Genomic DNA, 57,671 nt, shown 5'->3' on the forward strand with positions numbered 1-57,671 from the left:
CGGTGCTGCTGCTGGATGAAATTGAGAAAGCGCACCCGGATGTCTTCAACCTGCTGCTGCAGGTGATGGACAACGGTACGCTGACCGACAATAACGGGCGCAAAGCGGATTTCCGCAACGTGGTGCTGGTGATGACCACCAACGCCGGGGTGCGTGAAACCGAACGTAAATCGATTGGCCTTATTCATCAGGACAACAGCACTGATGCGATGGGGGAAATCAAAAAAGTATTTACGCCGGAGTTCCGTAACCGTCTCGACAACATTATCTGGTTCGATCACCTCTCTACCGAGGTAATCCATCAGGTGGTCGATAAATTTATTGTTGAGCTTCAGGTGCAGCTGGATCAGAAAGGCGTCTCTCTGGAAGTGAGTCAGGAAGCGCGTGACTGGCTGGCAGAGAAAGGCTATGACCGTGCAATGGGCGCACGTCCGATGACGCGTGTAGTCCAGGATAACCTGAAGAAACCACTGGCCAACGAACTGTTGTTCGGTTCGCTGATTGACGGCGGACAGGTGACCGTAGCGCTGGATAAAGAGAAAAATGAGCTGACCTATGGCTTCCAGAGTGCACAAAAGCACAAGCCAGAAGCCGCACATTAATCTTCTATCGCTTCACAGACCGGGCGTAATGCCCGGTTTTTTTTCGCCTGGTTTTCGGAACGGTAGATTACAGACAAAAAATAAGCCTGCGTAAGGGAGATTACGCAGGCTAAGGAGGTGGTTCCTGGTACAGCTAGCATTTATGGGTTATGTTTTTCAGCGAAACGGATAATACCCTTATTGAACGAAGCGGTATGTGATCGATTTCTAAGAATCTTCCGAACGCTGAAAAATAACCGTAACTAACTACTTATCATGCGGGTTGCGCGTGGACTCACCGGCAAAATTACGCATTAACAATGCATAATTCAGATCGATATCTTCCGGGACCGGCATCCAGACGGTGTAACCGTCGCCCGGCGCCACAGGCATCGCTTCGCCTTTGGCATTTTCCATCTGCTCGAGCGTGAAATTGACGTTGCCCTGCGGGGTCATCAGCTCCAGGCTGTCACCGACGGTGAATTTATTTTTCACGATAACCGCAGCCAGTTCACCTTTACGCTCACCGGTGAATTCACCGACAAACTGCTGGCGTTCGGAAACGGAGAAACCGTACTCGTAGTTCTGATAGTCGTCATGCGTATGGCGACGCAGGAAACCTTCTGTATAACCGCGATGCGCCAGGCCTTCCAGCGTTTCCAGCAGCTGCGGGTCGAACGGTTTACCGGCTGCGGCATCGTCAATTGCTTTACGATACACCTGCGCGGTACGTGCGCAGTAGTAATAAGACTTGGTGCGACCTTCGATTTTCAGCGAGTGCACACCCATTTGGGTCAGACGCTCAACGTGGGCAATGGCGCGTAAATCTTTGGAGTTCATGATGTAGGTGCCGTGTTCGTCTTCGAACGCGGTCATGTACTCGCCCGGACGCTGGGCTTCTTCGAGCATAAACACTTTGTCCGTTGGCGCGCCAATACCCAGCGTCGGCTCAACGTTTTGTACCGGGATAGGCTCGTACTTGTGCACGATGTTACCCACCACATCTTCTTTGCCTTCCTGCACGTTGTATTCCCAGCGACAGGCATTGGTGCAGGTTCCCTGGTTTGGGTCACGCTTGTTGATGTAACCGGAGAGCAGGCAGCGGCCGGAGTAGGCCATGCACAGTGCGCCGTGAACGAAGATTTCAAGCTCCATATCCGGCACCTGGGTGCGGATCTCTTCGATTTCTTCCAGCGACAGTTCGCGGGACAGGATCACGCGGGTCAGCCCCATCTGTTTCCAGAATTTTACCGTCGCCCAGTTTACGGCGTTCGCCTGTACTGACAGGTGAATATCCATGTCCGGGAAGTTTTCACGCACCAACATAATCAGACCTGGATCGGACATGATTAATGCATCCGGCCCCATTTCCACCACCGGCTTCAGGTCACGAATGAAGGTTTTCAACTTGGCGTTGTGTGGCGCAATATTGACCACTACATAGAATTTTTTACCCAGTTCATGGGCTTCATTGATGCCGAGCTGTAAGTTTTCGTGGTTGAATTCGTTGTTGCGTACGCGCAGGGAGTAACGTGGTTGGCCCGCGTAGACGGCATCTGCGCCATAGGCAAAAGCGTAACGCATGTTCTTCAGCGTTCCCGCCGGGGAAAGGAGTTCCGGTTTAAACATAATTTTCTCGTTCTGATGACAGGTCAGACTCGCCTCACTCGGTGAGGCGGTTAGGGGAGTGCCCCCATATTAAGGGCGGGCATTGTAGCGCTGCGCGAGGAGACAGTAAACCTTGCGGGTTCAATCAACCCGCAGATAGTGCCCGTCGGCGCGCACGTACATACCGAAGCCGCAGTTTTGCGGATCGTCGGTACTGGCGTCGATGCCTTCAGGTGTGACCGTCAGCGAGATATCGCAGTGGATGTAGTCACTCTCTCTGAGTGCAATCACGCCTTTATTGTTTTTCAGCGTGACCAGTTCTGAGAATTCACCGATGTTTGGTCCGTAATAGAGGGCCATCATGCCGAAATAATACCCTTGGAAATCAACCTGAAAGTCTGATTTTTTCTCTGTAGGTTTAACAATCAGCGTTTCCCAGGTTGCCAGACCCGCGTAGTTCCAGTATTCCCCGGCAGGGGAGCCGCTTTTAGGCAATGCGGCTAACTTCTCTTTGATAAGCCCCAGGTTGTAGATTGATTTGGCATCGTTGGGATTAATGGTCAGCCAGGCTTGCGCTTTGCGCCATTCACCCTGACGCATCCAGGTTAGCGCTACGTTGTTATATGCCGTCGCCACGGTTTTATCATCAAGCTGACAACCTTCGCTCCAGGTCACCTGTTTTTCAAAGGCTTCACGCGCTTTGGCATAGTTCCTGGCTTTATAGAACTGCTCACCCTGGCTGGCGTAGGTAGGGACTTTCGCGCAGTCGGCTTGCAACTGCTGCTCGGTGATTTCTGCTCTGGCAGGCGTGCAAAGCAGCAACAGAGGGCAGAAGGAGAGTAATATTAAGCGCATTATCTGTTCCATATATCTTTATTCGGCAGTTCTGAATCAGCAATTTTCGAGGTATGCCAGGCAAAGCGACAGCGTTTCGCGAGGGTATCGAAATGTAGCGGAGATAATTCAGTAAATAACGCGTGATCCGGGAAAAGTGTAATAAAGAAATAGGCCCAGCGCGCACTGGCTTTCATGTTGAACAGTTTCTTGTCGTGTTTATTACCATACAGCCACGACAGCGTCACCATGGCTTCCGCCGTACCGTTGTAGCCTTCTTCCTCCAGGATGTTCAGATAGGAATGCGCCAGGGTAAAATCATTTACCTCGCGAAGTTTCAGCAGGAAGACGCTCCAGGCTTGTTTCGAACCGAACCGATCGGCCTGATGTAAATTATCAAGCAGGTTTTTTTCGTAAACGGAACGCATGCCAGCATGGGTTTCTTGCCGGGCTAAACGTTCGTAGCAATCGGCAATTTTGCTGTGAATATCCTGCAGATCATGTTGATACGCGTGGTATCCGGCGTTAACGACCAGTCGATAGGGGGTCTTCTCTTGCAGCGCGACCTGTTGGTGCAAAATCTCCGCTGCACGCTGAAAATAATTTAGCGCGGTAACGGGATCATAAGGAAGCAGGCTATTGTTGTCTGGGTTATTGTATTCGAGGGCCTGCAAGTAGTAGGCGCAGGGCAGGTTTCTCTGAGCACCCAGCTCTGCCAGTAAGGCAAAATGCTGCGGGAGATCGAGCCAGTCAATATCTTTGATGGCTGACTGCCAGTTATTGTTATATTCCAGTGCAGCTACGCTATCGAGTACGGCAATGCCCTGTGCTTCATCTTTTTCAAACCCGAATAATCCCGCGTACTGGAAATAACCGCTGTAGATTCTGGCGGCGTAAAACTCGGTTTGCCTGGCGTTCTGGTGCAAGAAATTATAAATCCACCAGGTGTCCGGGAAGTCGCGTAGCGCAAATTTTAGCGCGTACACAGTGTAGTAATGACTCAGCTTGAGGTTTTCCGCGACCGCACGTTGAATGGTATACCACAGGGCGTCGAGATCGCTCAGATCGTTATAGCAGGTTAACAGCCACTCCAGCGCATGATGACGAGAACTTTGGCTATGCGCCCGCTGGGCAATATCTTCGGCTTTGGCGATAAACGTTTCCCGTTCCGGTGGGTACTCGAGTTCCTTAATACGCAAATCGCGACAGGTGTCCCACCAGATTAATAATTCCAGATGCTCGCGCTCGGCGGCACAAAGATGGCCGCAGGTTGGTGAGGCCAGAAATTCACGAATGCCCTCGTGTGACCCACCCCAGCGTGGCATCTGAAATGGAATGTATTCATCCAGCGCGTAAAATGCGCGCGGAAAAATAGCCAGACACACAGAGAGCCAGTATTCAGCCTCGGCATCGCCCTTGCAATCCGGCAGTACCGCTGGACGCGGTAGATTTGGGCACGCTGCATCTTCCAGAGAAAGCCCGGAAAAGGCCATCAGCGTTTCCATTTCCTGCGGCGAATCCTGATGATATTTGGCTAACACCTGCATCAGCGGTTGCCCGGTGAAATCGGTACCCTCAAGAAATTCAACTAACCAGTCGGGTTGACCGAAGACTTTTGTGTTGGTGCTGGTTAATAAGGCAACCATCCACTGGCGTGGCTCGCAATCGATAGCATTCAATGCGGCAATGACCATTCGCTCGTTGCAGGCCCCGGCGCAAACCCACATTGCGGCAGACGTCTCCTCTGCCCAACCATAGCTACGGTAAAGCCACGCGCGGTGGTTCCAGTACTGGGCTTCGGCAAGCCAGGCGTGAGTCGAGCGCGGGCGGGCGTGCTGCCAGGCTTTGATGAGAGCTAATCCTTGCGGACCTGCATCGACGAGAGCATCCATATCATAAAAACGGTTGCACATTTGGGTCCAGGCGAGGAAGTAACGCTTTTCAGCTTCACGGCTGGTGAAGCTGTCCGTCAGCGCCTGGTTGAAGCGGGCGTCTAGCTCATCGTAGCGCGCTTCGCGCAGCAGTACGGGAATATTGGCGATATGCCAGACGCGTTGCTCGTCAGTATGCGGCAGTTTGCTATTGCACATCTCACGCATTGCGTTGAGTATGCGTTCATCCTGAACCATGGACAGTCCTTTTGGCTACGATGTAGGTGTAAATTCCCTACACTGTAGCCTATAACTGCGAAGCGTGAGATTTTTTTAATTACGCTATCCGACAGGCATCCGCTTCCCAACGATACCCGACGCCGTACACTGCGCGGATAAACGACTGTTCGGCGTCCAGCGACTCCAGCTTGCGCCGCAGGTTCTTGATATGGCTGTCGATGGTGCGATCGGTCACGACCCGGTAGTCATCATAAAGATGGTTAAGCAACTGCTCGCGGGAGAAGACTTTTCCCGGCTCATGCGACAACGTTTTCAGTAGGCGGAACTCCGCCGGGGTTAAGTCGAGCATCTTCCCGCGCCATGACGCCTGAAAACGGCCTTCATCAACGATCAGCGGGCTGGCAGCATCCAGTTGCTGCAGTTCGCGCTGGGGTTTACAGCGGCGCAGTATTGTCTTCACGCGGGCGACAACTTCGCGCGGGCTGTAGGGCTTACAGATGTAGTCATCGGCACCGATCTCCAGTCCCAACAGACGGTCAATTTCTTCGATTTTGGCGGTGACCATCATGATCGGCACTTCAGAGAAACGTCGAATTTCCCGGCATAGGGTCAAGCCGTCAGTGCCTGGCAGCATCAGATCCAGCAAAATCAGATCGGGTGGTGTCTGGCGCACGTACGGTAAAACCTGGTCACCGTGGTTGATGAGCGTCGGGGCATAGCTCGCGGCACGCAGGTAGTCGATAAGCAATTGTCCCAGCTTGGGTTCATCTTCCACGATCAGAATACGCGGCGTGTTTTCATCAATGGGTAACTCTGTCATACATCTCTCTGTAAATCGCGTTCCAGCGGTAACTCTACTGTAATGCTTACCCCGCCAAAAGGCGAATGGGCGGCGCGGATATGCCCATTGTGCGCCTCAACAATATTGACGCAAATCGCCAGACCCAGACCGGAGCCTCCGCTGGCGCGGTTACGCGAACCTTCGGTGCGATAAAATCGCTCAAACAGTTTTTGCAGCTGTGCATCGTTTACGCCCGGGGCTGAATCGGCGAAGGTCAGTAAGACCTGGCGCTCGCGCTGTTCGGCGGAAATACGCAGCCCGCCGCCGCTGTCGGTATAACGTAGGCTGTTTTCCAGCAGGTTATTGAACAGTTGCATCAGACGATCCCGGTCGCCAAACACCGTCATGCTGTCCGGCAGCGAGAGTTGTATTGTCAGTCCGCGGCTGGCAAAACGCTCGCGAAACGCGCCGCTTGCGACTTCCAGTAACGGGATCAGATCCAGGGAGGTTTTTTGGTAGGCCAGGGCGCCTTCATCTGACATTGAGAGCTGATGGAGATCGTCCACCAGTTTGGTCAGCGTGCCCACTTCGGCCTGTAAAGAGGCCACCGAATCTGGAGTGAACTGGCGAACGCCATCCTGAATCGCTTCCAGCTCGCCGCGCAACACCGCCAGCGGCGTGCGCAGTTCGTGAGAAATATCGGCCATAAAATCACGGCGCATTTGCTGGTTCTTTTCCAGCGTACTGGCCAACTGGTTGAAATCCTGCGCCAGTTTGCCCAGTTCATCGGTGCTGGTGGGGGCAACGCGGGTGGTGAAATCCCCCGCGGCCAGCTTGTGCGTGCCGTCCACCAGACGTTTGACGGGGGCCAGCAGACTACGCGCCAGTGTAAACGTAGCCAGCGCCGCCAGGATAGTGGAGAGCGCGACGATCAGCCAACTGGTACGGCGCTGCTGTTTATCGAAATTAATATCTGTATTACGCGTTAAGCGTTCTACGGGCGACGCGATGACGGCACCCACTTCGATCCCGTTAACCATGATTGGGCGGCGCGTGCCGTCGCCGGGAACCGGACCACGTGGGCCGACCAGCACGCGGGCGTTTTGGTCGATGACCCAAAACTGGGTACGCCAGCCGTGCGGTGGCATACCGGGGCCTGGCTTGTCATCGTTGTTGTCGTGTTCAAAAGAGCGCAGGATCTGAAAAACAAAACGATCGTTATTGCGCAGAAACCGCCAGTTGCCATGTTGCTGATATTGTTCGCCCAGCGCGTCGCTCAGCATTTGTAGCCGCTGTTCATTGCCGTGTTTGATGTAGTCAATAAATCCGCGTTCGAAGCTTACCCGTACGGCCCAGTGCATGCTAATGAGTAGCACAATGCAGGTGGCAAAAATCGCCAGAAACAGTTTGCCGGTTATTCCGGGTCGCCATAACTTCATCAGTTGCTCCTTTTACGCCGTGAAATCACCGCGTTGTTTTGCGTATCGTTTGGCACGCGGGCAAAAATCATCGCTGGCAGCGCGATAATCAGGGCAATGCACAGCCAGGTATACATAAAGACGGTATGGGTGCTGCCGCTGTCGAGAGCGATATGCTGTTGACCAAACATGCCCAACAGCAGGCCAGCGATGGTTACCCCGATACTCATCGACAGCTGCATGATCATCGAAAGCAGGCTGTTGCCGCTGCTGGCGAGATCGTCAGGTAAGTCTTTTAAGGTCAGGGTGTTCATCGATGAAAAACGGGTGGAGTTGACCATGCCTTGTAAAAACAGCACGAAGGGCAGCACGTAATACCAGCCGAGCAGGGCGGTGGTCATCAGCAACAGGCAGACCAGCGACAGGCCCAGCGTGGTGGCAACCAGCACCCGACGATAACCAAACCGGTTGACGACCTGAACCACAATACGCTTCATGCCCATGCTGCCCAGTACCATCGGGATCATCATCAGCCCGGCATGAAACGGCGAAAAGCCCAGCCCAATCTGCAAAAACACCGGTGTCATAAACGGTAACATTCCGCTACCAATGCGCCCGACAAAACTGCCAAGCAGGCCTAATGAGAAGGTGGGGGTGCGAAACAGATGCAGACTGAACAGTGCACGCGGGTTGTTGCTGGCGTGTCTGATATACAGAAGGATTGCCAGCACGCCGCAGATAACCAGCGCCGCCAGCGTAATGTCTGAGATCCCGCTGCCTTTGCTGCCATCCAGCGCCAGCGTCAGTGCCGCCATACCAACGGCCAGCAGCATAAATCCCGAAAGATCGAAGCGCCGGGTTTGCAACGTGTAGTTAGGCATCAGCATTAAGGTGGCTATTGCCCCAATAATGCCGACGGGAATGTTAATCAGGAAAATCCAGTGCCAGGACGCATACTCCACCAGAATGCCGCCTAATGCCGGGCCGAGTAACGGGCCAATTTGCCCCGGTAAGGTGACGAAGGTCATTGCCGCCATATACTGCGTGCGCGGGACAATCTTCATCACCGTCAGCCTGCCGACTGGCACCATCATCGCACCGCCGACGCCTTGTAACACGCGGGCCATTACCAGCTCATTGAGCGTGCTGGACCCGGCGCAAAACAGCGATCCCAGCGTGAACAGGATGATGGCGGTGAAGAAAATATTACGTACGCCGATCTTGTCTGCCAGCCAGCCGCTGGCGGGCAGCATCACCGCCACAGTTAAGACATACGACACAATGACCATATGCATATGCAACGGGCTTTCGCCGAGGCTTTTGGCCATTGCAGGCAGCGCGGTATTGACGATGGTGGTATCCAGCGATTGCATAAAAAAGCCGAACGCCACAATCCAAAGCTGCCAGCGGGTGCTGTCGGGAAGTTCTGTCATAAGTCTGCTACCGGGTTGCTGTTTTTACGCGAAAAACGCATACGCAGACGGTCGAAAAAGAGATACACCACCGGGGTGGTGTACAGCGTCAGCAGTTGGCTCACTACCAGCCCGCCGACGATAGTTATCCCCAACGGCTGGCGCAGTTCCGAACCGTCGCCAGCCGATAGCACCAGCGGCAGCGCGCCAAAGAGTGCTGCCAGCGTGGTCATCATGATGGGACGAAAACGCAGCAGGCAGGCCTGGAAAATGGCTTCTTCCGGCGTCAGCTTGCCATTTCTCTGCGCCTCAAGCGCAAAGTCGACCATCATGATGGCGTTTTTCTTCACAATGCCAATTAATAGCATGATCCCTATCAGGGCGATTAGGCTGAACGGGGCATTGAACAATTCCAGTGCCAGTAGCGCACCCACCCCGGCAGAAGGCAGCGTTGAGAGGATAGTAAGCGGGTGAACGTAGCTTTCATACAGCATACCCAGCACGATGTAGACCGTGGCGATGGCGGCGATAATCAGGATCACCTGCGAGTTCATCGTATCCTGAAAAACCTGCGCCGTACCGGCAAAACTGCCGCGCACCGTTGACGGGACGCCAAGCTGGGTCATGGTCCGGTTAATGGCTTCTGTGGCCTCAGAAAGTGATGCGCCGGTCGGCAGGTTAAACGACACGGTTGAGGCGGCAGACAGCCCCTGATGGTTCACCGACAGCGGGGCGTTCGCCGGTTGCCATTTAGCAAAGTACGACAACGGAATGGCTTTGCCATCGCTATTAATGACAAACATTTTATCCAGTGCGCTGATGTCCTGGGTGTAGCGCGGGTCGACCTCCATCACCACTTTGTACTGGTTCATCGGCTGGTAGATGGTCGATATTTGCCGCTGACCAAAGGCGTTATTCAGCAGGCTGTTGGCGGCTTCGACGTCGATCCCCAGACGTGACATGGTGTCACGATCGTAGGTCAGACTCATCTCTGCACCGTTGTCCTGCTGATCGGAGTTGACGTCAGCCAGTTGGGGCAGGGTGGCTAACGCTTTACGGATTTTCGGTTCCCATTCCCGTAATGCGGCGAGATCGTCCGACAGCAGCGTGTACTGGTAGCTGGCGTTGGATTGCCGTCCCCCGACGCGAATATCCTGTACCGCCATCAGAAACAGGTTCGCCCCCGGCTCTTTGGCCAACTTCACGCGCAGCCTGTCGATCACCTGCTGAGCGGTTTGCTGGCGCTCTGCGCGCGGCTTCAGGGTAATAAACATCATGCCGCTGTTAACACGGGAGCCGCCGGTAAAACCGGTGACGTTGTCCACCGCCGGATCGTCACGGATGATCTTCATAAAATCCTGCAACTTCCCGCGCATGGCCTGAAACGAAATGCTTTGGTCGGCCTGGATCCCCCCCATCAGGACGCCGGTGTCCTGCTCCGGGAAAAAGGTTTTGGGGATGGAAATATACAGCCAGACGTTGAGCGCAATGGTTGCCAGTAATACCACGCCCACCATTCGGGTATGGCGTAACACCCACCGCAGCGAGGTGGCGTAACTTTGTTGCAAGGCAACCAGCACCCGGCCAAATCCTCGCTTACGAGACTGTTCTCGTGGGGCGCTTGATTTGAGCATCCATCCGCACATCATTGGTGTGAGCGTCAGCGAGACCAGCAGTGAAATCCCGATGGCAACCGACAGGGTCACGGCAAATTCCCGCAGTAATCGTCCCGGCAGACCGCCCATTAACAGCAGCGGCAGGAACACCGCCACCAGCGACAGGCTCATGGAAAGTACCGTAAATCCGACTTCGCGCGTGCCTTGTAATGCCGCCTGGAGCGGCTTCATTCCCGCTTCCAGGTGCCGGGATATATTTTCCAGCACCACGATGGCGTCATCGACCACAAACCCGGTGGCAATGGTCAGCGCCATTAGCGACAGGTTGTTCAGACTGAATCCACACAGATACATGGCGGCAAACGTGCCAATCAGCGAGACGGGCACTGCTACGGCGGGGATCAGCGTCGCGCGCCCGGAGCGCAGGAAAACAAACACCACCAGGATAACCAGCGCCACGGAGATAATCAGCGTCTGTTCCACTTCTTCCAGCGACGCACGAATGGTCGGCGAACGATCCTGGGCAATTTGCAAATCAATGGCGGCCGGGATCAGCGTTTGTAACTCTGGTAATTTGGCCCGGATGCTGTCCACCGTCTGGATGATGTTGGCTTCCGGGAGTTTGCGGATCATCAACAGAATGGCCGGTTTGGCATTGGTCATCCCGGCGTTACGCACGTCCTGCACCGAGTCAGTGATAGAGGCGACGTCACCCAGACGTACGGCCGCACCGTTGTTATAGTGAATAATCAACGGTTGATACTCAGCCGCGGTTTTGAGCTCGTCGTTGGTTTGCACCTGCCAGCGGCGGGTTTCATCTTCCAGCGCGCCCTGTGGTTGACGCACGTTGGCGCTATTGATCGCGCTACGCACGTCATCCAAAGAGACACCCTGGTTAAACAGCGCCTGTGGGTTCAGGCCAACGCGCACGGCGGGCAGGGAGCTGCCGCCGACGTCGACGTCGCCAACGCCGTCAATTTGCGCGATGGTTTGCGCCAGTTGTGTCGAGGCGAAATCATACAATTCGCCCTGAGAATAAGTATCCGAGGTTAGCGTCAGGATCATGACAGGCGCATCGGATGGATTGGCCTTTCGGTACGTTGGCCGACTGGGCATTCCGCTGGGCAGCAGGCTTTGGGCGGCGTTAATGGCCGCCTGAACGTCCCGCGCCGCGCCGTTGATGTCGCGATCAAACGTAAACTCAAGAATAATGCGCGTGCTGCCAAGCGAACTGCTTGACGTCATTTCATTCACGCCCGCGATACGCCCAAGCGATCGTTCCAGCGGCGTTGCGACGGACGACGCCATGGTTTCGGGTGATGCTCCCGGCAGCGAGGCGCTGACCATGATCACCGGGAAATCTACCTGCGGCAGCGGCGCGACCGGTAACAGGCGAAAGCCCAGAATGCCGCACAGGGTAATGGCGACGGAAAGGAGAATGGTCGCTACCGGACGATGGATGAAGAGAGCAAAAAATTTCATTTACGCGTCCTCTTCCTGACGCGGGAAGCGGTTTTTCACGTACAGCGACAGTCGGTCAAACAGCAGGTAAATCACCGGGGTAGTAAACAGGGTTAATACCTGACTGACCAGCAGTCCACCGACCATACCAATACCTAATGGGCGGCGTAACTCAGCGCCCACGCCGGTACTTAACATCAGCGGCAATGCTCCCAGTAGAGCCGCCAGCGTGGTCATCAGGATCGGCCGAAAACGCAGCAGGCACGCCTGGAATATGGCGTCGCGCGGTGCCATCCCCTGTTCGCGTTCAGCGGCAAGGGCAAAGTCAATCATCATGATGGCGTTTTTCTTGACGATACCGATCAGCAAAATAATACCGATGATCGCAATAACGTCCAGTTCACTACCGGCAATCATCAATGCCAGCAGTGCCCCGACGCCCGCCGTCGGCAGCGTGGAGAGAATGGTGATTGGGTGAATAAAGCTCTCATACAGCACGCCGAGCACGATATACATTGCGACGACCGCCGCCACAATCAGCCAGATTGTGTTGCCGAGCGCGGCCTGGAAGGCCAGCGTACTGCCCTGGAACTGGGTGGTAATACTTGACGGCAGGTCCAGCGTTTTTTCCGCCTGCAGTATTGCCTCTACCGCATCGCCCAGCGAGTGGTCATCTGGCACGTTGAACGAGATGGTGGTGACCGGGAACTGATCGAGATGGTTTATCGACAGCGGGGCAAAACGCTGCTCAATGCTGGCGATGGTGCTAAGCGGGACGATCCCGCCGTCGCTGCTGGTCAGGCGAAGGGAGTCCAACGCGGAAAGCCCCGGCGTACTGGCGGTATCATGTTCCAACACCACCCGATATTGGTTTGCCTGGGTGTAGATGGTTGAAATCAGCCGCTGTCCGAAAGCGTTATACAGCGCGTTATCGACATCTGCCATGCTGATGCCTAAACGGCTGGCGCTGTCGCGATTAACATTTACATACGCCACCAGTCCCTGGTCCTGCCAGTCACTGCTGACGTCAGACAGCTGCGGCAACTGCTGCAGTTTTTCCAGTAGTTGCGGCACCCAGGTGCTGAGAGCGTCCAGCGAGGTGGCCTGCAGCGTAAACTGATACTGGGTGCGGCTCACCTGCGTATCAATGGTCAGATCCTGGGTAGGTTGAAGATAGAGATCGACGCCGGGCACGTTATCCACTGCATCCTGCAGGCGAGCGATGACTTTTTGCACGCGGTCATCGCGTTCATTCAGCGGCTTAAGGTTAATTTGCAGGCGCGCGCTGTTCAGCGCCGGGTTGGTGCCATCAACGCCGACGAACGCGGTCAGGCTTTCTACTGCCGGGTCTTTAAGGATCACATCAGAGACCTGACGCTGGCGTTGAGCCATGCTGGCAAATGAGCTGGACTGCGGTGCCTGCAATGTGCCCTGAATAATGCCGTTATCCTGGATCGGGAAGAAGCCCTTCGGGATAAAGATCCACAGCATCACGCTTAATGCCAGCGTGCCGAGCGCGACGCCAAGCGTCAGCCACGGGTGGTTAAGCACTTTTGCCAGCCAGTGACCGTACCCGGCAATGACGCGCTCGAACATTCTTTCCGAGGCACGGGAGAAGCGGTTTTGCTTGCGCAATGACGCCTGGCTGAGCATGCGGGCGCACATCATTGGCGTGAGCGTCAGTGACACGACGGCGGAAATCAAAATCGCCACCGCCAGCGTGACGGCGAACTCGCGGAATAATCGCCCGACGATATCGCCCATAAACAGTAGTGGGATCAGCACCGCGATCAGGGAAAACGTCAATGAGATGATAGTAAAACCAATCTCGCCTGCGCCTTTCAGCGCGGCGGTCAGCGGTTTTTCCCCTTTTTCGATATAGCGCGAAATATTCTCGATAACCACAATCGCGTCATCGACCACAAACCCCGTGGCGATGGTCAGCGCCATCAGCGTCAGGTTATTAATCGAGAAATCGAGGAATACCATTACCGCAAAGGTACCTATCAGCGATAGCGGTACGGCGACCGCGGGAATAATCGTGGCCGGTATATTGCGCAGGAACAGGTAAATGATCATCACCACCAGCGCAATCGCCAGCATCAGTTCAAACTGGGTGTCGGAAACGGAAGCACGAATGTTGGTTGTACGATCCGAAAGCACCGTGACATTGACCGATTTTGGCAGGCTTTCTGTTAGCGCAGGCAGCATCTGGCGAATGCTGTCCGCGGTGGAGATAATGTTCGCACCAGGCTGGCGCTGAACGTTCATCACGATAGCTTGTTGCTTATTGGCCCACGCGCCCAGCCAGCTGTTTTCCGCACCTTGCTCGACGGTTGCGACATCCCCGAGGCGCACTGGCGCACCGTTTTTATAGGCAATGATTAACTGACGATACTCATCGGCAGACTGCATCTGGTCGTTGGCGGACAGGGTGACGGCGCGCGTCGGGCCATCCAGGCTACCTTTGGCTGAATTGACGTTGGCGCCGGTGATGGCGGTGCGGACGGTTTCGCTGGTCAGCCCTAACGCGGCAATGGCCTGTGCGTTAAGTTTTACGCGCACGGCGGGACGTTGTCCGCCAGACAGTGTAACCAGGCCCACGCCGGAGACTTGAGAGATTTTCTGTGCCACGCGGGTTTCGACCATATCTTCCACCTGCGTCATGGGCATGGCGGTAGAGGTCACCGCCAGCGTCATGATCGGCGGATCCGCCGGGTTCACTTTGCTGTACACCGGTGGGTTGGGCAGATCGCTCGGTAATAAATTGGTGGCGGCGTTAATCGCGGCCTGGACTTCTTGTTCGGCGACGTCCAGCGGTAACGTGAGCTGAAACTGCAATGTCACCACGGATGCACCACCGGAGCTTTGTGAGGACATCTGTTTTAGACCCGACATCTGCCCAAACTGGCGCTCAAGCGGAGCTGTCACGGCGGAGGTCATCACATCCGGGCTGGCACCAGGGTAGAGTGTCACTACCTGAATGGTCGGGTAATCCACTTCCGGCAACGCCGCGATGGGCAGGAAGCGATAGCCTATAATCCCGGCGAGTAAAATCGCCACCATCAGCAGCGTGGTGGCAACAGGGCGCAGAATAAACAGGCGGGATGGGCCGCCAATGTTGTCCGGAGGTAACGCCTGCATCAGGAGCGTGCTCCTTTTTTGCCGTACTCGCGTGCGGTGGCTTTATCGTTTGTGGCCGTGGCGCTATGCGCCTCTACAACGTCAACTTTTGCCCCTTCCGTCAGGCGGTCAATACCGTCGGTGACGACGCGATCGCCCGCCGACAGCCCGGCGGTAATCACCACTTTTTGACTGTCCTGAATGCCCGGTTTGACCAGATGTTTACTGACTTTATTCTCTGTATTCAGCACCCAGACAAAGTGACCTTCATTGCCCATTTGTAAGGCGGCAGTGGGGATCACGGTGGCGTTTTGCTCGGTGGCGACCAGCATGCGGGCGTTAACGAACTGGTTCGGAAACAGCGTGTCATCCTGATTGTTGAAGCGAGCCTTCGCTTTGATGGTGCCGGTGGTGGCATCAATCTGGTTGTCGAGGCTCAGCAGTACGCCTTCACTGAGTTTCTGCGAATTGGTGCGATCCCAGGCTTCGACCTTCAGCGGGTTGCCCGTTTTTTGCGCCCGTAGCACGGTCGCAATATCGTTTTCTGGCAAGGTGAAGATCAGGTCGATGGGATGGGTTTGCGTAATGACGACAATCCCGGTGGTATCACCGCTGGAGATTTGGTTACCCACGTCGACCAGTTTCAGGCCGACACGGCCATCGACAGGGGCGGTGATGCGACTCCAGTCGAGCTGCAACTGGGCGCTGGCGACGCTGGCTTCATCGGCTTTGATCGTCCCTTGCGTTTCGTTCACCAATGCCTGCTGAGCATCCAGTTCCTGACGGGAGACCAGATTGGTTTTCACCAGTTGCTGATAGCGGGCCAGGTCGCGACGGGCATTTGCCAGCGTAGCGGTATCTTTGGCTAACTGTCCCTGCGCCTGGGCAAGGGCGACTTTGAACTGGCTGGGGTCTATTTCAGCCAGCAGGTCGCCGGCTTTGACCTGCTGTCCTTCCTGAAAGTGTAACGCGATGAGCTGACCGTCTACCCGACTGCGAACCGTTGCGGTATTCGCGGCCGTCACGGTGCCCAGTCCCGTCAGGTAACGTGGAACGGCTTGTTCCTTTGCGGTGGCTACCTGCACGGGGGCTAGCGGACCAGAACGCATTCCGCGACGCCCTGAGCCTGCGGCGTGCTGTGCTTGCCCGGTTGCACCGGGGGCATTCCCCTGAGATTCACTGCGACTGTGCCAGAACCAAAATGCGGCGATGGCCGCCACGACGGTCACGATTGCTATCACCCAGCGGGATTTGTTACTACCTTTCATTGTTATAAGTTTCTCATCCTGAAACGTTTCGCGTAATGATACTAGTTTAGCCAGCGATCAAGGGCGAAAGATGGAGGAATTATGAAACACTGTCGGGATTCGTCTGAATGGCGGCGCGGCTTTGCGAGGCGTTACGCAACAATGGGCGGTGAAAATCGCCAACGCGAAAGAGTGCGCTAGAGTGCGGACAAGGCAAAAGGAGGTCAGCCAGAGATTTCAGCCGGACGCTGAAACGGGAAAGCCCCTCCCGAGGAAGGGGCCAAAATAAGGAAAGGGTTATGATGAAGTACGTCATCATACTGGTGATACTCTTAGTGATTAGCTTCGCGGCTTACTAAGACACCAGGGGAGGGGAAACCCTCCCTAACCCTCACTCCTGACCATAAGCCACAGTCACGATGATGTCAATACGCACACTTTTCAGCCTGCGAGCCGCTTAGCGGAAAACCACGTCTGCCCAGCGTGCCAGACCGGCAGTCACCGAGCCGAAATCATCGCCACCGGCGATAGGGATCCCCGGCAGCTGTTCGGCGAGCGCTTTTTTGATAAGCGGTGAGCGTGCACTGCCACCGGTCAAATAAATAACATCCGGTTTTTCCTGGGCATTATCCAGCGCCAGCTGCACCTGCTCCAGAATGCGCGCCAGTGGCTGATTGAGCGCCGCCTCCAGCCCCTGTTGACTGATTGCTGTCGCCAGTTCATCACTGATAAACGGCAGCGCCGCCGTGACGTTAGCCTGTGCGGAAAGCGCAATTTTGCTTTCTTCTGCGCTGCGTACCAGCCGGTAGCTCAGACGTTCGCGCCAGACTTTGAGCAGTAACGCGACTTTGTCTGCTTCACGCGCGTCGCGGATCAGATCGTTTAACAAGCGTCCGTTGGCGGTACTGTAAAAATCACTTTGGGCCGGAACGTCGTTAATGGCGACGGCGTTCCACCACGGCAGAATAGGTAAGGCGATGCCTTTTTCGGTTTCGCCTCCCATGCCGAGCAATGGCATCAGGTGTTTAAAGGCCAGCGCGATGTCCAGATCGTTACCGCCTACGCGACAGCCACTGTGACCTAACAGGCTGGTCTCGCGATCGGCGCGCTGATGCCACTGCGGGCCCATTAGCAGCAACGAGCAGTCGGTGGTACCACCGCCGATGTCCACCACCAGCACGCGTTTCTCGTCTTGCAGCGTGGCTTCATAATCCAGTCCCGCCGCGACCGGCTCGTACTGAAACACCACATCCTGGAAACCGGCGCGTTTGGCCGCACGCTCAAGAATACCTTGTGCCTGGGCGTTGGCGTCGTCGCCGCCTAACCCCTGGAAGTTGATCGGACGACCGATAACGGCCTGGGTGATCGCTTCGGGTAGCTGGTTTTGTGCCTGGTTGCGGATGTGCAGCATCATCGCACAGACTAAATCTTCAAATAGCGCAACCTGCTGTGGTTTCAGGCCGCTGGCACCTAAAAACGATTTTGGTGATTTAACGAAGTAGACTTCTTCCGGGTCATCAATATATTGGCCCAGTGATGTCAGACCAAACTGCACGCTATTGGCGTTCACATCGATGTCTTCTTCGCGGTTAAAGCGCACCGCACGACGCAGTAATGCCTGCGTTTCGTCATCCGTTGCCGGGACATCATGATGGCGATACAGCCACTCGCTGACCGCTTCACGCGTCGGGGCGCACAGCATGGAGGGCAGTAGCGTGCTGTCATTTTCCATTTTGAGCAATTGCGGCTGCCCGTCACGCATGACGGCCACTGAACAGTTCGCCGTACCATAGTCAAAACCAATAAACACCGTAAAGCTCCCCAGGGCAGTCAAGAAGGGGCGAGACTTTAGCGAAATGTTGTCGTCCCGACAACTGGAATATGAAAGCAAGGCGCATCGGCGGAATAGCATTTATGCTGTAGGCTGGTAAAAAAAGGACGCGGACATGTATACACTGAACTGGCAATCGCCCTATGACTGGCCCTGGATGCTGGGGTTTCTCGCTGACCGTGCCGTGGATGGCGTAGAAACTGTAGGCACATTGACGTATGCAAGGAGCCTGGCGATTGGCCAGCATCGTGGGGTGGTGAGCGTTGTCCCGGATCTGGAGGCCAACGTGCTGCAGGTAACGTTAAGCCCGGGACTTCAGCCCGTTGCCCGCGAGTGTCTGGCCAAAATGGCGCAGTTGTTCGATCTGAACTGCTGTCCGCAGCACGTTGTCAGCGCGTTGGGGCGTCTGGGGGCCGCACGCCCTGGATTGCGTCTACCGGGATCGGTTGATGCGTTCGAACAGGGCGTTCGCGCGATTTTAGGTCAGTTGGTCAGCGTGGCGATGGCGGCAAAACTGACGGCGAAGGTGGTACATCTGTATGGCGATAGGCTTGCCGACGCACCAGAGTACGTGTGCTTTCCTACTCCTGAGGCGCTGGCCGCCGCACAACCGCTGGAGCTGAAAGCGCTGGGCATGCCGCTTAAACGTGCGGAAGCGCTGATTCACCTTGCCCGGGCGGCGCTGGATGGCACGCTTAAGCCTGTTGCCCCGCCTGATATCGAGCAGGGGGTGAAGCAGTTACAAACGTTTCCAGGCATTGGACGCTGGACGGCCAATTACTTCGCGCTGCGCGGGTGGCAGGCGAAGGACATTTTTCTTCCCGATGATTACTTGATTAAACAGCGTTTTCCAGGCATGACGCCGGCGCAAATCCGGCGCTACGCAGAGCGCTGGAAGCCCTGGCGTTCCTACGCGCTACTGCATATCTGGTATACGGAAGGCTGGCAACCATCAGTTGATGGCGAAATTGCTGGTGTTGAGTAGCAACTCCAGCGGTTGGGCGTCGGCAATAATATCGCCAAAAATCATATCAATACCGATGCCAGACAGGGCATCCATAATCAGCGGCATGTTTACCGGTCCAGCGATAGTTTTGATATCCAGACGTTGTGCGTGGCTCTGAATAATGGAAACCCACATTTCGTCCGTCAGATTGCCGTGCGCGCTGGCGCTCAGTTCGCTGTCAAGTAACAGGTAATCAGCGACGTGATACTTGAGATTGTCAAAGACCTCTAAATCGCGACCGACCTGGCTTAAAATGATGCGACAACCCGCCTGGCGTAATCGTTGCATGGCGGGCATGGCCTGCGCTGGATGCGTTTTCATCACGTCTACCGGTACGCTCAGATGCAATAAACGAGGCGGAAGCGGACTATTTTCCATCAATGCCAGCAGTTCATCAACCAGCACGGGATTGAGCAACCCGGCGGCGGAAAGGGGCAGGGCAACGCTAAGCCCTTTACCGGCAACAGCGGAGGCAGAATGCTGGAAAAATTCAGTAAAGACCCGACGGTCGAGAGCATGATTGAGTGTAGGATCGACCAGACCGGCGCGGAAAGCCTGCTCCTCAATGACGTCGCCTTCGCTGTTCCATAAGCGCAGCGACAACAGCCAGAAGCTAAAGGTCTCAGGAACCCGTGGAGACGCGACGCCGTGGGCGATCATCAATATTGGGTTATGGGTAATGATGTTGCGTTGTTCATCGGGTGACAGTATCCCTCGCGTCGCATGCATCTGGCTCTGCTGGGGTTCATAGACGCATACCCGCCCACGTCCGCTATTTTTGGCCGCGTAGCAGGCAATATCTGCCTGCGACATCACCTCGGTGGCGATACGATTTTTGTCATCAATTAGCGTGATCCCGGCACTGGCGCCAATACGGTGTAAACGGCCTTCCCATGTAAAGTGGTAATCATTGATGGCGCTAATGACGCGACCCGCGATAAACCGGGCACTTTCGATATTACAATCTGGCAGCAGCAAGCCGAACTCATCGCCGCCAAGACGCGCCAGCACATCGCTGGTGCGCAGCATGCTCAGCATCAGAGAAGACAGCTCGCGCAGCAAGGCATCTCCCGCCGCATGACCGGCGCTATCGTTGACGGCTTTAAAACGATCCAGATCGATGAAGACCAGCGCGTGACGCTGATGGGAGTTGTGTACCGTATGCAGCAATTGTTTCAGATGGTTTTCGAAGCTGACCCGGTTGGCCAGATGCGTGAGGTCATCATGCGATGCGCTGTAACTGAGTTGACGCAACATCTTACGTGATTCGGTGACATCCTGAATCACCAACACGGAGCCAATGCTACCGCCGTCGAGGGTGCTGAGCGGCGTGATACTGTACTGAATATCGTAGCTGGTGCCGTTACGACAATGCAGGACCACTTCTTGCTCAATAGCCGTGCGCGACATGTCGGCGCTGTAGATATTTTCCATTAGCGGGCCGTTATCACCGAAAGTAATACGCAGCACCGTGAGCAACGGGATCCCTAATGCGCTCTCTTGCGACCAGCCGCTCATTTTCTCGGCCACCGGATTCATAAAGGTGATTTTCAGGTCGACGTCGATACAAATCACCGCTTCACCGATGGAATCCAGCGTAATATGCAAACGCTCTTTTTCCTGATACAGCGCCTCGTGGAGTTGCTTCACTTCGGTCATGTCGAGATTGATACCGAGCAAACGTTCCACTTCACCGTCTTTATTCAGCACCCGGTTAGCCAACGAGCGGATATGCCGAATGCCGTCTTTGACCGCAATGCGGAATTCAAGTTTGAAAGGAACACGTGCCGCCAGCGAATCGCGAATCACGCTTTCGGCATGTTCACGATCTTCAGGGACCACGCAGTCATACCAGACTTGCCAACTGGGTTTGATGTGCGCAGGGACCTCATAAAGATCGAACATGCGCTTATCCCAGCTGATTACGTCAGGCTGCAATTCCCATTCCCAGATGCCAATGCCGCCTGCTTCATTCGCCAGCGTAATACGTTCCATTAACCGCTTATTGATCCACTCCGTGTGTTTCAGGTCGTTAATGTCCTCAACCTGGGCAATAAAGTAGAGTGGGGTGTTATCGCTATGACGAACCAGTGAAACGGCCAGCAGTGCCCAGACCACCTCGCCTGCACGGGTGTAATAGCGTTTTTCCATTGAATAACTATTGATTTCACCGCGCGACAGCATTTGCAACTGCTCAAGGTCGTTATTCAGATCTTCCGGCCAGGTTAACTGCTGGAAGGTCAGCGAGCGCAGCTCTTCCTGGCTGTAACCCAGAAAATGACACAAGGCTTTATTGGCCTGTAGCCATTGCCCCTCGGTGCCCACCAGCGCCATGCCGATAGCGGAGTATTCCATGGCGTTGCGAAAACGCGTTTCGCTCTCTGAAATGTGTTTACGTTCGGCACGAAACGCGTACATGACCATGGTCATCATGTTTGCCGGTAACAGAATCATCAAAAACGGCAGCCACGGCATGCTGGACATGACAAACGTTTTCGAGGTGGAGAGCAGTGAAGGGTCGGCGGCCAGCATTAGCGAGACCATCATTACGGTGCTGAGGAAAATCAGAAACGCTTCCATGCGCGGCAGACGCACGGCACTCCACATCAGCAAAACGATCACGCAGGTAAACGGCCATGGAAGATACATCATCGACAGCCAGCTGAACGCTAAAGTTACCAGTAGGGTGATGAGCGTTTCCAGCAATAAACGGGGATCGCGGTGACGCAGCAGATAATGCGGCTTAAACAGCAAACCTAACGGTACCAGCGCGAGCGCGCCGATGGATTCTGAAAGCACCCAAATTAGAAACGTATTTAACGACGTTTCACCTGGAAGCAGCAGCCACATCAAAAAACCGCCCAGCAGCGGCGGGACCACGGCACTACCGAATGCCAGGCGAGCCCAGTCGTTAAGATTTTGTAAGGGATTGTACCAGGGCAACAGCCTGCGCAATAACATGGCGCCCGCAACGGCCTCAATAATATTGATGGCAGTGTAGGTGAAATTCAGCGTGTCGGTCGGGAAGAACAACAAAGAGGCACCGATGCTGCCCAGGGAGCATGCCAGCGCGATCCCCGGCCACATCTTTCCTGCATGACGGTAAAAAGCCACCATCATAATTGAGGTCGGGAACCACAGCGGCGCCAGCTGCGTGCCGTAACGGGACAGCTCCAGCGAGAACAACGTAAAGATGAACGCCACCAGACCTAAACTGGCCAGGCGCAGTAGAGGATGCGGTAAGGTAACTAAAACATGTTGGGATGGTTTACTCATTACCGCTTTACCCGAATAGCCGATGTCGCCGTGGCGAAGATGCCGGAAGCATCATGTTTAATCTGTGATTATGCTAGTACAAACATTTTACAATTAATACGCCAGCTGCTCATAAAATAACACTCTCAAGCTATTAATTCCTAAGGTGGGTGAATAAATTTTGTGCCTGCTTTAAAACTGACCATTTTAATTTGCGACAGGGACTGCATTGGTGCAGCCTGGGCTGGCGTCGCGCCGCTGAAATCCCTATAATTGCCGCGTTTGGCGTTTCGACGCCCCCTTCCTAACATCCAGGTTAATCAGGTCGCTAAATTTATGACTGATCAGTCTCATCAGTGCGTCATTATCGGCATTGCCGGCGCATCGGCTTCCGGCAAGAGTCTTATTGCCAGTACTCTCTATCGCGAATTGCGTGAACAAGTGGGTGACGAACATATTGGCGTTATTCCCGAAGACAGTTATTACAAAGATCAAAGCCATCTGTCGATGGAAGAACGTGTAAAAACCAACTACGACCATCCGAACGCGATGGATCACAGCCTGCTGTTCCAGCATCTGCAAACGCTGAAACGCGGCTCGGCGATTGAATTACCCGTCTACAGCTATGTTGAACACACGCGTACGCAAGAGACTATTCATATTGAACCCAAAAAAGTGATTATCCTCGAAGGCATTTTGCTGCTGACGGATGCACGTTTGCGTGACGAGATGAATTTTTCTATTTTTGTAGATACCCCGCTCGACATTTGTCTGATGCGCCGTATCAAGCGGGACGTCAACGAGCGCGGCCGCTCGATGGATTCGGTGATGGCGCAATACCAGAAAACTGTGCGTCCAATGTTCCTGCAATTTATTGAACCCTCAAAACAATACGCCGATATCATCGTGCCGCGCGGGGGTAAAAACCGCATTGCCATCGATATTCTGAAGGCGAAAATCAGTCAGTTCTTTGAATAAGTTCAGCGAATTGTGTACCGTTCAGTAATAACCTGGTTCACCCTTAACGCACCTGGCGTTAAGGGGTTGAAGCACGAAAGGAGAAAGTGCCATGCGTTTATGTGACCGAGATATTGAAGCCTGGTTGGATGCAGGTCGTCTGTCGATCAATCCACGTCCTCCTGTCGAGCGTATTAATGGCGCAACAGTAGATGTGCGTCTTGGCAATAAATTTCGTACGTTCCGCGGTCATACGGCAGCGTATATCGATTTGAGCGGGCCGAAGGATGAAGTTAGCGCCGCGCTGGATCGCGTGATGAGTGATGAAATTGTCCTTGCCGAAGGCGAAGCATTTTTCCTGCATCCCGGCGAGTTAGCGTTGGCCGTAACCTTTGAATCCGTCACGCTTCCGGCAGATTTGGTTGGCTGGTTAGACGGCCGTTCGTCGCTGGCGCGTCTGGGCCTGATGGTTCACGTGACCGCGCACCGTATCGATCCGGGCTGGTCAGGGTGCATTGTGCTGGAATTTTATAACTCCGGGAAATTACCGCTGGCCTTGCGTCCGGGCATGCCGATTGGTGCGCTGAGTTTTGAACCGCTCTCCGGTCCGGCTGCGCGTCCCTACAATCGCCGCCAGGATGCGAAGTATCGCGACCAGCAGGGTGCAGTAGCCAGCCGGATTGATAAAGACTGATTTATTTTCAGTCCTTTGGGGATAGCATGAGACGATTTCTGACGACGCTGATGATTCTCCTGGTCGTGCTGGTGGCCGGTTTTTCTGCGTTAGTAATGTTGGTGAATCCCAATGATTTTCGCGCGTATATGGTGAAGCAGGTTGCTGCACGTAGCGGATATCAATTGCAACTGGACGGCCCACTGCGTTGGCACGTTTGGCCCCAGCTTAGCATCCTCTCTGGACGCATGGTGTTAACGGCTGAAGGGGCCAGCGAACCGCTGGTTCGTGCCGACAATATGCGTCTGGACGTCGCGTTATGGCCGCTGTTGAGCCACCAGCTCAGTGTGAAGCAGGTGATGCTCAAAGGTGCTGTTATTCAGCTGACGCCGCAGACCGAAGCGGTGCGTGGCGAAGATGCGCCCATTGCCCCGAAAGACAATACGTTGCCCGATGTCGCCGAAGACCGTGGATGGTCGTTTGACATCGCGCGTCTGCGCGTTGCCGACAGCGTGCTGGTGTTCCAGCATGAAGATGATGAACAGATTACGGTTCGCGACATTCACCTGGAAATGGAACAGGACACCCAGCATCGCGGTACCTTTGACTTCTCTGGTCGCGTAAACCGCGATCAGCGCGATCTGGCCTTAGCCTTTAACGGTAGCGTTGATGCTTCTGACTACCCGCATAACCTGGCGGCCAATATCGAGAAGCTCAGTTGGCAGTTACAGGGCGCCGATCTGCCGCAGCAGGGGATTCAGGGGCAGGGTAAGCTGCAGGTTCAGTGGCAGGAAGAGAATAAACAGCTCGCGTTTAACCAGATTGCGTTGACGGCCAACGACAGCACGCTGTCCGGGCAAGCCCGTGTGTCGCTATCTGATAAACCGGACTGGAGCGTCGATCTGCGCTTTGGTCTGCTCAATCTGGATAACTTGCTGGTGCAACGTGACGCCGCGTCGGCAACGAGCGGCGAGGTGCAACAGGGGCAAAGCCAGTCAACGCTCGCGCGACCGGTAATTGCGTCACAGGTCGATGCCGTGTCGTATCAGGGGCTCAGGGGTTTTTCCGCAGATATTGCGCTACAGGCAGACAAAGTTCTGTGGCGTAAAATGGCCTTTGATAACGTTTCAGCCAAAATGGCGAATCAGTCAGGCTTGCTGAGTATCACTGAATTGCAGGGGACGAGTGAGGGGGGGCTGATTTCGCTGCCCGGCAAGTTGGATGCCAGAAAGGCGCAGCCGCACGCAGTCTTTCATCCGCGTCTGGAAAACGTCGAAATCGGTACCATCCTGAAAGCCTTTAACTATCCGATTGCGCTTACCGGCAAGCTGTCGCTGGCGGGCGATTTTTCCGGTTCTGATATTGACGCGCAGGCGTTCCGTCACAGCTGGCAAGGGCAGGCCCATGTTGATATGAGCGACACACGCATGGAAGGGATGAACTTCCAGCAGCTGGTACAGCAGGCCGTTGAGCGCAGCGGCGGCGACGTGAAGTCTCAGCAGAGTCTGGACAACGTGACCCGACTGGATCGTTTTGTCACCGAGCTGTCGCTGGATAACGGCAAGGTGTCGTTGGATGAGATGGAAGGGCTGTCTTCCATGTTAGCGCTTTCCGGTAAAGGGACGCTGGATCTGGTTGAGCAGACGTGTGACACGCAGTTTAACGTGCGTGTGTTGGGCGGCTGGGATGGGGAAAGCAAGCTGATTGACTTCCTGAAAGCCACGCCGGTTCCGCTGCGTATTTATGGGCCATGGCAGGCGTTGAACTATAACCTGCAGGTGGACCAGCTGCTGCGTAAGCATGTACAGGATGAAGCGAAACGTCGGCTGAACGACTGGGCCGATCGCAACAAAGAGTCCCGTAGCGGCAAAGATGTGAAAAAACTGCTGGATAAACTCTGACGGATAATGCCGGATGACGGCGCGAGAGCGTCTCATCCGGCACGTCACCTACACTTCGTAATCCATCTCTTCGTCATTAGTGTGCAGCGGTATTAACTGGACCTTTTGCACCCGGTGGTTTTCCACCTGCAACGTTTTCAGTCGATAGTCGCCCACCTGCACTTCTTCCCCGGTTTTCGGTATACGCTGCAAATATTCCATCAACAGCCCGGCAATGGTGTGATATTCCCGTTTCTCATCAAGGGGAATCGGGACGTATTGCACCAGATCTTCCAGCGGCATATGCCCGTTAGCCGTCCATGAACCGTCAGCATTTTTCTGAATGTCGTGGCGGGCGTCGATCTCTTCCACTTCATTCGGCAGGTTTCCGGCGATGGTTTCCATCACGTCGCTCAGCGTCACAAGTCCCTCTACGGAACCAAACTCATCCGCCACAAACGCAAAGTGGGTGCGGGCATTACGGAACTGCTCCAGCGCCGGCAGTAGCGGCAGGGTCTCCGGGAATACCAGCGGCTGGCGGATCAAGGCGCGTAGATCGAGCGGTTCGCCGCGCAGCGACTGTTGCAGCAGGTCGATGACGTGTACCACTCCGAGCAGTTCTTCCTGCTCATCTTCTCCGGTGACCACCAGACGCGTGTGCTGGTTTTTCTCCAGCAGGGCGCGGATCTCCGCTTCGGGTGCGTTAAGGTCGATATGCTCAATATCATGGCGCGAGGTCATAATGCTGCTGACGGTGCGCTGATTCAGATTCAGCACACGTTCAATCATCCGGCGCTCCTGCGGGGCAAAAATCTGACCTTCATGATGATCGGCCAGCATGGCTGCTGTTTCAGCATCCAGTTCGGCATCTTCTTTTTGTCCACTCAGCAGACGCATCACCGCCTCAGCGGTACGCTGGCGCAGGGTATGATTGGCTGACAGAAAACGGCGGCGGTTGAAGATGGCCAGCTGATTTAATGCCTCAATCATGACCGAGAAGCCGATAGCCGCGTACAGGTAGCCTTTTGGAATGCGGAAACCAAACCCTTCGGCGACCAGGCTGAAGCCGATCATCAGCAGGAAGCTAAGACACAGAATAACGATGGTAGGGTGGCTGTTGACAAAGCGGGTCAACGACTTGCTGGCCAGCACCATCAGGCTAATGGCAATAATGACGGCGGCCATCATCACGGCCAGATGATCGACCATCCCGACGGCGGTGATCACCGAGTCGAGCGAGAAGATGGCATCCAGCACCACGATTTGTGCGACCACGCCCCAAAACTTCGCGCCTTTACGCTGGGTGGGGTTATCGCTGTCTTTCCCCTCCAGCCGCTCATTGAGCTCCATCGTGGCTTTGAACAGCAGGAAGAAGCCCCCGAAGAGCATGATCAGGTCCCGTGCGCTAAAGCTCAGATCCCGAATGCTAAACAGCGGGGTGGTCAGCGTGACCAGCCAGGAGATTGAGGCCAGCAGCAGCAGACGCATCACCATCGCCAGCAGGAGCCCGGTAATACGCGCCTTGTCCCGCTGGGCTGGAGGTAATTTCTCCGCGAGGATGGCAATAAAAACAAGATTATCAATGCCAAGAACAAGTTCGATCACGATTAGCGTGACGAGTCCGGCCCAGATTGACGGATCGGCAATCCATTCCATAGTAAAAATGATACCCATAGTTGTATGACAATTGTCACAATTCGATCATGGATAAAGCCAGCGAAAAATGCAATGCCGGGAACGGATTTCTCTGTTATTGATATCCGGCAGTCAGTTGAGAAATAGCCTTAATGTTTCTGCAGGAAATAATTTTTTAACACGTCATATATTTAGGAAATATCGCAGATGGTCTGTTTTTTATATTAGTGCTGTCAATATCAATAAAATCCTAAAAATATTCAAATTTCATTCTTAATATTAATCTTAAAAGCAAGAGGTAGCGGCGTTGTTATCTTGCCTGCTATTCCTTTAGCTGCAACAATTCTGTCCGTATATAACAAGATGCCTATTTCTTCTTTGCTCCGTGCTGCATTTCCTGATGTGACGCGGAGAAGGGTATAGCGAAAATAAAGGGGAAGGTAAAAATTTAAATTAATCAGTGCATTGGTAGCTAACAAAGCCAGGGGCGGTAGCGTGCCTGGCCGCCTGATGAACAGCCTGATTTATTCAGTCAACAGACCGAAGATGAATTCAATATTTTTAGGATTGATGCCAGTTAAATTTCGTTTCAATTAACGGCAAGGTAAATGTGAACAGGTGAAACTGCCATTTAGAAAGCACGTGATAATGACTCTGCCAAAGTGATAAATAATCAATGATGAAATCCAAAATTAAATTGATACCCGTCCTGGTGTCGGTGATCTTGATAAACGGTTGTACCGTACTACCGGGCAGCAATATGTCGACGATGGGTAAAGACGTGATTAAGCAGCAGGACGCTGATTTCGATCTCGACCGTATGGTGAATGTTTATCCACTGACGCCCCGACTGGTAGAACAATTACGCCCACGTCCAAACGTCGCCCAACCCAATACTTCGCTGGACCAGGAGATTTCCGGGTACCAGTATCGCGTTGGCCCGGGCGACGTCCTGAATGTGACCGTCTGGGACCATCCGGAACTGACCACGCCAGCGGGGCAATACCGCAGCTCCAGCGATGCCGGCAACTGGGTTCAGCCCGATGGCACCATGTTTTATCCCTACATTGGCAAAGTCAACGTGTCCGGGAAAACGTTGGCAGAAATCCGCAGTGATATTACCGGGCGCTTAGCGAAGTACATTGCTGACCCGCAGGTGGACGTTAATATCGCCGCTTTCCGCTCGCAGAAGGCTTATGTCTCCGGGCAGGTGAACAAATCCGGCCAGCAGGCCATTACCAACGTACCGTTAACCATTCTCGACGCCATTAATGCCGCTGGCGGCCTGACCGAGGCGGCGGACTGGCGTAACGTCGTGCTGACCCATAACGGTCAGGAGCAGCGAATTTCCCTGCAGGCACTGATGCAAAATGGCGATCTCAGCCAGAACCGACTGCTTTACCCAGGCGACATCCTGTTTGTTCCACGCAACGACGATCTGAAAGTCTTCGTAATGGGGGAAGTGAAGAAACAGAGCACCCTCAAAATGGACTTCAGCGGTATGACGCTAACCGAAGCGTTGGGCAATGCGGAAGGGATCGACCTGACCACCTCCAATGCCAGCGGCATCTTCGTCATTCGACCATTGAAAGGCGAGGGCGCACGCAACGGCAAGATTGCCAATATTTATCAGCTCGATATGTCCGATGCCACCTCTCTGGTGATGGCGACGGAATTCCGCCTTCAGCCTTACGACGTGGTGTATGTCACCACCGCACCGGTCGCCCGCTGGAACCGTTTGATCAATCAGTTGCTGCCGACCATTAGCGGTGTTCGTTATATGACGGATACGGCCAGCGACCTTCACAACTGGTAATCGACATGTTTAACAAAATCTTAGTTGTCTGCGTGGGGAACATTTGCCGTTCCCCAACGGCAGAGCGCCTGTTAAGGCAGTTTCATCCGGCGTTGACGGTCGCCTCTGCAGGTCTCGGGGCGCTGGTGGGCAAGGGAGCCGACCCGTGTGCGGTGAGCGTGGCGCAGGCACATAACCTGTCGCTGGAGAATCATTGTGCGCGGCAAATCTCAGGAAAAATGTGCCGGGATTACGACCTGATCCTCACCATGGAGAAGCGTCACATTACCGCGCTGTGTGATATGGCACCGGAGATGCGCGGCAAGGTGATGCTATTTGGTCACTGGGACAGTGAGCGCGAAATACCTGACCCTTACCGTAAAAGCCAGGATGCGTTTGACGCGGTGTACGCCTTACTTGAACAGTCTGCCCGCCAATGGGCTCAGGCACTGAACGCGGAGCAGGGAAAACAATGACAGAGAACGTAAAACAGTCTGCTGCGTCAGCAACCGGCAATGATGAAATTGATATCGGTCGCCTGGTCGGGACGGTGCTGGAAGCGCGCTGGTGGGTGCTGGGTATTACCGCGGCCTTTACGCTGTGCGCGGCCATTTACACGCTGTTTGCCACGCCTATCTACAGTGCCGATGCGCTGGTGCAGATTGAGCAAAACACCGGCAATTCACTGGTGCAGGATATCGGCTCGGCGTTATCGAATAAACCACCCGCCTCGGAAGCCGAAATTCAGCTGATTAAGTCGCGGCTGGTATTGGGGAAAACGGTGGACGATCTGGATCTGGATATCGCCGTCACCAAGGAGACGTTCCCGCTGTTTGGGGCGGGTTGGGACCGGCTGATGGGCCGCCAGAACGAAACGGTTAACGTGACGACGTTCACCTTACCAAAGGCAATGAATGAGCAAGCGTTCACCATTAAGGTGCTGAATAATAAAAGTTATCAGCTGATCAGTGACGGCGGTTTTAGCGCCCAGGGTCAGGTTGGACAGCCGTTAAACCACGGCGGCGTCACGATGCAGGTTAACGCTATTCATGCTGCAGCTGGCAGCGCCTTTACTGTCAGCAAATATTCCACGCTGGGCATGATAAACGCCCTGCAAAATAACCTCAGCGTGACGGAAACCGGCAAAGACACCGGCGTTTTGAGCCTGACATTCACCGGCGAGGACCGCGAGCAGATCCGCCAAATTCTCGACAGCATCACCCGTAACTACCTTGAACAAAATATAGTGCGCAAATCCGAAGAGGCGGCCAAAAGCCTGGCATTTCTGGCCAGGCAGTTGCCGGAGGTGCGTAACCGTCTGGACGTTGCCGAAAACAAACTGAACGCCTTTCGTCAGGATAAAGACTCGGTCGATTTACCGCTGGAAGCCAAAGCGGTGCTGGATTCGATGGTTAACATTGACGCCCAGTTGAATGAACTGACGTTCAAGGAGGCGGAAATCTCCAAGCTGTTCACCAAAGCGCATCCGGCTTACCGCACGCTGCTGGAAAAACGTCAGGCGCTGGAAGATGAGAAAGGCAAACTGAACGGCCGGGTAACGGCGATGCCAAAAACGCAGCAGGAAATTGTCCGTTTGACCCGTGATGTGGAGTCCGGTCAGCAGGTCTATATGCAGTTGCTGAACAAGCAGCAGGAGCTGAAGATAACCGAAGCCAGCACGGTAGGGGATGTGCGTATTGTCGACCCGGCCATTGCTCAGCCCGGCGTGCTGAAGCCGAAAACTGCGCTGATTATTCTCGGCAGTATTCTGCTAGGCCTGATGCTGTCGGTGGTCGGCGTGCTGCTGCGTTCGCTGTTCAACCGCGGAATCGAAAGTCCGCAGGCGCTGGAAGAACAGGGAATCAACGTATATGCCAGTATTCCGCTGTCGGAATGGCAAAAAGCGCGTGATAACGTGCAGACCATTAAAGGCATCAAACGTTACAAGCAAAGCCAACTGCTTGCGGTGGGGAACCCCACGGATCTGGCGATAGAAGCGGTGCGCAGCCTGCGCACCAGCCTGCACTTCGCCATGATGCAGGCGCGTAATAATGTGCTGATGCTCACTGGCGTCAGCCCATCAATTGGCAAAACCTTTGTCTGTGCCAACCTGGCGGCGGTGATCAGCCAGACCAATAAACGCGTGCTGCTGATCGACTGCGATATGCGCAAAGGGTACACGCATGAGTTGCTGGGCACCAATAACGTCAACGGTCTGTCCGACATCCTTGTGGGTAAGGGCGATATGGCCACTTGCGCCAAACCGACGTCTATTCCTCATTTCGATCTGGTCCCGCGCGGTCAGGTGCCACCCAACCCTTCTGAACTGCTGATGAGCGAGCGTTTTGGCGAGCTGATTGCCTGGGCCAGTGCGCGCTATGACCTGGTACTGATTGATACCCCGCCCATTCTGGCGGTGACCGACGCGGCCATTGTTGGCCGTCATGTTGGCACCACGCTGATGGTCGCTCGTTATGCCGTCAACACCCTGAAAGAGGTGGAAACCAGCCTGAGCCGCTTTGAGCAAAACGGGATTCAGGTTAAGGGCGTGATCCTCAACTCCATCTTCCGACGCGCAAGCGGGTATCAGGATTACGGCTACTACGAATATGCGTACACGTCGGATTCGAAATAAATAACCAACCCTGCCGGATGCGGCGTAAACGCCTTATCCGGCCTACAGAAACATATTTATACCCTGGGAATGAAAATGACCACAGACAACCCGCTCATTTCAATTTATATGCCGACCTGGAATCGTCAGCAACTGGCGATCCGGGCGATTAAATCGGTCCTGCGTCAGGATTATCCGCACTGGGAGATGATCATCGTGGATGACTGCTCCTCTGCGTATGAACAATTAAAGCAGTATGTAGAAGAGCTGAACGATCCGCGCGTCACCTATACCCATAATGCCTTTAATTCCGGGGCGTGTGCGGTGCGCAATCAGGCCATTATGCAGGCCTGCGGGCAGTACATTACCGGTATTGATGACGACGATGAGTGGACGCCGAATCGCCTGAGCGTGTTTCTTAAAGATCGCCATCAGCTGGTCACGCGGGCGTTTCTGTATGCCAATGATTATATCTGCGAAGGCGAAGTCTATTCCCAGCCCGCCAGCCTGCCGCTGTATCCCAAGTCGGTGTACTCACGGCGCAGGTTCTATAAACGCAACATTATTGGCAATCAGGTCTTTACCTGGGCGTGGCGGTTCAAAGCCTGCCTGTTCGATACCTCGCTGAAAGCGGCACAGGATTACGACATTTTTCTGCGCATGGTGGTGGCCTATGGCGAGCCATGGAAGGTCAATGAAGCCACGCAGATCCTGCATGTGAATCACGGCGAGATGCGCATTACCTCATCGCCGAAAAAATTCTCCGGTTACTTCCAGTTTTACCGTAAGCACAAAGGCAAATTTGACCGCGCCAGCAAAAAATATCAGCTGTTTACGCTGTATCAGATCCGCAACAAACGCATGAACTGGCGCACGTTACTGACCCTGTTGTCGCTGCGTAACGGTAAACGCCTGGCCGACGGTCTACGGGGGCGCTAAGTATGCTGGAAGATATCCGCGCCAATAGCTGGAGTCTGCGGCCGTGCTGCATGGTGATGGCCTATCGGGCCGCCCATTTTTGCTCTGTCTGGCGCAAAAAAAACGTGCTGAATAACCTGTGGGCCGCACCGGTGCTGGTGATGTATCGCCTGATTACCGAATGTATTTTCGGCTATGAAATCCAGGCGGCTGCGACTATCGGCCGTCGTTTTACTATTCATCATGGCTATGGCGTAGTCATCAACAAACGCGTGGTGGCCGGGGACGATTTTACCCTGCGTCATGGCGTGACCATCGGCAACCTCGGCGCAAACGATCTGGCCTGTCCGACGATCGGCAACGGCGTTGAGTTGGGGGCCAATGTCACCTTGCTGGGCGATGTCATCATTGGTCATAACGTGACGATTGGTGCTGGCAGCGTCGTTGTGGACAGCGTGCCGGACAATACGCTGGTGGTGGGTGAGAAAGCGCGAGTAAAGGACGTAAAATGAATATCCTGCAATTGAATGTCCGACTGGCAGAAGGCGGCGCGGCAGGGGTGGCGCTGGATTTACACCTGCGGGCGCTGGAGCATGGGCTGTCGTCGCGCTTCATTTATGGTTACGGCAAAAGCGGTAAGAAAAGCCTCAGCCACCATCACTATCCGCAGGTGTTCAAGCATACGCCGCGCCTGACGTCGGCGCTGAATATTGCGCTGTTTCGCTTCGCTAACCGCGACCTGTTTGGCAATCTCGACAATCTGTATCGTACAGTCACCCGCACCGCAGGCCCGCTGGTGCTGCATTTTCACGTGCTGCACAGCTATTGGCTGAATCTGGAAGAGGTGGTGACGTTTTGTCAAAAGGTGCAGGCGCATAAACCGGATATCACCTTTGTCTGGACGCTGCACGATCACTGGAGCGTGACCGGGCGCTGCGCGTTTACTGACGGCTGCGAAGGCTGGAAAACCGGCTGCCGGAAATGCCCGACGCTGAGTAATTATCCGCCGGTTAAGGTTGATAAAGCGCATCAACAACTGCCCGGCAAACGCCAGATGTTTCGCGCCATGCTGGCGCTGGGTTGTCAGTTTATCTCCCCCAGTCAGCATGTGGCTGACGCGTTTAACAGCCTGTACGGCGCGGGGCGCTGCGCCATTATCAACAACGGGATCGATGTCGCGACCGAAGCCATTCTCAGTGATTTGCCGCTAAACGATGAGCCTCGCAGCCGGCCGAAAATCGCCATCGTGGCTCACGACCTGCGCTATGACGGCAAAACCAACCAACAGTTGGTGCGACAGATGATGGCGCTGGGCGACAAAATAGAGCTGCATACCTTCGGCAAATTCTCGCCGTTTAGCGGCGCGAACGTGGTCAATCATGGATTTGAAACCGACAAGCGCATACTGATGAGTGCGCTTAACCTGATGGATGGACTGGTGTTCAGCTCGCGAGTGGATAACTACCCGCTGATTTTATGCGAAGCGCTTTCTATCGGCATACCGGTGATTGCCACGCACAGTGAGGCCGCACAGGAAGTGCTGGCGAAATCGGGGGGCAGAACCTTCAGTGAAGAGGATGTCCTGCAGCTGGTGCAGTGCAATAAAACGGCGATCGCGCAGGCGGTATTCGGTACGTCGCTGGCGGCCTTTCGCCAGCGCAGCCGCAGCGCTTACAGCGGCCAACAGATGCTGGAGGACTATGTCTCGTTCTATCAGAATCTGTAGCTATTTGATGCTGCCGCTGCTGTATCTGCTGGTCAACGTCAAGCTTGTGCAGTTGGGGGAAAGTTTTCCGGTCACCGTGGTCACGTTTTTGCCGCTGCTGTTGTTGCTGTTTGTTGAGCGTATCAATATCAAAAAACTGCTGATTGCGCTGGGGATTGGCGGTGGGCTGACGGCCTTTAATTACCTGTTTGGTCAGTCGCTGGATGCCAGCAAATATGTGACCTCCACCATGCTGTTTGTCTATACGGTGATCATTATTGGCATGGTCTGGAGTATTCGCTTTAAAACCGTCTCCCCGCATAACCACCGTAAGATTTTACGTTTTTTCTGGCTGGTGGTGGGGCTGGTGGTGGCGCTGGCTGCGGTTGAGATGGCGCAGATTATTCTCACCGGTGGCAGCAGTTTAATGGAAGCAATTTCGAAATATCTTATTTACAGCAACAGTTATGTTCTGAACTTTATTAAGTTTGGTGGTAAACGAACTACCGCGCTTTATTTCGAACCGGCATTCTTTGCTCTGGCATTAATCTCAATTTGGCTCAGCATCAAACAGTTTGGTATCAAAACGCCTAAGACCGATGCTATGATTCTGGCAGGGGTGATATTATCAGGATCGTTTTCAGGGGTAATGACTTTTATTTTATTTTACCTGCTGGAGTGGGCGTTTCAGTATCTGAACAAAGAAGCGATAAAAAAGAAGTTACCGCTGGCGATAATCTCACTTAGCGTGTTTATGGTTGGCGTAATATTTGCTTTTCCCTACATTGCCGCACGACTTGGTGATTTAGGCACGGAAGGGTCGTCATCGTATTACCGTATTGTGGGGCCGTTGGTGATGGTCGGTTATTCATTACTCAATATCGATGGCGTAGTCAGATTTGGCTCACTTTATGAATATGTAGCGTCATTCGGAATCTTTAACGGTGCAGATGTCGGGAAAACAATAGACAATGGTTTGTATCTGCTGATTATTTATTTCTCATGGTTCGCTGTGATATTGGCGGTGTGGTACATGGGAAAGGTTCTGAAAATGATGTTAAATGCGTTTGGCGATAATCCGAATTATCAGGTGCAGCTTTATCTTTTTACGCCGCTATCGCTGTTTTTTACCGGTTCAGTATTTAGCCCGGAATATGCGTTTTTAATTGTTTGTCCGTTTATTTTGCGCAAGGCGCTAAATATCGCGAGGTAATTCCTATGCTGCTCACTATTATCACCGTCGCCTTTCGTAATCTGCAGGGGATCGTCAAAACCCACGCATCGCTAGCCCATCTGGCGCAGGCGGGCGACATCAGCTTTGAATGGATTGTGATCGATGGCGGTTCTGCGGACGGTACGCAGGCATTTCTGGAAAATCTCAACGGTGAGCACCGGTTACGGTTTGTCAGCGAACCGGACAACGGTATTTATGATGCGATGAACAAAGGCATTGCCCTGGCGCGAGGGCGGTTCGCACTGTTTCTGAACTCCGGTGATATTCTGCATGCGGATGCTGCGTCATTTATCCGCCAGCTCAAAACGCAAAGCGACAAGGCGATGGTGATCGGCGATGCGCTGCTGGATTTTGGTGATGGAAACAAAATTAAGCGTCGTGCCAAGCCCGGTTGGTATATTTACCACAGCCTGCCGGCCAGTCATCAGGCGATATTTTTTCCGGTTAGTGGATTGCATACCTGGCGCTACGATCTGCAATTTAACGTGTCGTCTGATTATGCGTTGGCCGCAAAATTATATAAATCTGGTTATGCCTTTAAAAAATTAAGCGGACTGGTCTCTGAGTTTTCTATGGGCGGCGTATCGACGACAAATAATCTTGAGTTATGCCGGGATGCAAAAAAGGTCCAGCGTCAGATATTACATATGCCGGGTTTTTGGGCCGAACTGTCCTGGCATTTGCGCTTACGCACCACCGGTAAGGCCAAAACCTTATATGGCAAAATGTAAGGGGTAAATATGCAGGATTTAAAAGGCTTCACGATGCCGAAAGGCTTTCGCGGAGGCGGTGCAATTAAAGTGCAATTATGGTGGGCGGTACAGTCAACATTATTTCGACTATCACCGCAGGTGATGTACCGCTGGCGCGCATATTTATTACGTTTATTCGGCGCGAAGATAGGAAAAAACGTCGTTATTCGACCTTCAGTAAAAATAACCTATCCGTGGAAATTAACCCTGGGTGATTACGCATGGGTGGGTGATGACGCGGTGTTATATACGCTGGGCACGATTACGATTGGAGCCAATGCTGTTATCTCGCAAAAAAGTTATTTATGTACCGGTAGCCATGATTATGCCAGCCCGCACTTTGATATTAACGCCACGCCGATTGTGATTGGCGAGAAATGCTGGCTGGCGACAGATGTATTTGTCGCACCCGGCGTGACGATTGGGGCGGGCACTGTCGTTGGGGCGCGAAGCAGCGTTTTTAAATCGCTGCCCGCCAATGCCGTTTGTCGGGGAAATCCTGCGGTCGTAACGCGCGAACGCGTTGAGAAAGTTACTCCCTGAGGGGATCATTTAAGAGGTGTAAACATGTCAAAAGTCGCTCTCATTACTGGCGTAACCGGGCAGGATGGTTCTTACCTGGCAGAACTTCTGTTGGAAAAAGGGTATGAAGTTCATGGGATTAAACGTCGTGCGTCGTCGTTTAACACCGAGCGAGTGGATCATATTTATCAGGATCCGCACTCGGGTAATCCAAAATTTCATCTGCATTACGGCGATCTGACGGATACCTCCAACCTGACCCGTATTTTACAGGAAGTTCAGCCGGATGAAGTCTATAACCTCGGGGCGATGAGCCACGTGGCAGTATCGTTTGAATCCCCGGAATACACCGCGGACGTCGATGCGATTGGTACGCTGCGCCTGCTGGAGGCGATCCGCTTCCTCGGCCTCGAAAAGAAAACCCGCTTCTATCAGGCCTCCACATCTGAACTGTACGGCCTGGTACAGGAAACGCCGCAGAAAGAGACTACGCCGTTCTACCCGCGTTCTCCGTATGCGGTCGCCAAACTGTACGCCTACTGGATAACCGTCAATTACCGCGAATCCTACGGCATGTTCGCTTGTAACGGCATTCTGTTTAACCATGAGTCTCCGCGCCGGGGCGAAACGTTCGTTACCCGCAAAATTACCCGGGCGATTGCCAACATTGCGCAGGGGCTGGAGTCATGTCTGTATCTCGGCAACATGGATTCCCTGCGTGACTGGGGCCACGCCAAAGATTATGTGCGCATGCAGTGGATGATGCTGCAACAGGATCAGCCGGAAGATTTTGTTATTGCCACCGGCGTGCAGTACTCCGTGCGCCAGTTTGTCGAAATGGCGGCCGCGCAGCTGGGCATTAAATTGCGTTTTGAAGGGCAGGGCGTTGAGGAGAAAGGCATTGTCGTGTCGGTGACCGGACACGATGCGCCGGGCGTGAAGCCGGGTGACGTGATGATTGCGGTCGATCCGCGTTATTTCCGTCCGGCAGAAGTCGAAACATTGCTCGGTGACCCGGCAAAAGCGCACGACAAGCTAGGCTGGAAGCCGGAAATCACCCTGAGCCAGATGGTCAGTGAAATGGTTGCCAACGATCTGGAAGCGGCGAAGAAACATTCTCTGCTGAAATCTCACGGCTATGAGGTCGCCATCGCGCTGGAGTACTGAGGATGATGAAACAACGTATTTTTGTGGCGGGCCATCGCGGGATGGTGGGGTCCGCCATCGTCAGGCTGCTGGCCACGCGCGACAACGTGGAGCTGGTGTTGCGTACCCGTGACGAACTCAATCTGCTGGATGCCCGTGCGGTGCAGCAGTTTTTTGCCACCGAACGTATCGACCAGGTGTACCTGGCGGCGGCGAAGGTGGGTGGAATCGTGGCGAACAATACTTACCCCGCTGATTTTATTTACGAAAATATGATGATTGAGAGCAACATCATTCACGCGGCGCACAGCCATAACGTGAATAAGCTGTTGTTCCTCGGCTCATCCTGCATTTACCCGAAGCTGGCCAACCAGCCGATGGGTGAAAGCGAACTGTTGCAGGGAACGCTCGAGGCCACTAATGAGCCCTACGCGATTGCCAAAATCGCCGGGATCAAACTGTGCGAGTCGTATAACCGTCAGTACGGCCGCGATTACCGCTCGGTGATGCCCACCAATCTGTACGGGCCGCAGGATAACTTTCATCCGAGTAACTCGCACGTGATCCCGGCACTGCTGCGCCGCTTTCATGAAGCCTGCGCACAAAATGCGCCGGATGTAGTGGTGTGGGGGAGCGGCACGCCAATGCGCGAGTTCCTGCACGTGGATGACATGGCTGCCGCCAGCATTCATGTGATGGAACTGGACCGCGAGGTCTGGCAGGAGCACACCCAGCCGATGTTGTCGCACATCAACGTGGGAACCGGCGTCGACTGCACCATTCGCGAACTGGCGCAAACGGTCGCGAAGGTCGTGGGCTACAAAGGTCGCGTGGTGTTTGACGCCAGCAAACCCGACGGTACGCCACGCAAATTGCTGGATGTTACGCGTTTACACCAGTTGGGCTGGTACCACGAGGTCTCGCTGGAGGACGGGCTTGCCAGCACGTATCAGTGGTTCCTTGAAAATCAGCAGCGGTACCGGGGGTAAATATGTTTTTACGTCAGGAAGAATTTGCCACGGTAGTGCGCTGTGCGCCGCTGGTTTCCATTGATTTTCTGGTGGAAAATGCGCGCGGTGAGTACCTGCTGGGCCAACGCCTCAACCGTCCCGCCCAGGGATTTTGGTTTGTGCCAGGTGGACGGGTGCAGAAGGATGAACGGCTTGAGAACGCGTTTGAGCGCCTGACGTTGGCGGAACTGGGGTTACGTTTGCCGCTGTCTTCCGCGGAGTTTTACGGCGTCTGGCAGCACTTCTATGACGATAACTTTTCGGGCACCGATTTCACCACCCATTATGTGGTGCTCGGTTTTCGCCTGAAGGTGAGCGAGGCAGACCTGCGTCTGCCCGATTCCCAGCATGACGACTACTGCTGGCTGACGCCGCAGGCGTTGCTGGCCAGCGATAACGTTCACGATAACAGCCGGGCGTACTTTATGCCGCAACGTCAGGCCGGAGTGCCGGGCTTATGAAAATTCTGGTGTACGGCATTAATTATTCGCCGGAACTGACCGGGATCGGCAAATACACCGGCGAAATGGTGGAGTGGATGGCGCAAGCCGGGCATGACGTTCGGGTGATCACCGCGCCGCCTTACTACCCGCAGTGGAAAGTGAACGGCCGTTATTCCGCCTGGCGTTATCGTCGGGAAGAAGGCGATGCCACCGTCTGGCGCTGTCCGTTGTATGTGCCAAAGCAGCCCTCAACGCTGAAACGTCTACTGCATTTGGGCAGTTTTGCCGTGAGCAGTTTTTTCCCGCTGATGGCGCAGCGACGCTGGAAGCCCGATCGCATTATTGGCGTGGTGCCGACGCTGTTTTGCACACCGGGGATGCGCCTGCTGGCGAAACTCTCCGGGGCACGTACGCTGCTGCACATTCAGGATTATGAAGTTGACGCCATGCTTGGCCTCGGAATGGCCGGGAACAGTAGGGGCGGCAAAGTGGCCACATTGGCCAGCGCGTTTGAACGCAGCGGCCTGCATAACGTCGACTATGTCTCAACCATCTCGCGTTCGATGATGAATAAAGCGCAGGAAAAAGGGGTCGCTGAAGAAAAGGTCATCTTCTTTCCTAACTGGTCGGAAGTGGCGCGATTTCGCGACGTGACCGCGGATGATGCCCGGGCGTTGCGGCAAAAACTCGGTGTGCCTGAAGGAAAAAAAATCATTCTTTACTCGGGCAACATCGGTGAAAAGCAGGGACTGGAGAGCGTGATTGATGCCGCCGACGAGCTGAGTGCTCAGCCCTGGCTGTTTGTGATTGTCGGGCAGGGTGGCGGCAAGGCGCGGCTGGAAAACAGGGTCCGCGAGCGCGGCCTGGAAAACGTAATATTTTTCCCCCTGCAATCTTATGACGCACTGCCTGCGCTGCTGAAGATGGCCGACTGTCATTTAGTGGTGCAAAAGCGCGGTGCGGCGGATGCGGTATTGCCCTCCAAGCTGACCAATATTCTTGCCGTGGGTGGCAATGCGGTGATCACCGCGGAGCCTGATACCGAACTGGGCCAACTCTGCGAGGACCATCCGGGGATTGCGGTATGCGTGGAGCCGGAGTCGGTGAGTGCGCTGGTGGCCGGAATTACCCAGGCGCTAATCATGCCTGACATCAACACGGTGGCACGTGATTATGCCGAACGCACGCTGGAAAAAGACCGCGTGCTTAGCCAATTTATTGCAGATATACGGGGATAAATCATGCGTCAACGCACACTCTTTCCAGTGGTGATGGCCGGTGGCTCCGGTAGCCGGTTGTGGCCGCTGTCCCGCGTCCTGTATCCCAAGCAGTTCCTGTGCCTGAAGGGCGAACTCACCATGCTGCAAACCACGATATGCCGTCTGAACGGCGTGGAGTGCGAAAGCCCGGTGGTTATCTGCAACGAGCAGCATCGCTTTATCGTTGCCGAACAACTTAGACAGCTCAACAAGCTGACCGAAAATATCATTCTGGAACCCGCCGGACGTAATACCGCCCCGGCGATTGCGCTGGCCGCGCTGGCGGCAAAACGTCACAGTCCGGACGCTGACCCGCTGATGCTGGTGCTGGCGGCAGATCACGTGATTACCGACGAAGAGGCGTTTCGCGAGGCGGTTCGCAATGCGATGCCGCATGCCGAGGCGGGCAAGCTGGTGACATTTGGTATCGTGCCGGACTCGGCACAGACCGGTTACGGCTATATTCGTCGCGGTGACGTTTGCCCCGCAACTACCGATACGGTTGCCTTTACGGTGGCGCAGTTTGTGGAAAAACCGGATCAGGACACCGCACAAGCCTACGTGGCGAGCGGCGATTATTACTGGAACAGCGGCATGTTTCTGTTTCGTGCCGGGCGTTATCTGGAAGAGCTGAAAAAGTACCGACCCGACATTCTGAGTGCCTGCGAAAAGGCAATGAGCACGGTCGATCCCGATCTCGATTTTGTCCGCGTCGATGAAGAGGCGTTTCTCGCCTGCCCGGAAGAGTCGGTGGACTATGCGGTGATGGAACATACTGCGGACGCGGTGGTGATGCCAATGAGCGCGGGCTGGAGTGACGTGGGATCGTGGTCTTCGCTGTGGGAGATCAGCGCTCATACCGCCGAAGGCAACGTGCATCACGGCGACGTGATCAGCCACAAAACCGAAAACAGCTACGTGTACGCGGAGTCCGGACTAGTGACCACCGTCGGAGTGAAAGACCTGGTGGTGGTGCAGACCAAAGACGCGGTGCTGATAGCCGATCGCAACGCGGTCCAGGATGTGAAAAAAGTGGTCGAGCAGATTAAAGCTGACGGCCGCCATGAGCATCATATTCACCGCGAAGTGTACCGCCCGTGGGGCAAGTATGACTCCATCGACGCCGGAGAACGTTACCAGGTTAAACGCATTACCGTAAAACCTGGCGAGGGATTGTCGGTGCAGATGCACCATCACCGCGCAGAGCATTGGGTGGTGGTGGCTGGGACGGCGAAGGTGACGATCGATGAAGACATCAAACTGCTCGGCGAAAACGAGTCTGTCTATATCCCTCTGGGAGCGACGCACTGTCTGGAGAACCCCGGAAAAATCCCGCTCGATCTGATTGAAGTGCGATCGGGATCCTACCTCGAAGAGGACGACGTAGTGCGCTTTGCCGATCGCTACGGTCGGGTGTAGGCACTGAATATCTTGCCGGATGGCGCTGCGCTTATCCGGCCTACAACACCGTAAGCCCGGTAAGTGAAGCGCACCGGGCAATGCATTTAACACTCATTAAAAGGCTCATTAAGAGTCAGGGCCAACTGTTGCCTGAAGAAGGGTAAAACATGACGACATTAACCTGTTTCAAAGCCTACGACATTCGCGGCAGGCTGGGCGAAGAGCTCAATGAAGACATCGCCTGGCGCATTGGTCGCGCCTGCGGTGAGTTTCTGCAACCGAAAACCATGGTGCTGGGCGGTGATGTCCGCCTGACCAGCAACGCATTGAAGATGGCGTTGGCAAAAGGGCTGCAGGATGCGGGCGTGGATGTGCTGGATATCGGCATGTCGGGTACCGAAGAGATTTACTTCGCCACCTTCCACCTCGGCGTGGACGGTGGTATTGAAGTGACCGCCAGCCATAATCCGCTGGATTACAACGGCATGAAGCTGGTACGTGAGGGCGCGCGGCCCATCAGCGGCGATAGCGGTCTGCGCGAGATCCAACGGCTGGCGGAAGCCAACGACTTCCCGCCTGTGGATGCGTCCCGACGCGGCCGTTACACCGTAATCAATCCTCGTGCGGCTTACATTGACCATCTGCTTGGTTACATCGACGTCAAAAACCTTAAACCGATGAGGCTGGTGCTTAACGCCGGTAACGGCGCGGCAGGCCCGGTGCTGGACGCCATTGAAGCCCGTTTTCAGGCTCTTTGTGTCCCGGTTGAATTGATAACAATCCACAACACGCCTGACGGCACCTTCCCGAACGGTATTCCCAACCCGCTGCTGCCGGAATGCCGGGCGGATACCCGTAATGCGGTGATTCAACACGGCGCGGATATGGGGATTGCCTTTGACGGCGATTTTGACCGTTGCTTCCTGTTTGATGAGAACGGCCAGTTTATTGAGGGCTACTACATTGTCGGCCTGCTGGCGGAGGCGTTTCTGGAGAAAAATCCGGGCTCGAAGATCATTCATGACCCACGTCTGTCGTGGAACACGGTCGATGTGGTGACGGCGGCGGGCGGGAAGCCGGTGATGTCGAAAACCGGTCATGCCTTCATTAAAGAACGAATGCGCCATGAAGATGCCATTTACGGTGGCGAAATGAGCGCCCATCACTATTTTCGTGATTTTGCCTACTGCGACAGCGGAATGATCCCGTGGCTGCTGGTAGCGGAACTGTTGTCCCTGAAAGGACAGCGGCTTGGCGAACTGGTTCGCGACCGCATGGCGGCGTATCCGGCGAGCGGGGAAATCAATAGCACTCTGGCAGAACCGAAGGTGGCGATTGACCGGGTAGAGCAGCATTTCTCCGGCGAGGCGCTGGCGGTGGACAGAACCGATGGCATCAGCATGTCGTTTGTCGACTGGCGCTTCAATTTACGTTCCTCCAATACCGAACCGGTGGTGCGCCTGAACGTGGAATCGCGCGGAGACATTCCGTTGATGGAAGCGCGAACGCGCACTCTTCTGGCGTTGCTGAATCAGTAATGCCGGTGCTTCCCTTGCCCGACAGTGGGCAAGGGGTGACTAACAGGAACCACGATGACACATCTAAAAAAGCGCCAACGCGCGAAAACCAATGCGTCGTTAATCTCAATGGTGCAACGCTTTTCAGATATCACCATCATGTTTGGCGGACTGTGGCTGGTCTGTGAACTGAGCGGTTTGCCCTTCCTGTACATGCACCTGCTGGTGGCGTTGATCACGCTGGTGGTTTTTCAGATGCTGGGGGGGATCACCGATTTTTACCGTTCCTGGCGCGGGGTCAAAATTTCCACCGAGCTGGTGCTGCTGCTGCAAAACTGGACGCTGAGCCTGGTTTTCAGCGCGGGGTTAATTGCCTTTAACAACGATTTTGATAACCGATTCGCCGTCTGGCTGGCGTGGTATCTGCTGTCCAGCGTCGGTCTGCTGCTGTGCCGCGCGTTTATTCGCTACATTGCAGGGTGGCTGCGCAATCGTGGATATAACACCCGTCGGGTGGCGGTAGCGGGCGATCTCCCTGCCGGACAGCTGCTGCTGGACAGCTTTCGCCATGAACCGTGGCTGGGCTTTGAAGTGGCGGGCGTCTATCACGATCCCGTCCCAGGAAAAAACTCCCGCGACTGGGCCGGAAATCTGCAACAGCTGGTGGATGACGCTAAAGCTGCCCGCATTCACAACGTCTATATTGCCATGTCGATGAATGACGGCACCCGCGTAAAAAAACTGGTGCGCGACCTGGCCGACACCACCTGTTCGGTGATCCTGATCCCCGACGTCTTTACCTTCAACATCCTGCATTCACGCATTGAAGAGATGAACGGTGTGCCGGTGGTGCCGCTGTACGACACGCCGCTGTCGGGCATTAATCGCTTGCTGAAACGCGCGGAAGATATCGTGCTGGCTTCGCTAATCCTGCTGCTGATTTCCCCGGTGCTGTGCGGCATTGCGCTGACGGTGAAGCTCACCTCAAAGGGGCCGGTGATTTTCCGCCAGACCCGCTACGGCATGGACGGTAAGCCGATCAAGGTGTGGAAGTTTCGCTCGATGAAGGTGATGGAAAACGACGCGGTCGTCACCCAGGCGACGCAAAACGATCCGCGTGTCACCCGCGTGGGTAATTTCCTGCGCCGCACCTCGCTCGATGAGCTGCCGCAGTTTATTAACGTGCTGACCGGTGGCATGTCGATCGTCGGGCCGCGCCCGCACGCGGTGGCACACAACGAGCAATACCGCACGCTTATCGAAGGCTACATGCTGCGCCATAAGGTGAAACCCGGCATTACCGGCTGGGCACAAATCAACGGCTGGCGCGGGGAAACCGACACGCTGGAAAAAATGGAAAAACGAGTGGAATTTGACCTCGAGTACATTCGCGAATGGAGCGTGTGGTTCGATATCAAGATTGTTTTTCTAACGGTATTTAAGGGTTTTGTTAACAAAGCGGCCTATTAAACATGAGCTTACGAGAAAAAACCCTTAACGGCGCCAAGTGGTCGGCGATTGCCACGGTTTTCATCATTGGCCTTGGGCTGATTCAGATGACCGTGCTGGCGCGCATCATTGACGCCCATCAGTTCGGTCTGCTGACCGTGTCGCTGGTGATTATCGCACTGGCCGATACGCTCTCCGACTTCGGCATTGCCAACTCCATTATCCAGCGCAAAGCGATTGGTTATCTTGAACTTACCACCCTGTATTGGCTGAACGTCGGGCTGGGGATGCTGGTGTGCCTGGCGATGTTCCTGCTCAGTGAGGTGATTGCTGATGTCCTGAATAACCCCGACCTGGCACCGCTGATTAAAACGCTGTCGCTGGCGTTTGTGCTGATCCCGCACGGGCAGCAGTTCCGTGCGCTAATGCAAAAGGACATGGCGTTCAACAAAATTGGCATGATTGAAACCAGCGCGGTACTGGCCGGGTTTACCGTGACCGTGATCGGCGCCCATTTCTGGCCGCTGGCGATGACTGCCATTCTGGGGTATCTGGTGAACTGCGCGTTGCGTACGCTGCTGTTTGGTTATTTTGGCCGCCAGATTTACCGCCCCGGGCTGCATTTTTCACTCGCATCGGTGACGTCGAACCTGCGCTTTGGCGCCTGGCTGACGGCGGACAGCATTATCAATTATATCAACACCAATCTTTCCACGCTGGTGCTGGCCCGAACGCTGGGCGCAGGCGTGGCAGGCGGATTTAATCTGGCCTGGAACGTGGCGGTGGTCCCGCCCATCAAGCTGAACCCGATTATCACCCGCGTGCTGTTTCCGGCGTTTGCCAAAATACAGGACGACAGCGAAAAACTGCGGGTGAATTTTTACAAGCTCCTGTCGGTGGTCGGCATTATCAACTTCCCGGCGCTGCTGGGCCTGATGGTAGTGGCGAACAATCTGGTACCGCTGGTGTTCGGTGAGAAATGGCGCGCCATCGTCCCGATCCTGCAACTGCTGTGTGTCGTTGGGCTGCTGCGATCTGTCGGTAATCCGATAGGTTCGTTACTGATGGCAAAAGCCCGCGTTGATATCAGCTTCAAATTCAATGTCTTCAAAACCTGTCTGTTTATTCCGGCCATTCTCGTTGGCGGACATCTGGCAGGCGCGATGGGCGTGACGCTGGGCTTTTTGCTGGTGCAGGTAGTCAACACCATTCTCAGCTACTTCGTGATGATTAAACCGGTGCTGGGGCCGAGCTACAGGCAGTACATGCTCAGTCTGTGGCTGCCGTTTTATCTCTCCATACCGACGCTGGTGATTAGCTATGGGCTGGGCATTGTGCTGCAGGGCCAACTGGCGTTAAGCCTGCTGCTGGGTCTGCAGGTAGCGGCGGGCGCGCTGGCATTTGCGGTGACGATTGTGCTGTCGCGCCACCCGCTGGTGGCGGAACTCAAACGCCCGTTTTGCCGCAGTGAAAAAATGAAAACCTTGCTCCGCGCAGGCTGAATTGGGTTTGTTGTAGGTCGGATAAGGCGACAGCCTCCATCCGGCAATGATTGAAAGAGGTCATGATGAAAGTATTAATTCTCGGCAACCATACCTGCGGCAACCGTGGCGACAGCGCCATTTTGCGCGGTTTGCTGGATGCCATTAACACGCTGCAACCGCAGACGGAAGTGGATGTGATGAGCCGTTATCCGGTGAGCTCTTCCTGGCTGCTCAATCGCCCGGTGATGGGCGATCCGCTGTATTCGCAGATGAAGCAGCACAATAACGCCGCCGGCGTAGTGGGGCGGGTGAAGAAAGTCCTGCGTCGGCGCTATCAGCATCAGGTTTTGCTCTCGCGCGTGACCGATTCCGGTAACCTGCGCAATATCGCCATCGCCCAGGGCTTTACTGATTTTGTCCGTCTGCTGTCGCGCTATGACGCCATCATCCAGGTGGGGGGATCGTTTTTTGTCGATCTGTACGGCGTGCCGCAGTTTGAACATGCTCTGTGCACATTTATGGCGAAAAAGCCGCTGTACATGATTGGTCACAGCGTTGGGCCGTTCCAGGATGCACAATTTAACCAACTGGCGAATTACATCTTCGGCCACTGTAATGCCCTGATTTTGCGTGAGTCCGTCAGTCTGGACTTAATGAAACGCAGCGAAATCACTACCGAGAAAGTGGAGCACGGCGTCGATACCGCCTGGCTGGTTGATAATCATCAGGACGATTTTGAACCCAGCTATGCCGTCCGGCACTGGCTACACACGGTGGCACAGCAAAAAACCGTGGCCATCACCCTGCGGGAGCTGGCGCCGTTTGATAAACGTCTGGGCACCACGCAGCAGGCCTATGAGCAGGCGTTTGCCGGGGTGGTGAACCGTATCCTCGACGAGGGTTACCAGGTGATGGCGCTATCAACCTGTACCGGCATCGACAGTTACAACAAAGATGACCGCATGGTAGCGCTGAACCTGCGCCAGTACGTTAACGATCCGGCCCGGTATCACGTGGTGATGGACGAACTGAATGACCTCGAAATGGGGAAAATTCTCGGGGCGTGCGAGTTAACCGTGGGCACCCGTCTGCACTCTGCCATTATTTCCATGAACTTTGACACCCCGGCGATTGCCATCAACTACGAGCATAAATCAGCGGGGATTATGCAGCAGTTGGGGCTGCCGGAGATGGCGATTGACATCAGCCATCTGCTGGACGGCAGTCTGCAAACGCAGGTGGCCGACGTGCTCGGGCAGTTGCCGGCACTCAATGTACGGCTGAAAGAGGCCGTGCAGCGTGAGCGTGAACACGGCATGCGCATGGTGCAATCGGTACTGACGCGCATTGAGGAGCAAAAATGAAGGTTGGCTTTTTCCTGCTTAAATTTCCGCTCTCATCCGAGACCTTTGTGCTGAATCAGATAACCGCGTTTATCGATATGGGTTATGACGTCGAAATTGTCGCGTTGCACAAGGGCGATCTCGAGAACACACATGCCGCCTACGAGGCGTACCGATTAGCAGACAAAACGCACTGGCTACTCGACGAGCCGCAAGGCAAGCGAGCCAAGCTGCAATACCGGGGTGCGGCGGCGTGGCAGGGCATTACCCGGGCGGCGACCTGGAAAGCGCTGAATATCTCTCGCTATGGCGAAGAAGCGCGCAACCTGATTCTGGCAGCGATATGTGGGTTAACCCGTAAAACGTTTCATGCCGACGTGTTTATTGCCCACTTTGGACCAGCGGGCGTGACGGCGGCGAAGCTGCGTGAACTGGGCGTGATAAGTGGCAAAATCGCCACGGTGTTTCATGGTATCGATATTTCGCACCGGGAGGTGCTCGCCCGCTATACCCCGGAGTACCAAACGCTGTTTCAGCGCGGTGATCTGATGCTGCCCATCAGCCATCTGTGGGCCGGACGGTTAAAAAATATGGGCTGCCCGCCACAGAAGATTGCTGTATCGCGCATGGGCATTGATATGACGCGCTTTACCCCTCGCGAGGTGAAAGCGCCGGGAGAAACGCTGGAAATTCTTTCGGTTGCGCGACTCACCGAGAAAAAAGGGCTGCATGTGGCTATCGAAGCCTGTCGTCAGCTAAAAGCGCAGGGCGTAGCGTTTCGGTATCGCATTCTGGGAATTGGCCCGTGGGAGCGGCGCCTGCGCACGCTGATTGAGCAGTATCAACTCGATGATGTGATTGAGATGCCCGGCTTTATGCCCAGTCATCAGGTCAAAGCGATGTTAGAACAGGCGGATGTATTTCTGCTGCCCTCCATCACGGGAGCGGATGGCGACATGGAGGGGATCCCGGTAGCGCTGATGGAGGCGATGGCGGTGGGGATCCCGGTAGTGTCTACTGTTCACAGCGGTATTCCTGAGCTGGTGGAGTCCGGTAAATCCGGCTGGCTGGCGCCTGAAAACGATGCGCAGTCGCTGGCTGAACGGTTGGCGGCGTTCAGTCAGCTTGATAGTCAGGAGGTGACACCGATTGTGCTGCGCGCGCGTAAAAAAATCGCCACGGAATTCAATCAATCCGTTATCAATAAACAGTTAGCCAGCCTGCTGCACGCGCTGTAAACCGAGGTTGTATGCCAGAGAAAAAATTCTCCCGCCGTACCTTTATTACGGCAGGCTCTGCGCTTGTCGTACTCCATTCTCCCGCTGTAAGGGCGCTGGAAGCCGCGCGCAGCGTCAATATTCAGGATTATAACCCGAATGACTGGGTGGCTTCTTTCCGCCAGGCTTTCGCTGAAGGGCAAACCGTCGTGGTCCCTGCGGGTGTAGTCTGTGAAAACATGAATACCGGCGTATTTATCCCACCGGGCAAAACGTTACGCATACTCGGGCGCGTGAGCGGCAACGGGCGCGGGCGGTTTGTTCTGCAGGATGGGGGGCAGGTAACCGGGGAGGGCAGTGGGAGCTTGCACAATATCACCCTCGACGTGCGGGGTTCAGATTGTGTTATCAAAGGACTTGCGATGAGCGGTTTCGGCCCGGTGACACAAATTTATATCGGCGGCAAGACCCCACGACAGATGCGCAATCTGATGATTGACGATATCACCGTCAGCCACGCGAACTATGGCATCCTGCGCCAGGGATTTCACAACCAGATGGACGGTGTGCAGATCACCAACGGTCATTTTAGTGATCTGCAGGGCGATGCCATCGAGTGGAATGTGGCGATTAACGACCGCGACATCCTCATCTCGGATCATGTTATTGAGCGCATTAACTGCACAAATGGCAACGTGAACTGGGGGATTGGCATCGGACTGGCGGGCAGCACGTATGACAATAGCTACCCGGACGCGCAGGCGGTGAAAAACTTTGTGGTGGCGAATATCACCGGATCTGATTGTCGCCAACTGGTCCATGTTGAGAACGGCAAACACTTTATCATTCGTAACGTTAAGGCTCGCAATATCACCCCGGATTTCAGTAAGAAAGCGGGCATTGATAATGCCACGATAGCTATTTATGGTTGTGACAATTTCGTGATTGATAATATCAATATGAAACAGAGCGCAGGCATGTTAATTGGTTACGGCGTAATCAAAGGGCGTTATTTATCTATTCCGCAAAACTTTAAGCTGAATAATATTCATCTGGATAATCGTCAGCTCGACTCTACTTTACGCGGCATTCAAATTTCATCAGGCAATGCAACGTCGTTTGTCGCCATCACCAACGTGGAGATGAGGCGGGCGACGCTGGAACTGCACAATCAACCGCAACATCTTTTTTTACGCAATATCAAGGTGATGCAAAAATCCGCGGTGGGGCCTGCGCTGAAGATGCACTTCGACCTCCGTAAGGATGTGCGCGGCAAGTTTATGGCTAAACAGGACACGCTGCTGTCGCTGGCCAACGTCCATGCGGTGAACGAAGCCGGGCAAAGTTCGGTTGATATCGACAGAGTGAATCATCAGGTGGTGAACGTCGAGGCGGTGAATTTTCGCCTGCCGGAGCGGGGGCGGTAATTTTACGACCATTCCTGGCTAAAGTTACGCACGCTTGGGATTAAGATTACTGCATTCCGTAGATAAGCGGCGTAACATACCCGCCAACTGAACGATGTAATTCATACTGGCTAAAACACGCTAAAAAGCTATAATTCAGCAACTAAAGAATAGGTGAATGACGTAATGGTTAATTTGAAAGCAGTTATTCCGGTAGCGGGTCTGGGGATGCATATGCTGCCTGCCACGAAGGCAATCCCTAAAGAGATGCTGCCGATTGTCGACAAGCCGATGATTCAGTACATTATCGACGAAGTTGTGGCTGCTGGGATCAAAGAAATCGTTCTGGTGACGCATGCATCCAAGAATGCCGTTGAGAACCATTTCGACACCTCTTATGAATTAGAATCGCTCCTTGAGCAGCGAGTGAAGCGTCAGCTGCTGGCCGAAGTGCAATCCATCTGCCCTCCGGGCGTGACGATCATGAACGTGCGTCAGGCGCAATTGCTGGGACTGGGCCATTCCATTCTGTGCGCCCGCCCCATCGTCGGTGACAACCCTTTTGTGGTGGTGCTTCCCGACGTTGTGCTTGATACGGCAAGCGCCGATCCGTTACGTTATAACCTGGCCGCAATGGTGGCTCGTTTTAATGAAACCGGGCGCAGCCAGGTACTGGCTAAACGTATGCAAGGCGATCTTTCTGAATATTCGGTCATTCAGACGAAGGAGCCTTTAAACAACGAAGGTAACATTAGCCGCATCGTCGAGTTCATTGAAAAACCGGATCAGCCGCAAACGCTGGATTCCGATCTGATGGCAGTAGGGCGCTATGTCCTTTCTGCTGACATTTGGGCTGAACTGGAAAAAACTGAACCTGGTGCCTGGGGACGTATCCAACTGACCGATGCAATTGCTGAGCTGGCGAAAAAACAGTCTGTTGATGCCATGCTGATGACCGGCGATAGTTACGACTGCGGCAAAAAAATGGGTTATATGCAGGCATTTGTGAAGTACGGACTGCGCAACCTGAAGGAAGGGGCGAAGTTCCGTAAGGGCATTGAGAAGCTACTGAACGAATAGATTTTAGCCTTAAGTGACGATTTGCAACAAAAAATAGCGGCAGCTAACATCCCCGCGTCTATGCTTGATGCACGGGAATGTTACTGTCGCTTTATATTTTAAAAGCAAAGAATAACAACGAGTTACCCTACCAAGATTAATGTGCTTTTTGTTGGATTTATCCTTGTTTCTAGCTTCATTTGGTAAGACAATTATCGTTTGATTTTGGGGTCTTTGCCTGAAACGGCAGTGACCGTCATCGTTGGGATCGAGATAGTGCTCTGGTTGCTGTAAAGCCAGGGGCGGTAGCTTACTTGAATATTGGCAAATAGTATTCAAATATTACATGCAACATGGACTTTTTTAGCTGACCAGCTTAAAAGGTGAGTTAAGAACAAGTAAGGGACTAAAAACTATGCATCTATGATGCTGGAGATGCACTGCTCTACCATTACACATGGTTGTATTAAACAGTCAGAAAAATTTATTGTGTAAAATAGAGTTTTCTTACGTAATTCGGAAACAAAACTTCTTCTTTTTTTATGATTTTTACATCATAAAAATATAGTTAATCAATATCTCTCAGTCTAAGTGTTCGTTTTCGCGTTATTTATGGAAACGAACAATGTATCTAATTGGAGTAATTATGATATTACAAGAAAAAATTAGAATCGCTGTCGTAGGATGTGGTCGTATATCTAAAAACCATTTTGGCTCAATAGCCAAACTATCGAATGAATATGAATTGGTTGCTATCTGTGATATTGACCCTGAAGTACTAGAGAAACATAAAGCGGAATACAATGTACCTGGCTATTTGTTACTAGACGATATGCTGAAAAGCGAAAAGTTAGACCTGGTAACCATTTGTACACCGAGTGGTATACATGCAAGCCAAACGATCAAAGCTGCAAAAGCAGGCGTAAACGTTATCACTGAGAAGCCCATGGCAACCAAATGGGAAGATGGACTGGCAATGGTTCGGGCGTGCGATGAAGCCGGGGTAAGGCTATTCGTTGTGAAGCAAAACCGCCGCAATTCAACGCTGCAGTTGCTGAAACGTGCTGTTACTGAGAAGCGCTTTGGCAAAATTCATATGGTTCAGATGAATGTTTTCTGGACACGTCCACAAGAATATTATGACCGTGCAAAATGGTCTGGAACGTGGGATATGGATGGCGGGGCGTTTATGAACCAGGCTACGCATTATGTTGACTTATTGCACTGGTTAGTAGGACCTGTTGAAAGAGTTCACTCAATGCTTTCTACACACCGGGATATTGAAGTTGAAGACACTGGGGTGGTTAACATTAAGTGGCGAAATGGTGCGTTGGGTTCTATGTCAGTAACGATGTGTACTTACCCAAATAACTATGAAGGTTCCATCACCATTTTGGGAGAAAAAGGGACTGTTCGTATTGGTGGGGTTGCCGTAAACGATATTCAGGAATGGACGTTTTCGGAGCCTAAAGATTATGATGCTCAGGTCGAATCGGCAAATTATGAGACGACATCTGTTTATGGCTTTGGTCATCCTCCTTACTTCCAGAATGTTGCAGATGTATTACGCGGCAAAGCAGAGCCAGAAACAGATGGCCGTGAAGGATTAAAATCACTCGAATTATTGATATCTATCTATCGCTCTGCAAGGGATAGGAAAGAAGTTGGTTTGCCATTAAATATTTAATAGGTTATTTATGAATCTCGCTGATTTGAAAATAGGTGTTGTGGGTTTAGGCTATGTCGGTCTACCGTTAGCTGTAGAGTTTGGTAAAAAATTCCCTACGTACGGATTTGATATTAAAAGTGATAGGGTACGCGAACTAAAGGAAGGAAAAGACTCAACGCTGGAATGTGAAGAAAAGGAATTGGCTGAGGCTATCCATTTAACCTACACAGATAGCCTTGAAGATATAAAACAATGCAATTTTTACATTGTTACAGTTCCTACTCCTATTACGGATGATAAAACACCAGATCTTACCCCATTAGTAAAAGCTTCGGAAACGCTAGCAAAAGTTATTAAGAAGAGAGATATTGTTGTTTTTGAATCGACCGTATATCCGGGGGCAACAGAAGAAATCTGTCTGCCGATTATTGAGAAATTATCTGGATTAATCTTTAATCAAGACTTCTTCGCTGGCTATAGCCCGGAGAGGATTAATCCGGGTGATAAAGTTAATCGATTGACGACAATTGTAAAAATCACCTCAGGATCAAATGCCGAAGTCGCTGATTATGTAGACCAAGTATATCGCCAAATTATTACTGTCGGCACTCATAAAGCGTCCTCTATTCGGGTTGCTGAAGCAGCAAAAGTTATAGAAAATACCCAGAGAGATCTCAATATCGCAGTTATCAATGAATTTGCGAAAATCTTTAATAGATTAGGTATTGATACAGAAGAGGTACTAAAGGCTGCTGGAACTAAATGGAACTTTTTGCCATTTAAACCAGGCCTGGTTGGTGGGCATTGCATCAGTGTTGACCCGTATTATTTGACCCACAAAGCGCAAGAGGTTGGTTACCGACCAGAAGTGATTCTGGCTGGACGTCGAATCAATGACGGCATGGGGGAATATGTCGCGACGCAATTAGTTAAGCATATGGCTCGTAGGAAAATAAATATTGATGAAGCAAAAGTATTAGTAATGGGTTTCACCTTCAAAGGTGACTGCCCGGATGTACGTAATACTAAAATTATCGATATTATTAAGGAATTAAAAGAGTTCAATATGAACGTTGATGTCTACGATAGTTGGGCATCACACCCTGAAGTGAAGCATGAGTACGGTATTGATTTGATTCAAAAGCCGGAGCAGGGGAAATACGATGCTATCATTCTTGCGGTTGATCATAGCGAAACCAAAGAAATGGGCGTCACTGCTATTCGTGCTTTGGGTAAGTCAGAACATGTCTTGTATGACGTTAAGCATGTGTTGTCGTTAGGTGAGTCGGACCTGCGTCTATAGTGCTTATCTAAAATCACAATACCTCGTAATGAATAACATTTTGTCACGAGGTATTGATACACTCAGACAGGAGTATTGGAATGAATTATTACAAGCATGATTCTGCTATCGTTGACGACGGAGCACAAATTGGTGCAGGCTCTCGTGTATGGCATTTTGCCCATGTCTGTGGTGGTGCAAAAATCGGCGAAGGAGTTTCGCTAGGGCAAAATGTTTTCGTAGGCAACAAAGTTACAATTGGGGACCATTGTAAGATTCAAAACAATGTATCTGTTTATGATAACGTCCATTTAGCTGAGGGCGTTTTTTGTGGTCCCAGCATGGTTTTTACCAATGTGTATAATCCCCGTTCATTAATCGAAAGAAAAGATCAATATCGAGATACCATTGTTAATAAAGGTGCAACGTTAGGTGCTAACTGCACGATTGTTTGTGGTGTGACGATCGGTGAATATGCATTTATCGGTGCAGGTGCAGTAGTCAATAAAGATGTACCGCCATATGCCTTAATGGTAGGTGTACCAGCGAAACAAATAGGCTGGATGAGTGAATTTGGCGAGCAACTTGATTTACCTATTGAAGGTAAGGGAAGTATTACTTGTCAGCATACAGGCAGTGTCTATCATCTTGACGGCAAAGAACTAAGAAAAAACTAATTCACTAAAATATCAGGTGCGGAAATGCAATTTATTGATTTAGTAGTGCAGCAAAATCGTATTAAAGAACAACTCGATTCTGCAATTAAAAAAGTGCTCGAACATGGTCAGTATATTTTAGGTCCGGAAGTGGCCGAACTAGAAAATAAGCTGGCAGAGTTTACTGGTGCGAAGCACTGTATAAGTGTTGCGAATGGTACAGATGCACTACAAATTGCGCAAATGGCTTTTGGTATTGGTCCCGGTGATGAAGTAATCACTCCGGGGTTTACTTATATCGCGACAGCGGAAACTGTGGCATTACTGGGAGCGAAACCAGTATATGTAGATGTTTGCCCTAAAACGTATAACCTTGATCCCGAAAAATTAGAAGCGGCTATTACCCTCAGAACAAAAGCGATCATTCCAGTCAGCCTCTATGGACAGTGTGCAGATTATGATGCAATTAATGCTATTGCTGATAAATACGGAATTCCTGTGATTGAGGATGCCGCTCAGAGTTTTGGTGCAAGTTATAAAAATAAACGTTCATGTAATTTAACGACTGTTGCTTGTACCAGTTTTTTTCCTAGCAAGCCGTTGGGCTGTTATGGGGATGGCGGTGCTATTTTTACTAATGATGACGAACTTGCCAAAGTAATTCGACAAATAGCTCGTCATGGTCAGGATCGTCGTTATCATCATATCCGTATTGGTGTGAACAGTCGTCTTGATACTCTCCAGGCTGCAATATTGCTACCTAAACTAGAGATATTTGAAGAGGAAATGCAACTTCGCAATAAAGTGGCGAAGCGTTACAGCGAATTGCTTAATGATGCAGGTATTACAACTACCCCATATATAGAAGAACATAATATTAGTGCGTGGGCACAGTATACAATTTTGGTGAAAAATCGTACGCAAGTGCAGCAAAAATTGCAGCTGGCTGGAATCCCAACAGCCGTACATTATCCAATTCCATTGAATAAACAGCCTGCAGTGGCAGATGACAGTGTTGTACTGCATTATGGTGATCAAATTGCAGATGAAGTTATTAGTCTACCAATGCATCCATATATGACTGAAGAAGATATTCGACTTGTCGTTAATGCTTTAGTTAACTCATTATAATAATTTATTTAAAGCTTATTTTGTTGTTTGATACTTATAAGGGATTTTATGACAATGTCGTTAAAGCCGTTACATGTGTTAATTATCCCATCCTGGTATCCATTATCTCCCTCTGACATCGGAGGGAGTTTTTTTAGGGAACAAGCTCTGGCGTTGAAAAAACGCGGCGTGAACGTCGGCGTTATTTCACCATGCGTCCGTTCATTACGATCAGCAAAAGTGTTTCAACAACCTTTTGGCATACATACTGATATTGATGAAGGCATACCGACCTTAAGATATCATGCAATAAACGTTATACCTCGAATGGAAAAGTTGTTCGAGAAAATGTGGGTAATGTTGGGGATGAAACTCTTTCTTGAATACAAGAAAGTGTATGGACTGCCAGATATTATGCATGTTCACTCCCTCGACAGGGCTGGTTTTCTCGCCTACGCGATTTCAAGAAAATATAACATACCTTATATTGTTACTGAGCATAGTACAGCCTTTGCGAGATCTCTTATAAGTCAATCGAAAAAGAAAAGACTTTTAAATGTGGTTAGTTCCGCGAGAACACAATTAGCGGTAAGTCAACCATTTTCTGAGCTACTAAATAGTGCTTTTCCTAACTCAAATTGGCTTTATTTGCCAAATATAGTTTCTGACAAATTTCTGGTAGCATCAGAGGTGAAAGATAAAAATGATAATATTTTTACCTTTATAAATGTTTGTATGCTTACAGAGAAAAAAAGAGTAGATAATCTGATTAAGGCGTTTTCACTGCTTCATAAAAAATATAACAATATACGGTTAAAAATAGGTGGTGATGGCATCTGTCGCAATGATTTGAAAGAGCTAGCCATTGAACTGAATGTAGATAATAAAATTCAATTTTTAGGCGCGCTCTCTCGCGATGAAGTATTTACTCAAATTAACCAAGCTGATGCATTTGTTTTATCAAGTGAATATGAGACATTTGGCGTAGTTCTGATAGAAGCATTAGCCCTTGGCAAACCGGTAGTTGCAACTCGATGTGGTGGTCCAGAATCTATAGTTAACGATGAAGTTGGCGTATTGGTAGAGAAAAACTCAGTACAGGCACTATGTGATGGCATGGAAATGATATATACCAATCGTGAAAATCTTGATGCAAATAAAATAAAATCTTATTGCCAGCATAGTTTTTCAGAGGATGCAGTGACAGACAAATTATTAAATATTTATCATAATATCTTGCGATCCAAAACC

General features: G+C 53.0%; 44 protein-coding genes (2 of these 44 running past the window's edge). 32 read left to right on the forward strand and 12 right to left on the reverse strand.

The window, feature by feature from the left end:
- Positions 1-602, forward strand: partial view of an ATP-dependent Clp protease ATP-binding subunit ClpA gene (gene clpA / locus FCH32_RS02695; RefSeq protein WP_153879920.1) — the end only. 1,675 nt of this gene lie to the left of the window's left edge; only the last 602 of its 2,277 coding nucleotides appear in the window; its start codon lies off the left edge, out of view; its stop codon occupies positions 600-602.
- A gap of 246 nt (positions 603-848) precedes the next feature.
- On the opposite strand, the gene trhP is transcribed toward clpA, so the two are convergent.
- The 9 genes from trhP to FCH32_RS02740 all read right to left on the reverse strand — a co-directional run bounded on the left by trhP (position 849) and on the right by FCH32_RS02740 (position 16,213).
- Positions 849-2,210 (reverse strand): prephenate-dependent tRNA uridine(34) hydroxylase TrhP, encoded by a 1,362-nt coding sequence (gene trhP / locus FCH32_RS02700; protein ID WP_115258081.1) that lies wholly within the window; start codon positions 2,208-2,210, stop codon positions 849-851.
- Between the two features lie 120 nt (positions 2,211-2,330).
- Positions 2,331-3,044 carry a tetratricopeptide repeat protein gene (locus FCH32_RS02705; RefSeq protein WP_174360446.1) on the reverse strand — a complete coding sequence of 238 codons (714 nt, stop codon included), beginning with the start codon at positions 3,042-3,044 and terminating at the stop codon, positions 2,331-2,333.
- The gene (locus FCH32_RS02710; RefSeq protein ID WP_153879922.1) at positions 3,044-5,152 is read right to left on the reverse strand and encodes a DUF4034 domain-containing protein; all 2,109 of its coding nucleotides are present in this window, start codon (positions 5,150-5,152) and stop codon (positions 3,044-3,046) included. Before FCH32_RS02710 ends, FCH32_RS02705 begins: the two co-directional genes overlap by 1 nt.
- Before the next feature lie 79 nt (positions 5,153-5,231).
- Positions 5,232-5,954, reverse strand: coding sequence for an envelope stress response regulator BaeR (gene baeR, locus FCH32_RS02715; RefSeq protein WP_115258084.1), 723 nt, complete (start codon positions 5,952-5,954; stop codon positions 5,232-5,234).
- The gene (gene baeS / locus FCH32_RS02720) at positions 5,951-7,354 is read right to left on the reverse strand and encodes an envelope stress sensor histidine kinase BaeS (RefSeq protein ID WP_137399512.1); all 1,404 of its coding nucleotides are present in this window, start codon (positions 7,352-7,354) and stop codon (positions 5,951-5,953) included. Before baeS ends, baeR begins: the two co-directional genes overlap by 4 nt.
- On the reverse strand, positions 7,354-8,766 hold the full coding sequence (gene mdtD / locus FCH32_RS02725; RefSeq protein WP_174360447.1) for an MFS transporter: 1,413 nt from the start codon (positions 8,764-8,766) through the stop codon (positions 7,354-7,356). The genes baeS and mdtD overlap by 1 nt, the downstream gene beginning before the upstream one ends.
- Positions 8,763-11,843, reverse strand: coding sequence for a multidrug efflux RND transporter permease subunit MdtC (gene mdtC / locus FCH32_RS02730; protein ID WP_174360448.1), 3,081 nt, complete (start codon positions 11,841-11,843; stop codon positions 8,763-8,765). The genes mdtD and mdtC overlap by 4 nt, the downstream gene beginning before the upstream one ends.
- Positions 11,844-14,966 carry an MdtB/MuxB family multidrug efflux RND transporter permease subunit gene (locus FCH32_RS02735; protein WP_174360449.1) on the reverse strand — a complete coding sequence of 1,041 codons (3,123 nt, stop codon included), beginning with the start codon at positions 14,964-14,966 and terminating at the stop codon, positions 11,844-11,846.
- Positions 14,966-16,213, reverse strand: a complete 1,248-nt coding sequence (locus tag FCH32_RS02740) for an MdtA/MuxA family multidrug efflux RND transporter periplasmic adaptor subunit (protein ID WP_174360450.1) — start codon at positions 16,211-16,213, stop codon at positions 14,966-14,968. The genes FCH32_RS02735 and FCH32_RS02740 overlap by 1 nt, the downstream gene beginning before the upstream one ends.
- A gap of 278 nt (positions 16,214-16,491) precedes the next feature.
- Here FCH32_RS02740 and FCH32_RS02745 point away from each other — a divergent pair, with 278 nt between their 5' ends.
- Complete coding sequence (locus tag FCH32_RS02745) at positions 16,492-16,551, forward strand: type I toxin-antitoxin system Ibs family toxin (RefSeq protein WP_101741518.1); 60 nt, start codon at positions 16,492-16,494, stop codon at positions 16,549-16,551.
- Between the two features lie 98 nt (positions 16,552-16,649).
- Here the strand turns inward: FCH32_RS02745 and yegD are convergent, their stop codons facing one another.
- Positions 16,650-18,002 carry a molecular chaperone gene (yegD, locus tag FCH32_RS02750; RefSeq protein ID WP_174360451.1) on the reverse strand — a complete coding sequence of 451 codons (1,353 nt, stop codon included), beginning with the start codon at positions 18,000-18,002 and terminating at the stop codon, positions 16,650-16,652.
- Between the two features lie 136 nt (positions 18,003-18,138).
- Here yegD and alkA point away from each other — a divergent pair, with 136 nt between their 5' ends.
- A complete protein-coding gene (gene alkA / locus FCH32_RS02755; RefSeq protein ID WP_117343269.1) occupies positions 18,139-19,008 on the forward strand; it encodes a DNA-3-methyladenine glycosylase 2 in 870 nt (289 codons plus the stop codon).
- On the opposite strand, the gene FCH32_RS02760 is transcribed toward alkA, so the two are convergent.
- Positions 18,976-22,305: a diguanylate cyclase gene (locus FCH32_RS02760; protein WP_174360452.1), complete on the reverse strand. Its 3,330-nt coding sequence runs from the start codon at positions 22,303-22,305 to the stop codon at positions 18,976-18,978. The genes alkA and FCH32_RS02760 overlap by 33 nt on opposite strands.
- 315 nt (positions 22,306-22,620) lie before the next feature.
- Between FCH32_RS02760 and udk the strand changes: the two genes are divergently transcribed.
- The 3 genes from udk to asmA all read left to right on the forward strand — a co-directional run bounded on the left by udk (position 22,621) and on the right by asmA (position 25,815).
- A complete protein-coding gene (gene udk, locus FCH32_RS02765) occupies positions 22,621-23,262 on the forward strand; it encodes a uridine kinase (protein ID WP_005128328.1) in 642 nt (213 codons plus the stop codon).
- A 91-nt stretch (positions 23,263-23,353) separates the two neighbouring features.
- Positions 23,354-23,935 (forward strand): dCTP deaminase, encoded by a 582-nt coding sequence (gene dcd / locus FCH32_RS02770; RefSeq protein WP_096756576.1) that lies wholly within the window; start codon positions 23,354-23,356, stop codon positions 23,933-23,935.
- Between the two features lie 26 nt (positions 23,936-23,961).
- Positions 23,962-25,815 (forward strand): outer membrane assembly protein AsmA, encoded by a 1,854-nt coding sequence (gene asmA / locus FCH32_RS02775; RefSeq protein ID WP_153879926.1) that lies wholly within the window; start codon positions 23,962-23,964, stop codon positions 25,813-25,815.
- Positions 25,816-25,863: 48 nt separating this feature from the next.
- On the opposite strand, the gene FCH32_RS02780 is transcribed toward asmA, so the two are convergent.
- Complete coding sequence (locus tag FCH32_RS02780) at positions 25,864-27,450, reverse strand: TerC family protein (RefSeq protein WP_115259923.1); 1,587 nt, start codon at positions 27,448-27,450, stop codon at positions 25,864-25,866.
- Positions 27,451-28,105: 655 nt separating this feature from the next.
- On the opposite strand from FCH32_RS02780, the gene FCH32_RS02785 reads away from it, so the two are divergent.
- The 26 genes from FCH32_RS02785 to FCH32_RS02910 all read left to right on the forward strand — a co-directional run.
- On the forward strand, positions 28,106-29,245 hold the full coding sequence (locus FCH32_RS02785; RefSeq protein ID WP_096756579.1) for a polysaccharide export protein: 1,140 nt from the start codon (positions 28,106-28,108) through the stop codon (positions 29,243-29,245).
- Positions 29,246-29,250: 5 nt separating this feature from the next.
- Complete coding sequence (gene wzb, locus FCH32_RS02790) at positions 29,251-29,700, forward strand: low molecular weight protein-tyrosine-phosphatase Wzb (protein ID WP_096756580.1); 450 nt, start codon at positions 29,251-29,253, stop codon at positions 29,698-29,700.
- Positions 29,697-31,859: a tyrosine-protein kinase Wzc gene (gene wzc, locus FCH32_RS02795; RefSeq protein WP_117343273.1), complete on the forward strand. Its 2,163-nt coding sequence runs from the start codon at positions 29,697-29,699 to the stop codon at positions 31,857-31,859. The genes wzb and wzc overlap by 4 nt, the downstream gene beginning before the upstream one ends.
- A gap of 75 nt (positions 31,860-31,934) precedes the next feature.
- A complete protein-coding gene (gene wcaA, locus FCH32_RS02800) occupies positions 31,935-32,777 on the forward strand; it encodes a colanic acid biosynthesis glycosyltransferase WcaA (protein WP_117343274.1) in 843 nt (280 codons plus the stop codon).
- Positions 32,778-32,779: 2 nt separating this feature from the next.
- Positions 32,780-33,268: a colanic acid biosynthesis acetyltransferase WcaB gene (gene wcaB / locus FCH32_RS02805; protein ID WP_137362233.1), complete on the forward strand. Its 489-nt coding sequence runs from the start codon at positions 32,780-32,782 to the stop codon at positions 33,266-33,268.
- Positions 33,265-34,482 carry a colanic acid biosynthesis glycosyltransferase WcaC gene (gene wcaC / locus FCH32_RS02810; RefSeq protein ID WP_174360453.1) on the forward strand — a complete coding sequence of 406 codons (1,218 nt, stop codon included), beginning with the start codon at positions 33,265-33,267 and terminating at the stop codon, positions 34,480-34,482. Before wcaB ends, wcaC begins: the two co-directional genes overlap by 4 nt.
- Positions 34,457-35,674 (forward strand): colanic acid polymerase WcaD, encoded by a 1,218-nt coding sequence (wcaD, locus tag FCH32_RS02815; RefSeq protein ID WP_135911806.1) that lies wholly within the window; start codon positions 34,457-34,459, stop codon positions 35,672-35,674. The genes wcaC and wcaD overlap by 26 nt, the downstream gene beginning before the upstream one ends.
- A gap of 5 nt (positions 35,675-35,679) precedes the next feature.
- On the forward strand, positions 35,680-36,426 hold the full coding sequence (gene wcaE, locus FCH32_RS02820; protein ID WP_117343278.1) for a colanic acid biosynthesis glycosyltransferase WcaE: 747 nt from the start codon (positions 35,680-35,682) through the stop codon (positions 36,424-36,426).
- A gap of 9 nt (positions 36,427-36,435) precedes the next feature.
- A complete protein-coding gene (gene wcaF / locus FCH32_RS02825) occupies positions 36,436-36,990 on the forward strand; it encodes a colanic acid biosynthesis acetyltransferase WcaF (RefSeq protein ID WP_174360454.1) in 555 nt (184 codons plus the stop codon).
- A gap of 24 nt (positions 36,991-37,014) precedes the next feature.
- A complete protein-coding gene (gmd, locus tag FCH32_RS02830) occupies positions 37,015-38,136 on the forward strand; it encodes a GDP-mannose 4,6-dehydratase (protein WP_096756588.1) in 1,122 nt (373 codons plus the stop codon).
- Between the two features lie 2 nt (positions 38,137-38,138).
- Positions 38,139-39,104 carry a GDP-L-fucose synthase gene (gene fcl, locus FCH32_RS02835; RefSeq protein ID WP_153879929.1) on the forward strand — a complete coding sequence of 322 codons (966 nt, stop codon included), beginning with the start codon at positions 38,139-38,141 and terminating at the stop codon, positions 39,102-39,104.
- 2 nt (positions 39,105-39,106) lie between these two features.
- Positions 39,107-39,586, forward strand: coding sequence for a GDP-mannose mannosyl hydrolase (locus FCH32_RS02840; RefSeq protein WP_174360455.1), 480 nt, complete (start codon positions 39,107-39,109; stop codon positions 39,584-39,586).
- Complete coding sequence (gene wcaI, locus FCH32_RS02845) at positions 39,583-40,806, forward strand: colanic acid biosynthesis fucosyltransferase WcaI (RefSeq protein ID WP_174360456.1); 1,224 nt, start codon at positions 39,583-39,585, stop codon at positions 40,804-40,806. Before FCH32_RS02840 ends, wcaI begins: the two co-directional genes overlap by 4 nt.
- A gap of 3 nt (positions 40,807-40,809) precedes the next feature.
- Positions 40,810-42,246: a mannose-1-phosphate guanyltransferase gene (cpsB, locus tag FCH32_RS02850; RefSeq protein WP_174360457.1), complete on the forward strand. Its 1,437-nt coding sequence runs from the start codon at positions 40,810-40,812 to the stop codon at positions 42,244-42,246.
- A gap of 149 nt (positions 42,247-42,395) precedes the next feature.
- Positions 42,396-43,766: a colanic acid biosynthesis phosphomannomutase CpsG gene (gene cpsG, locus FCH32_RS02855; RefSeq protein WP_174360458.1), complete on the forward strand. Its 1,371-nt coding sequence runs from the start codon at positions 42,396-42,398 to the stop codon at positions 43,764-43,766.
- Positions 43,767-43,820: 54 nt separating this feature from the next.
- The gene (gene wcaJ, locus FCH32_RS02860; protein WP_096756594.1) at positions 43,821-45,215 is read left to right on the forward strand and encodes an undecaprenyl-phosphate glucose phosphotransferase; all 1,395 of its coding nucleotides are present in this window, start codon (positions 43,821-43,823) and stop codon (positions 45,213-45,215) included.
- Positions 45,216-45,217: 2 nt separating this feature from the next.
- A complete protein-coding gene (locus tag FCH32_RS02865) occupies positions 45,218-46,696 on the forward strand; it encodes an MOP flippase family protein (RefSeq protein WP_117343285.1) in 1,479 nt (492 codons plus the stop codon).
- Between the two features lie 65 nt (positions 46,697-46,761).
- On the forward strand, positions 46,762-48,042 hold the full coding sequence (gene wcaK / locus FCH32_RS02870) for a colanic acid biosynthesis pyruvyl transferase WcaK (protein WP_174360520.1): 1,281 nt from the start codon (positions 46,762-46,764) through the stop codon (positions 48,040-48,042).
- The gene (wcaL, locus tag FCH32_RS02875) at positions 48,039-49,259 is read left to right on the forward strand and encodes a colanic acid biosynthesis glycosyltransferase WcaL (RefSeq protein ID WP_115258108.1); all 1,221 of its coding nucleotides are present in this window, start codon (positions 48,039-48,041) and stop codon (positions 49,257-49,259) included. Before wcaK ends, wcaL begins: the two co-directional genes overlap by 4 nt.
- Positions 49,260-49,270: 11 nt before the next feature.
- A complete protein-coding gene (gene wcaM, locus FCH32_RS02880) occupies positions 49,271-50,665 on the forward strand; it encodes a colanic acid biosynthesis protein WcaM (protein ID WP_174360459.1) in 1,395 nt (464 codons plus the stop codon).
- Between the two features lie 165 nt (positions 50,666-50,830).
- Positions 50,831-51,724, forward strand: a complete 894-nt coding sequence (gene galF, locus FCH32_RS02885) for a GalU regulator GalF (RefSeq protein ID WP_153879937.1) — start codon at positions 50,831-50,833, stop codon at positions 51,722-51,724.
- A gap of 625 nt (positions 51,725-52,349) precedes the next feature.
- Positions 52,350-53,390, forward strand: coding sequence for a Gfo/Idh/MocA family protein (locus FCH32_RS02890; protein ID WP_174360460.1), 1,041 nt, complete (start codon positions 52,350-52,352; stop codon positions 53,388-53,390).
- A 10-nt stretch (positions 53,391-53,400) separates the two neighbouring features.
- Positions 53,401-54,675 (forward strand): Vi polysaccharide biosynthesis UDP-N-acetylglucosamine C-6 dehydrogenase TviB, encoded by a 1,275-nt coding sequence (tviB, locus tag FCH32_RS02895; RefSeq protein ID WP_174360461.1) that lies wholly within the window; start codon positions 53,401-53,403, stop codon positions 54,673-54,675.
- An 80-nt stretch (positions 54,676-54,755) separates the two neighbouring features.
- A complete protein-coding gene (locus FCH32_RS02900; RefSeq protein ID WP_137366004.1) occupies positions 54,756-55,331 on the forward strand; it encodes an acyltransferase in 576 nt (191 codons plus the stop codon).
- A gap of 24 nt (positions 55,332-55,355) precedes the next feature.
- Positions 55,356-56,441, forward strand: coding sequence for a DegT/DnrJ/EryC1/StrS family aminotransferase (locus tag FCH32_RS02905; protein WP_174360462.1), 1,086 nt, complete (start codon positions 55,356-55,358; stop codon positions 56,439-56,441).
- Between the two features lie 48 nt (positions 56,442-56,489).
- A protein-coding gene (locus tag FCH32_RS02910) for a glycosyltransferase (RefSeq protein ID WP_217438877.1) crosses the window boundary here: on the forward strand, positions 56,490-57,671 show its 5' portion. Its footprint extends 9 nt past the window's final position; only the first 1,182 of its 1,191 coding nucleotides appear in the window; its start codon is at positions 56,490-56,492; the stop codon falls past the right edge of the window.

The sequence above is a fragment of the Citrobacter gillenii genome (genome assembly GCF_013337685.1).
In the GTDB taxonomy this organism is placed as follows: Bacteria; Pseudomonadota; Gammaproteobacteria; order Enterobacterales; family Enterobacteriaceae; genus Citrobacter; species Citrobacter gillenii.

What these genes read in the sequence shown, in the direction of transcription:
- trhP (WP_115258081.1), bottom strand. Translation starts at nt 2,210, where the DNA reads ATGTTTAAACCGGAACTCCTTTCCCCGGCGGGAACGCTGAAGAACATG.
- FCH32_RS02705 (WP_174360446.1), bottom strand. Translation starts at nt 3,044, where the DNA reads ATGCGCTTAATATTACTCTCCTTCTGCCCTCTGTTGCTGCTTTGCACG.
- FCH32_RS02710 (WP_153879922.1), bottom strand. Translation starts at nt 5,152, where the DNA reads ATGGTTCAGGATGAACGCATACTCAACGCAATGCGTGAGATGTGCAAT.
- baeR (WP_115258084.1), bottom strand. Translation starts at nt 5,954, where the DNA reads ATGACAGAGTTACCCATTGATGAAAACACGCCGCGTATTCTGATCGTG.
- baeS (WP_137399512.1), bottom strand. Translation starts at nt 7,354, where the DNA reads ATGAAGTTATGGCGACCCGGAATAACCGGCAAACTGTTTCTGGCGATT.
- mdtD (WP_174360447.1), bottom strand. Translation starts at nt 8,766, where the DNA reads ATGACAGAACTTCCCGACAGCACCCGCTGGCAGCTTTGGATTGTGGCG.
- mdtC (WP_174360448.1), bottom strand. Translation starts at nt 11,843, where the DNA reads ATGAAATTTTTTGCTCTCTTCATCCATCGTCCGGTAGCGACCATTCTC.
- FCH32_RS02735 (WP_174360449.1), bottom strand. Translation starts at nt 14,966, where the DNA reads ATGCAGGCGTTACCTCCGGACAACATTGGCGGCCCATCCCGCCTGTTT.
- FCH32_RS02740 (WP_174360450.1), bottom strand. Translation starts at nt 16,213, where the DNA reads ATGAAAGGTAGTAACAAATCCCGCTGGGTGATAGCAATCGTGACCGTC.
- alkA (WP_117343269.1), top strand. Translation starts at nt 18,139, where the DNA reads ATGTATACACTGAACTGGCAATCGCCCTATGACTGGCCCTGGATGCTG.
- FCH32_RS02760 (WP_174360452.1), bottom strand. Translation starts at nt 22,305, where the DNA reads ATGAGTAAACCATCCCAACATGTTTTAGTTACCTTACCGCATCCTCTA.
- udk (WP_005128328.1), top strand. Translation starts at nt 22,621, where the DNA reads ATGACTGATCAGTCTCATCAGTGCGTCATTATCGGCATTGCCGGCGCA.
- dcd (WP_096756576.1), top strand. Translation starts at nt 23,354, where the DNA reads ATGCGTTTATGTGACCGAGATATTGAAGCCTGGTTGGATGCAGGTCGT.
- asmA (WP_153879926.1), top strand. Translation starts at nt 23,962, where the DNA reads ATGAGACGATTTCTGACGACGCTGATGATTCTCCTGGTCGTGCTGGTG.
- FCH32_RS02780 (WP_115259923.1), bottom strand. Translation starts at nt 27,450, where the DNA reads ATGGAATGGATTGCCGATCCGTCAATCTGGGCCGGACTCGTCACGCTA.
- FCH32_RS02785 (WP_096756579.1), top strand. Translation starts at nt 28,106, where the DNA reads ATGATGAAATCCAAAATTAAATTGATACCCGTCCTGGTGTCGGTGATC.
- wzb (WP_096756580.1), top strand. Translation starts at nt 29,251, where the DNA reads ATGTTTAACAAAATCTTAGTTGTCTGCGTGGGGAACATTTGCCGTTCC.
- wzc (WP_117343273.1), top strand. Translation starts at nt 29,697, where the DNA reads ATGACAGAGAACGTAAAACAGTCTGCTGCGTCAGCAACCGGCAATGAT.
- wcaA (WP_117343274.1), top strand. Translation starts at nt 31,935, where the DNA reads ATGACCACAGACAACCCGCTCATTTCAATTTATATGCCGACCTGGAAT.
- wcaB (WP_137362233.1), top strand. Translation starts at nt 32,780, where the DNA reads ATGCTGGAAGATATCCGCGCCAATAGCTGGAGTCTGCGGCCGTGCTGC.
- wcaC (WP_174360453.1), top strand. Translation starts at nt 33,265, where the DNA reads ATGAATATCCTGCAATTGAATGTCCGACTGGCAGAAGGCGGCGCGGCA.
- wcaD (WP_135911806.1), top strand. Translation starts at nt 34,457, where the DNA reads ATGTCTCGTTCTATCAGAATCTGTAGCTATTTGATGCTGCCGCTGCTG.
- wcaE (WP_117343278.1), top strand. Translation starts at nt 35,680, where the DNA reads ATGCTGCTCACTATTATCACCGTCGCCTTTCGTAATCTGCAGGGGATC.
- wcaF (WP_174360454.1), top strand. Translation starts at nt 36,436, where the DNA reads ATGCAGGATTTAAAAGGCTTCACGATGCCGAAAGGCTTTCGCGGAGGC.
- gmd (WP_096756588.1), top strand. Translation starts at nt 37,015, where the DNA reads ATGTCAAAAGTCGCTCTCATTACTGGCGTAACCGGGCAGGATGGTTCT.
- fcl (WP_153879929.1), top strand. Translation starts at nt 38,139, where the DNA reads ATGATGAAACAACGTATTTTTGTGGCGGGCCATCGCGGGATGGTGGGG.
- FCH32_RS02840 (WP_174360455.1), top strand. Translation starts at nt 39,107, where the DNA reads ATGTTTTTACGTCAGGAAGAATTTGCCACGGTAGTGCGCTGTGCGCCG.
- wcaI (WP_174360456.1), top strand. Translation starts at nt 39,583, where the DNA reads ATGAAAATTCTGGTGTACGGCATTAATTATTCGCCGGAACTGACCGGG.
- cpsB (WP_174360457.1), top strand. Translation starts at nt 40,810, where the DNA reads ATGCGTCAACGCACACTCTTTCCAGTGGTGATGGCCGGTGGCTCCGGT.
- cpsG (WP_174360458.1), top strand. Translation starts at nt 42,396, where the DNA reads ATGACGACATTAACCTGTTTCAAAGCCTACGACATTCGCGGCAGGCTG.
- wcaJ (WP_096756594.1), top strand. Translation starts at nt 43,821, where the DNA reads ATGACACATCTAAAAAAGCGCCAACGCGCGAAAACCAATGCGTCGTTA.
- FCH32_RS02865 (WP_117343285.1), top strand. Translation starts at nt 45,218, where the DNA reads ATGAGCTTACGAGAAAAAACCCTTAACGGCGCCAAGTGGTCGGCGATT.
- wcaK (WP_174360520.1), top strand. Translation starts at nt 46,762, where the DNA reads ATGAAAGTATTAATTCTCGGCAACCATACCTGCGGCAACCGTGGCGAC.
- wcaL (WP_115258108.1), top strand. Translation starts at nt 48,039, where the DNA reads ATGAAGGTTGGCTTTTTCCTGCTTAAATTTCCGCTCTCATCCGAGACC.
- wcaM (WP_174360459.1), top strand. Translation starts at nt 49,271, where the DNA reads ATGCCAGAGAAAAAATTCTCCCGCCGTACCTTTATTACGGCAGGCTCT.
- galF (WP_153879937.1), top strand. Translation starts at nt 50,831, where the DNA reads ATGGTTAATTTGAAAGCAGTTATTCCGGTAGCGGGTCTGGGGATGCAT.
- FCH32_RS02890 (WP_174360460.1), top strand. Translation starts at nt 52,350, where the DNA reads ATGATATTACAAGAAAAAATTAGAATCGCTGTCGTAGGATGTGGTCGT.
- tviB (WP_174360461.1), top strand. Translation starts at nt 53,401, where the DNA reads ATGAATCTCGCTGATTTGAAAATAGGTGTTGTGGGTTTAGGCTATGTC.
- FCH32_RS02900 (WP_137366004.1), top strand. Translation starts at nt 54,756, where the DNA reads ATGAATTATTACAAGCATGATTCTGCTATCGTTGACGACGGAGCACAA.
- FCH32_RS02905 (WP_174360462.1), top strand. Translation starts at nt 55,356, where the DNA reads ATGCAATTTATTGATTTAGTAGTGCAGCAAAATCGTATTAAAGAACAA.